This is a genomic window from Amycolatopsis oliviviridis, from assembly GCF_014654365.1.
In the GTDB taxonomy this organism is placed as follows: domain Bacteria; phylum Actinomycetota; class Actinomycetes; order Mycobacteriales; family Pseudonocardiaceae; genus Amycolatopsis; species Amycolatopsis oliviviridis.
This window is the reverse complement of sequence record NZ_BNAY01000002.1, coordinates 1,106,631-1,162,536: the sequence shown is the minus strand read 5'-3', so window position 1 is coordinate 1,162,536 and position 55,906 is coordinate 1,106,631. Positions and strand designations below refer to the sequence as shown.

57 protein-coding genes (2 of these 57 only partly in view) are annotated in these 55,906 nt (G+C 69.4%); 32 read left to right on the top strand and 25 right to left on the bottom strand.

Annotated features, from left to right (window positions below; genetic code table 11):
• Nucleotides 1–1,985, top strand: the 3' portion of a protein-coding gene (locus IE302_RS43180; RefSeq protein ID WP_191254642.1) for an ATP-binding protein. Its footprint begins 298 nt before the window's first position; 1,985 of the gene's 2,283 nt are visible here — the last part of the coding sequence; its start codon lies beyond the left edge, outside the window; its stop codon occupies nt 1,983–1,985.
• A 32-nt stretch (nt 1,986–2,017) separates the two neighbouring features.
• On the opposite strand, the gene IE302_RS12640 is transcribed toward IE302_RS43180, so the two are convergent.
• The 5 genes from IE302_RS12640 to IE302_RS12620 form a co-directional block, all read right to left on the bottom strand.
• Nucleotides 2,018–2,914, bottom strand: a complete 897-nt coding sequence (locus tag IE302_RS12640; protein ID WP_191254641.1) for a poly(ethylene terephthalate) hydrolase family protein — start codon at nt 2,912–2,914, stop codon at nt 2,018–2,020.
• A gap of 508 nt (nt 2,915–3,422) precedes the next feature.
• Nucleotides 3,423–3,626 (bottom strand): LPXTG cell wall anchor domain-containing protein, encoded by a 204-nt coding sequence (locus IE302_RS43245; RefSeq protein ID WP_191254640.1) that lies wholly within the window; start codon nt 3,624–3,626, stop codon nt 3,423–3,425.
• Nucleotides 3,627–3,949: 323 nt separating this feature from the next.
• The gene (locus IE302_RS12630; RefSeq protein WP_191254639.1) at nt 3,950–4,459 is read right to left on the bottom strand and encodes a hypothetical protein; all 510 of its coding nucleotides are present in this window, start codon (nt 4,457–4,459) and stop codon (nt 3,950–3,952) included.
• A gap of 110 nt (nt 4,460–4,569) precedes the next feature.
• A complete protein-coding gene (locus tag IE302_RS12625) occupies nt 4,570–4,725 on the bottom strand; it encodes a hypothetical protein (RefSeq protein ID WP_101607226.1) in 156 nt (51 codons plus the stop codon).
• Between the two features lie 456 nt (nt 4,726–5,181).
• The gene (locus IE302_RS12620; RefSeq protein ID WP_191254638.1) at nt 5,182–5,460 is read right to left on the bottom strand and encodes a DUF3892 domain-containing protein; all 279 of its coding nucleotides are present in this window, start codon (nt 5,458–5,460) and stop codon (nt 5,182–5,184) included.
• 224 nt (nt 5,461–5,684) lie between these two features.
• Between IE302_RS12620 and IE302_RS12615 the strand changes: the two genes are divergently transcribed.
• On the top strand, nt 5,685–6,263 hold the full coding sequence (locus tag IE302_RS12615) for a hypothetical protein (RefSeq protein WP_191254637.1): 579 nt from the start codon (nt 5,685–5,687) through the stop codon (nt 6,261–6,263).
• A 50-nt stretch (nt 6,264–6,313) separates the two neighbouring features.
• Here the strand turns inward: IE302_RS12615 and IE302_RS12610 are convergent, their stop codons facing one another.
• Together IE302_RS12610 and shbA are read right to left on the bottom strand one after the other, a co-directional pair.
• The gene (locus IE302_RS12610) at nt 6,314–7,033 is read right to left on the bottom strand and encodes a DUF4190 domain-containing protein (protein ID WP_229907720.1); all 720 of its coding nucleotides are present in this window, start codon (nt 7,031–7,033) and stop codon (nt 6,314–6,316) included.
• 139 nt (nt 7,034–7,172) lie between these two features.
• Nucleotides 7,173–8,348 carry an RNA polymerase sigma factor ShbA gene (gene shbA / locus IE302_RS43175; protein WP_308436858.1) on the bottom strand — a complete coding sequence of 392 codons (1,176 nt, stop codon included), beginning with the start codon at nt 8,346–8,348 and terminating at the stop codon, nt 7,173–7,175.
• Between the two features lie 190 nt (nt 8,349–8,538).
• On the opposite strand from shbA, the gene IE302_RS12600 reads away from it, so the two are divergent.
• Nucleotides 8,539–8,790 (top strand): WhiB family transcriptional regulator, encoded by a 252-nt coding sequence (locus IE302_RS12600; RefSeq protein ID WP_191254636.1) that lies wholly within the window; start codon nt 8,539–8,541, stop codon nt 8,788–8,790.
• A gap of 93 nt (nt 8,791–8,883) precedes the next feature.
• Here IE302_RS12600 and IE302_RS12595 read toward each other — a convergent pair whose 3' ends face one another.
• Both IE302_RS12595 and IE302_RS12590 read right to left on the bottom strand, forming a co-directional pair.
• Nucleotides 8,884–10,407: an MDR family MFS transporter gene (locus IE302_RS12595; RefSeq protein ID WP_191254773.1), complete on the bottom strand. Its 1,524-nt coding sequence runs from the start codon at nt 10,405–10,407 to the stop codon at nt 8,884–8,886.
• 87 nt (nt 10,408–10,494) lie between these two features.
• Complete coding sequence (locus tag IE302_RS12590; RefSeq protein WP_191254635.1) at nt 10,495–11,121, bottom strand: acyl-CoA-like ligand-binding transcription factor; 627 nt, start codon at nt 11,119–11,121, stop codon at nt 10,495–10,497.
• A 100-nt stretch (nt 11,122–11,221) separates the two neighbouring features.
• Here IE302_RS12590 and dprE2 point away from each other — a divergent pair, with 100 nt between their 5' ends.
• From dprE2 to IE302_RS12570, 4 genes are all read left to right on the top strand, one after another.
• Nucleotides 11,222–11,965 (top strand): decaprenylphospho-beta-D-erythro-pentofuranosid-2-ulose 2-reductase, encoded by a 744-nt coding sequence (dprE2, locus tag IE302_RS12585; RefSeq protein WP_191254634.1) that lies wholly within the window; start codon nt 11,222–11,224, stop codon nt 11,963–11,965.
• Between the two features lie 187 nt (nt 11,966–12,152).
• Nucleotides 12,153–13,382 carry an LCP family protein gene (locus IE302_RS12580; RefSeq protein ID WP_191254633.1) on the top strand — a complete coding sequence of 410 codons (1,230 nt, stop codon included), beginning with the start codon at nt 12,153–12,155 and terminating at the stop codon, nt 13,380–13,382.
• A gap of 144 nt (nt 13,383–13,526) precedes the next feature.
• Complete coding sequence (locus IE302_RS12575; RefSeq protein WP_191254632.1) at nt 13,527–14,426, top strand: hypothetical protein; 900 nt, start codon at nt 13,527–13,529, stop codon at nt 14,424–14,426.
• 26 nt (nt 14,427–14,452) lie between these two features.
• A complete protein-coding gene (locus tag IE302_RS12570; protein ID WP_191254631.1) occupies nt 14,453–15,865 on the top strand; it encodes a neutral zinc metallopeptidase in 1,413 nt (470 codons plus the stop codon).
• A 67-nt stretch (nt 15,866–15,932) separates the two neighbouring features.
• Here the strand turns inward: IE302_RS12570 and IE302_RS12565 are convergent, their stop codons facing one another.
• From IE302_RS12565 to IE302_RS12520, 10 genes are all read right to left on the bottom strand, one after another.
• A complete protein-coding gene (locus IE302_RS12565; RefSeq protein ID WP_191254630.1) occupies nt 15,933–17,120 on the bottom strand; it encodes an acyl-CoA dehydrogenase family protein in 1,188 nt (395 codons plus the stop codon).
• A 1-nt stretch (nt 17,121) separates the two neighbouring features.
• Entirely contained in the window at nt 17,122–18,051 is a 930-nt protein-coding gene (locus IE302_RS12560) for a 3-hydroxyacyl-CoA dehydrogenase NAD-binding domain-containing protein (RefSeq protein ID WP_191254629.1), read from the bottom strand.
• Complete coding sequence (locus IE302_RS12555) at nt 18,048–18,794, bottom strand: acetoacetate decarboxylase (protein WP_191254628.1); 747 nt, start codon at nt 18,792–18,794, stop codon at nt 18,048–18,050. Before IE302_RS12555 ends, IE302_RS12560 begins: the two co-directional genes overlap by 4 nt.
• 1 nt (nt 18,795) lies before the next feature.
• The gene (locus tag IE302_RS12550; RefSeq protein WP_191254627.1) at nt 18,796–19,563 is read right to left on the bottom strand and encodes a crotonase/enoyl-CoA hydratase family protein; all 768 of its coding nucleotides are present in this window, start codon (nt 19,561–19,563) and stop codon (nt 18,796–18,798) included.
• Between the two features lie 10 nt (nt 19,564–19,573).
• Nucleotides 19,574–20,731 carry a CaiB/BaiF CoA transferase family protein gene (locus IE302_RS12545; protein ID WP_191254626.1) on the bottom strand — a complete coding sequence of 386 codons (1,158 nt, stop codon included), beginning with the start codon at nt 20,729–20,731 and terminating at the stop codon, nt 19,574–19,576.
• A gap of 237 nt (nt 20,732–20,968) precedes the next feature.
• Nucleotides 20,969–21,877 (bottom strand): LysR family transcriptional regulator, encoded by a 909-nt coding sequence (locus IE302_RS12540; RefSeq protein ID WP_191254625.1) that lies wholly within the window; start codon nt 21,875–21,877, stop codon nt 20,969–20,971.
• A 4-nt stretch (nt 21,878–21,881) separates the two neighbouring features.
• Entirely contained in the window at nt 21,882–23,231 is a 1,350-nt protein-coding gene (locus IE302_RS12535; RefSeq protein WP_191254624.1) for a sensor histidine kinase, read from the bottom strand.
• Entirely contained in the window at nt 23,228–23,917 is a 690-nt protein-coding gene (locus tag IE302_RS12530; RefSeq protein ID WP_191254623.1) for a response regulator transcription factor, read from the bottom strand. Before IE302_RS12530 ends, IE302_RS12535 begins: the two co-directional genes overlap by 4 nt.
• A 12-nt stretch (nt 23,918–23,929) precedes the next feature.
• The gene (locus IE302_RS12525; protein ID WP_191254622.1) at nt 23,930–24,118 is read right to left on the bottom strand and encodes a hypothetical protein; all 189 of its coding nucleotides are present in this window, start codon (nt 24,116–24,118) and stop codon (nt 23,930–23,932) included.
• On the bottom strand, nt 24,115–24,486 hold the full coding sequence (locus IE302_RS12520) for a hypothetical protein (RefSeq protein ID WP_191254621.1): 372 nt from the start codon (nt 24,484–24,486) through the stop codon (nt 24,115–24,117). Before IE302_RS12520 ends, IE302_RS12525 begins: the two co-directional genes overlap by 4 nt.
• Before the next feature lie 73 nt (nt 24,487–24,559).
• On the opposite strand from IE302_RS12520, the gene IE302_RS12515 reads away from it, so the two are divergent.
• The 4 genes from IE302_RS12515 to IE302_RS12500 all read left to right on the top strand — a co-directional run bounded on the left by IE302_RS12515 (nt 24,560) and on the right by IE302_RS12500 (nt 27,950).
• Nucleotides 24,560–26,356, top strand: a complete 1,797-nt coding sequence (locus IE302_RS12515) for a CocE/NonD family hydrolase (protein WP_191254620.1) — start codon at nt 24,560–24,562, stop codon at nt 26,354–26,356.
• A 125-nt stretch (nt 26,357–26,481) separates the two neighbouring features.
• Nucleotides 26,482–26,919, top strand: coding sequence for an SRPBCC family protein (locus IE302_RS12510; protein WP_191254619.1), 438 nt, complete (start codon nt 26,482–26,484; stop codon nt 26,917–26,919).
• Between the two features lie 51 nt (nt 26,920–26,970).
• On the top strand, nt 26,971–27,552 hold the full coding sequence (locus tag IE302_RS12505) for a TetR/AcrR family transcriptional regulator (RefSeq protein WP_016332589.1): 582 nt from the start codon (nt 26,971–26,973) through the stop codon (nt 27,550–27,552).
• A gap of 35 nt (nt 27,553–27,587) precedes the next feature.
• Nucleotides 27,588–27,950 (top strand): winged helix-turn-helix transcriptional regulator, encoded by a 363-nt coding sequence (locus tag IE302_RS12500; protein ID WP_191254618.1) that lies wholly within the window; start codon nt 27,588–27,590, stop codon nt 27,948–27,950.
• Here the strand turns inward: IE302_RS12500 and IE302_RS12495 are convergent.
• Complete coding sequence (locus IE302_RS12495) at nt 27,940–28,590, bottom strand: response regulator transcription factor (RefSeq protein WP_191254617.1); 651 nt, start codon at nt 28,588–28,590, stop codon at nt 27,940–27,942. The genes IE302_RS12500 and IE302_RS12495 overlap by 11 nt on opposite strands.
• On the bottom strand, nt 28,587–29,795 hold the full coding sequence (locus IE302_RS12490; protein ID WP_191254616.1) for a sensor histidine kinase: 1,209 nt from the start codon (nt 29,793–29,795) through the stop codon (nt 28,587–28,589). Before IE302_RS12490 ends, IE302_RS12495 begins: the two co-directional genes overlap by 4 nt.
• 114 nt (nt 29,796–29,909) lie before the next feature.
• Between IE302_RS12490 and IE302_RS12485 the strand changes: the two genes are divergently transcribed.
• The gene (locus tag IE302_RS12485) at nt 29,910–31,364 is read left to right on the top strand and encodes an ArnT family glycosyltransferase (RefSeq protein ID WP_191254615.1); all 1,455 of its coding nucleotides are present in this window, start codon (nt 29,910–29,912) and stop codon (nt 31,362–31,364) included.
• Between the two features lie 2 nt (nt 31,365–31,366).
• A complete protein-coding gene (locus IE302_RS12480; RefSeq protein WP_191254614.1) occupies nt 31,367–32,017 on the top strand; it encodes a GOLPH3/VPS74 family protein in 651 nt (216 codons plus the stop codon).
• Here the strand turns inward: IE302_RS12480 and IE302_RS12475 are convergent.
• Nucleotides 32,000–32,620: a TetR/AcrR family transcriptional regulator gene (locus IE302_RS12475; RefSeq protein ID WP_191254613.1), complete on the bottom strand. Its 621-nt coding sequence runs from the start codon at nt 32,618–32,620 to the stop codon at nt 32,000–32,002. The two genes, IE302_RS12480 and IE302_RS12475, sit on opposite strands and share 18 nt — an antisense overlap.
• 96 nt (nt 32,621–32,716) lie before the next feature.
• On the opposite strand from IE302_RS12475, the gene IE302_RS12470 reads away from it, so the two are divergent.
• From IE302_RS12470 to IE302_RS12450, 5 genes are all read left to right on the top strand, one after another.
• Nucleotides 32,717–33,220: a PH domain-containing protein gene (locus IE302_RS12470; RefSeq protein ID WP_191254612.1), complete on the top strand. Its 504-nt coding sequence runs from the start codon at nt 32,717–32,719 to the stop codon at nt 33,218–33,220.
• On the top strand, nt 33,217–34,722 hold the full coding sequence (locus tag IE302_RS12465) for a PH domain-containing protein (RefSeq protein ID WP_191254611.1): 1,506 nt from the start codon (nt 33,217–33,219) through the stop codon (nt 34,720–34,722). Before IE302_RS12470 ends, IE302_RS12465 begins: the two co-directional genes overlap by 4 nt.
• Before the next feature lie 109 nt (nt 34,723–34,831).
• Nucleotides 34,832–35,593, top strand: a complete 762-nt coding sequence (locus tag IE302_RS12460) for an isocitrate lyase/PEP mutase family protein (RefSeq protein ID WP_191254610.1) — start codon at nt 34,832–34,834, stop codon at nt 35,591–35,593.
• Between the two features lie 10 nt (nt 35,594–35,603).
• Nucleotides 35,604–36,623 carry an aminotransferase class V-fold PLP-dependent enzyme gene (locus IE302_RS12455; protein ID WP_191254609.1) on the top strand — a complete coding sequence of 340 codons (1,020 nt, stop codon included), beginning with the start codon at nt 35,604–35,606 and terminating at the stop codon, nt 36,621–36,623.
• Between the two features lie 88 nt (nt 36,624–36,711).
• Nucleotides 36,712–37,332 carry a hypothetical protein gene (locus IE302_RS12450; RefSeq protein WP_191254608.1) on the top strand — a complete coding sequence of 207 codons (621 nt, stop codon included), beginning with the start codon at nt 36,712–36,714 and terminating at the stop codon, nt 37,330–37,332.
• Between the two features lie 92 nt (nt 37,333–37,424).
• Here the strand turns inward: IE302_RS12450 and IE302_RS12445 are convergent, their stop codons facing one another.
• Complete coding sequence (locus IE302_RS12445; RefSeq protein ID WP_191254607.1) at nt 37,425–38,363, bottom strand: ferritin-like domain-containing protein; 939 nt, start codon at nt 38,361–38,363, stop codon at nt 37,425–37,427.
• Between the two features lie 135 nt (nt 38,364–38,498).
• On the opposite strand from IE302_RS12445, the gene rimP reads away from it, so the two are divergent.
• The 7 genes from rimP to IE302_RS12410 all read left to right on the top strand — a co-directional run bounded on the left by rimP (nt 38,499) and on the right by IE302_RS12410 (nt 45,277).
• Complete coding sequence (gene rimP, locus IE302_RS12440; protein ID WP_191254606.1) at nt 38,499–39,038, top strand: ribosome maturation factor RimP; 540 nt, start codon at nt 38,499–38,501, stop codon at nt 39,036–39,038.
• A complete protein-coding gene (nusA, locus tag IE302_RS12435) occupies nt 39,035–40,075 on the top strand; it encodes a transcription termination factor NusA (protein ID WP_191254605.1) in 1,041 nt (346 codons plus the stop codon). Before rimP ends, nusA begins: the two co-directional genes overlap by 4 nt.
• A 23-nt stretch (nt 40,076–40,098) precedes the next feature.
• Nucleotides 40,099–40,401 (top strand): YlxR family protein, encoded by a 303-nt coding sequence (locus IE302_RS12430; RefSeq protein WP_191254604.1) that lies wholly within the window; start codon nt 40,099–40,101, stop codon nt 40,399–40,401.
• 145 nt (nt 40,402–40,546) lie between these two features.
• A complete protein-coding gene (gene infB / locus IE302_RS12425; RefSeq protein ID WP_191254603.1) occupies nt 40,547–43,561 on the top strand; it encodes a translation initiation factor IF-2 in 3,015 nt (1,004 codons plus the stop codon).
• A 73-nt stretch (nt 43,562–43,634) separates the two neighbouring features.
• Nucleotides 43,635–43,928, top strand: a complete 294-nt coding sequence (locus IE302_RS12420) for a DUF503 domain-containing protein (protein WP_191254602.1) — start codon at nt 43,635–43,637, stop codon at nt 43,926–43,928.
• 25 nt (nt 43,929–43,953) lie between these two features.
• Nucleotides 43,954–44,430, top strand: coding sequence for a 30S ribosome-binding factor RbfA (rbfA, locus tag IE302_RS12415; protein WP_191254601.1), 477 nt, complete (start codon nt 43,954–43,956; stop codon nt 44,428–44,430).
• The gene (locus tag IE302_RS12410) at nt 44,411–45,277 is read left to right on the top strand and encodes an alpha/beta hydrolase (protein WP_191254600.1); all 867 of its coding nucleotides are present in this window, start codon (nt 44,411–44,413) and stop codon (nt 45,275–45,277) included. The genes rbfA and IE302_RS12410 overlap by 20 nt, the downstream gene beginning before the upstream one ends.
• A 386-nt stretch (nt 45,278–45,663) precedes the next feature.
• On the opposite strand, the gene IE302_RS12405 is transcribed toward IE302_RS12410, so the two are convergent.
• Nucleotides 45,664–46,707, bottom strand: a complete 1,044-nt coding sequence (locus tag IE302_RS12405; RefSeq protein ID WP_191254599.1) for a TRM11 family SAM-dependent methyltransferase — start codon at nt 46,705–46,707, stop codon at nt 45,664–45,666.
• A gap of 40 nt (nt 46,708–46,747) precedes the next feature.
• On the opposite strand from IE302_RS12405, the gene IE302_RS12400 reads away from it, so the two are divergent.
• Both IE302_RS12400 and IE302_RS12395 read left to right on the top strand, forming a co-directional pair.
• Nucleotides 46,748–47,743 (top strand): DHH family phosphoesterase, encoded by a 996-nt coding sequence (locus tag IE302_RS12400; protein ID WP_191254772.1) that lies wholly within the window; start codon nt 46,748–46,750, stop codon nt 47,741–47,743.
• 56 nt (nt 47,744–47,799) lie between these two features.
• Nucleotides 47,800–48,981, top strand: coding sequence for a preprotein translocase subunit SecY (locus IE302_RS12395; protein ID WP_191254598.1), 1,182 nt, complete (start codon nt 47,800–47,802; stop codon nt 48,979–48,981).
• Between the two features lie 44 nt (nt 48,982–49,025).
• On the opposite strand, the gene IE302_RS12390 is transcribed toward IE302_RS12395, so the two are convergent.
• A complete protein-coding gene (locus IE302_RS12390; protein WP_191254597.1) occupies nt 49,026–50,327 on the bottom strand; it encodes an FG-GAP repeat domain-containing protein in 1,302 nt (433 codons plus the stop codon).
• Between the two features lie 128 nt (nt 50,328–50,455).
• On the opposite strand from IE302_RS12390, the gene IE302_RS42720 reads away from it, so the two are divergent.
• The 5 genes from IE302_RS42720 to IE302_RS12370 all read left to right on the top strand — a co-directional run.
• Entirely contained in the window at nt 50,456–51,637 is a 1,182-nt protein-coding gene (locus IE302_RS42720; protein ID WP_229907717.1) for an AfsR/SARP family transcriptional regulator, read from the top strand.
• Between the two features lie 413 nt (nt 51,638–52,050).
• Entirely contained in the window at nt 52,051–53,466 is a 1,416-nt protein-coding gene (locus IE302_RS12385; RefSeq protein WP_505606746.1) for a tetratricopeptide repeat protein, read from the top strand.
• A 25-nt stretch (nt 53,467–53,491) separates the two neighbouring features.
• The gene (locus tag IE302_RS12380) at nt 53,492–54,172 is read left to right on the top strand and encodes a M15 family metallopeptidase (RefSeq protein ID WP_191254595.1); all 681 of its coding nucleotides are present in this window, start codon (nt 53,492–53,494) and stop codon (nt 54,170–54,172) included.
• 9 nt (nt 54,173–54,181) lie between these two features.
• Nucleotides 54,182–55,507 carry an MATE family efflux transporter gene (locus tag IE302_RS12375; protein WP_191254594.1) on the top strand — a complete coding sequence of 442 codons (1,326 nt, stop codon included), beginning with the start codon at nt 54,182–54,184 and terminating at the stop codon, nt 55,505–55,507.
• 207 nt (nt 55,508–55,714) lie between these two features.
• Nucleotides 55,715–55,906: the 5' portion of an MFS transporter gene (locus IE302_RS12370; protein WP_191254593.1), read on the top strand. 1,119 nt of this gene lie beyond the right edge of the window; the window shows 192 of its 1,311 coding nt (coding positions 1–192); its start codon is at nt 55,715–55,717; its stop codon lies off the right edge, out of view.

Below are 55,906 nucleotides of genomic sequence, written 5' to 3'. Positions count from 1 at the left end.
TGGATGCGGTGGTGGCGTACCTGCGTCCCCGGCGATCGCTGTTGTTCCTGGACAACTGTGAGCATCTGCTGGAGGGCAGTGCCGGCCTGGTCGCCGCGCTGCTGCGCGACTGCCCGAATCTGGCCGTCCTGGCTACCAGCCGGTGCTCACTGGGGCTCGACGGCGAGCACCTTCTGGCGATCCAGCCCCTGCCCGTGCCATCCGGGGAGGTCGGCACGCCCCAGGAGGCGCTCACGTTCGACGCGGTGCGCCTGTTCACGGAACGGGCCACGAGCCTGCTGCCCTCGTTCGAAGTCACCGAAAGCAATGTCGCGTCCGTTGTCCGGCTCTGCCGGCGACTGGACGGCCTGCCGCTGGCGATCGAACTGGCCGCGGCACGCGTTCGCGTCCTGTCGCCGTCGCAGATCGCGGACTTGGTCGAACAGGGTTCGGGGGTGCTGGTCACAGGTCTCCGGCTTCCCGTGGAGCGGCATCGGACGCTGCGCGCCACATTCGAGTGGAGTCATTCGCTGTGTACCGCCGATGAGCGAGCCGCTTGGGCGTGCTGCTCCGTCTTTGCCGGGCACTTCGATCTGGCGGCGGCCGAGGCTGTCTGTGGCCGGCCGGGGAACGAGGTGTTGGACGCCGTCGCCGGTCTCGTCGACAAGTCGGTGCTGATCCGCGTCGACGGGGTGGACAAGGTGCGCTATCGGATGCTGCGGCTGCTTCGTGAATTCGGTGGTCGGCTGCTCGCCGAAACCGGTGACGAGCCAGCGGTGGCCGGTAGGCATCGTGATCACTACGCCGAGTTGATCGAGCGGGCCGCCGGCGCCTGGTTCGGACCGGGGCAGGACGAGGCGTTCGAGCGGATGACCGCGGCGCACGCCGACGTCCGGGAAGCGTTGTCGTGGTCGTTGCGTACGCCCGGCGAAGGGGTGGCGGCGTTGACGATGGCGACCGCCATGATCGAGTACTGGGTGGCCCGCGGAGCCGCGTGGGAGGTGCGTGACTGGATCGATCGCGCGCTCGACGTGGTCCCTCCAGCGGCCCCCGGCCGTGCCCGCGGCCTGGCGATCTCCTCGCTCTGCGCCGCGCTGCACGCGGATCTCCGGCTCGCCAGGGAGCGGCTGGCCGCTGCCGAGGCGATCGAGGACGACGAGGCGGCGCCGTACGTCGCCCACGCCCGGGCGTTCGTGGTGATGTTGTCGGCGGAGCCGGATTCGAGTGTCCACGCGGCGACCGCCGTCCGGATCTTCGGCGAGCGGGGCGATGTACGACGTCAGATGCACCCCCTGTTCATCCAGGGCGTCGCTCTGGCCTATCGGGGAGAGCTGTCAGGAGCGCGGGAACTCCTGGGTTCGATGCTCAGGCAATGTCAGGCGGCGGGGGAGGACCGGTACCGGTCCATGGCCCTGTTCGGTCTGGGCGTCGCCGAGGTCTGCTTCGGCGGCGACGTCGACGAAGGCGAACGAGCCATCCGTGCGGCACTGGAGATCGACCTCCGTGCGTCAGATGTGCTGTCCGCGGCCTATCGGGTGGACGGTCTGGCCTGGGTTTCCGCCCGACGCGGGGAATGGACGCGGGCGGCGGGCCTGTTCGGAACAGCCGCGACACTCTGGGATCGCTGCGGCGCCGAACCCGGCGTGGCCGTGTCGACGGCTCACCGGGAGTTCCGCGAAGCCACTCAAAAGGCTCTGGGGGACGACAAGTTCGACGCCGCCTTCGAAGAAGGGCGCCAGCGGAGTCCGCACGACGCGCTGAGCGGCACGAGCGCGCGCCGGGACGACGGCGCCGATGGTGTCCTGCCGCCGCTGACACCACGCGAGTCGGAGATCGCGCGGCTGGTCGCGGCCGGAATGAGCAACCGGGAGATCGCGGCACGGCTGGTCATCGCCCGTCGCACCGTGGAGACGCATCTGCAGCACATCTCGAACAAGCTCGACTTCGCCAACCGGACCCAGCTGGCAATCTGGGTCGAGAACAGGGCCCGCACCCGGCCGCGGTGACCCGGAGGTCGGCTCGGCCGGGTGCGGGGCGCTCAGGTGAGCGGGCACGTTCCCCGATAGGCGGCGATCTTCGGATCGTTCACCGGAAGGGGGCACAGGAACTGGTCGTACCTGGTGTCCTCGTCCACGAAGCGCTTCAGCCACGAAAGGCTGTACTTGGCGATGGTCACGTCCGGTTTCGTCGGCGCCATGTGCCCGGCACCCGCGAGTAGCATGTACGCCTTGTTCAACGACGCGGGAAGGCTTTGATAGAACGGGCGCGAATGCGAGCCGTCCGGTGCGATGAAGTCGTTCTGCGCGCTGACGACGAAGGTGGGGACCTTCAAGTCCGAGAAGATCGTGTTCGGATTCCAGCCGGTTAGGGGGATGGCCGCCTTCAGGGTGGGCGCCTTCTGCGCGGCGATCAGGGATCCACCGCCGCCCATCGAATGCCCCATGACGGCCAGCCGGTGGGGATCCACCCGGCTTTTGGCCTGGCTCTTGTCCGTGACGTACCGCAGCGCTGCGAGCAACTGGTCCGATCGGACGTCCGGGGTGTCCCAGGTGCCGTTGGTCGAGAACGTGATGACGACGAAGCCCTGGGACGCCAGCCGAGGGCCGTACCAGGCGACGGCGGCCTCGGTCTCGAGAAAGCCGGGTGCGACCGCGATCGCACCGAAAGTGCCCTGGTCCGTGTCGGTCGGATAATGGATCGTTCCACCACCGAATCCTTGTCCGGACGGGACCTTCTCGGTCGCGATACGGAACGACCCGAGGGCCGCCTCGACGGTGGCTTTCGTCGGAGCCGGACCGCGAGCATAGGGACTCTCTTCGGCGGATGCCGCCGACGCGACTCCGACGACGGGCAGACCCGATGTTCCCGGCACAGCGACCAGCAGTGCGATCATCGCACCGGCGATCGCGGCGGCCCGGTGTGGTCGACGCTTCATGGCGCATGTCCTCTCGGAAGAACCGCTCCGACGCCGGAACGGTGTTCCAGGTATAGAGGAATGCATTCACCTGAGCGTCGTGGAAAACACGTATCGACGAGTATGACGTTTGCGCGGGGGAGAACTGCGTTGGCGAGTGATAGCGAACTCGGAAGAAATTGTCATTCCGGCGCGGTGTCTCGGACATCGCTGATGTCGTCCTTGCCGTGGACCCGGTCGTCAGGGGGTGATGATGTACGGACTGGTCCGCAGCTGTTCCTTTTGAGTTGATCAGGAAGAAGACCTCCGTGTGGGGTGCTGGTGTCTGACGTCATCACCGATCACAACGGAGGTCTTCGTGTCCCACCGTAACGCCCGTTGATCTTGCACGGACGCCGGTTGCTCATCGAGCGAGGCTCCATCGGCCGCGCGCCTCCGTCGAGCTGCGCACGCCACGGTCAAGGCGGCAAGATGCGAGGGTGCCAGACTGCCCGGTGTCCGGTGACAGGAATTCCATCTGGGTTATTGGTCAGCTTGTTCCTTTGCTGTCTCGGTCGTGCTTGCGGCGTCGAACCGCATAGAACAAGACTGCCAGCAGGCAGATGATTCCCAATGCGACGAAAACCAAGCCATTTCCAGGACCGGTCCCGAAGGCGCCGATAATGGTCCACGCTATTCCCGGAACTGTCCAGAAAGCAAGCTGTCGATACGTTGGGGTTGTGTCGTTTCCCACGGCGCTCCTCCGTTGCTATCGACGAGAGCCATTTTTGCAGCTTGGTGGAGGGTGATATTACAGTCGTTCGGAAGGCCTCTGACCGCTGACACCGCCCCGCCGAGACCGACGGCGACAGAGGACGGGTTGTCTCTTCCCGGGAAGCCGATTCCGCCACTGAGCAAGCCGAGCGCTGAGTTGATGCGATCCCCTGCGCTGCTTCCCCTGATTGTCCGGTGGAGCGGGAACTGCAGGCCTTGCCCGCCAGACTTCGGTATGCCGAGAACCCGGGATACCTGCGCAGCACCGGGTCTGGGAAGGCGGCATGAGCAGCGGTCACGGCCTCAACCGTTCTTCGCCCGGTGATCGAGATATTCGATGCGGCATCCGTCCAGCCGCCGCTCGGCGTCCGAGGCGTGGGCCGAGCAGAGCGAGCCGGTCACATCGTCACGATCGGTGGCGATCGCCACAGCCGGTTCCGCGCAGGGGGTGTGCAGCCGGTCATAGTCCCAGGAGTTGCCACAGCCCGTGGCGGTGCACCAAGCCCGGTCTCCGAGCGAGTGCAGGGTGACGCCGTGGATCGGGCAGATACCCCAGGGGACGTCGCACAGATGGGGATCGCGGGATACCCGGACGCGGGTCAGGTACGCGGCGGTCTTGGCGATCTCGCCGGTGTAGTCGGCCAGATCGCCGGTGGCTTTGCTCATCGGCTGCGCCAGCCGTTGCAAGTGCCCGTCGTCCGCGGCCTCCAGCCGAGCGGCCATCTCCGCGGTCCGCTCGGCGAGAGCGTCGGCCTCGGCCGCCAGGGCTCGTAGTTCCGCCGGGACGGGTTCTGGGGTCGTCGGCTCAGGCATCGCGGTCCTCGCAGGTGCGGTGGAAAGGAAATAGTGCGGGGGAGGAGGAAGAACGCGGCCCCGGTCCGGTGAAACGCGGACCGGGGCCGTCGGTTCGAACGACGGTCGACTCAGAACCAGTGGGCGCGGCCGCCCACCTTGCGTCCCGTGCCGCCGAGGATCGCGAGAACCACGCCCACGACGGCGAGAACGGCGCCGATGGTGGTCAGCACGGGGATCCCGACGATCAGGCCGATCACGAGAATGATGACTCCGAGCACAATCATGGTGACTCACTTTCTTGGAGCGGCCGAAACGAATCGCGGCCACGATGGGGACTGGGCTGGTGATGCCCGCATCGGCGTCCCGCCAAACGCCTCCGAACAGGATTTCTCCTTCATGTCGGGAAACCGGGCCCGCGGCCGTCAGGTTCCACGGTTGAGGTTCGCGGCGCGTGGGTAGATGTCGGGAGTCGTCGTGAAGTGCAGCCGGAGGAAACGTAGTGTTGTTTCGCAGGAAAGCGATCGTGCCCGTTGGTGATGTCGAGCGGGCGGAGGCCGTTCTGGTCGCTCGAGGTGTCAACCGTGAGCGGGCTGGTGGTGAGCTGAGGGAGATGGCGCGCCGTCGGCACATCTCGCTGTCACGCTGCGCGGCATTGGTGGCCTCGACCGGCCGGGCACCGTGGTCGACGTGAGCCCGGCCCGGGATGAGAGGTCCCGTTCTCCATTGTGGACAAGTCCGCCTCAGAAGCGGGGCAGCTCCACGAGGTTGTTCTTCCAGATCCCGTCCGCCCGCGTGCGGAGGAACTTCGGGCCGAAGGTCGGTTTGATGATCTCCACGGCCACCCGATGGATTCCCTCGTCCACGTAGGCCTTCCCGTCGTCGTCTTCGATCCACGCCACGATCGCCGAAACGAAACTCTCGCCGGTTTCGCCGCTGCCGGGGTTGACCCAGCGCAGCTTCGTGATGCTCTCGTGGAACTTCCCGCCTTCGAGCCGCGCTGCGATGATCTTGATGGCCATGGCGTCACCTCTTCGGCTGGGTGTCCTCTGAGCGAACAGGGGTAATGCGGTACTCGCCGTCTGTCCGCACCCTGTTACGCAATCCGGCCGCCGTGCTTCGAACGTTACGAATCCGAGCGCGGGAGTGCCGGTTCTGAGTCAGATGACGCAGACCGCGCCGGTCCCACCGTGTCAAAGTCCTCGCGCCGGCCGGAACACCAGCCGGAAAGAGAGGGGAAAAGGACATGCTCACTGTCAAGAAAGCGCCGGCCGTCGTCGCGGCCGCGATCGGAATCGCGCTGGCCCTGACAGGCTGCTCTTCCGATCCGGCGCCGCAGGCGGCCCAGCCGGCGTCCGCGCCTTCGCCGTCCGGAGCCGACCCGGCCGCCACGGAGGCTTGGATGAACGGGTTCTGCGGTGCCGTCCACGATTTCATCGACGGCAACAACAAGATGCCCGCGGCCGGCGGCGACACGGTCGAGGCGATCACGAAGAGCACCAGCGATCAACTCGGGCACTACGCGGGCATCCTGGGCAAGACGGTCGACGCGCTCAACGCGTTGCCGCCCGCGCCGGTCCCCGCCGCGGACGCGGCCGAGAAGGATTTCCTCGGGAAATACACCGCGGCGCGCGACAAGGTCACGAAGGCGAAGGCCGATCTGGACGCCGCGAAGAGAAGTGACACGGCCGCGCAAAGCCGCGCTGTCGACGGTCTGATGGCCGCCCAGAAAGACGCGCACGGCGCGCTCGACCCCGTCAAGGCCGTCCTGGACTCACCGGAACTGACCAAGGCCGCGGCGACCGCCGCACGCTGCCGCCCGTGATTCGTGCGGCGCAGGCCCTTTCGCGGTGCGAAAAGGCCTGCGCCGTCGGCTCAGTTACCGAGGGAGCCGATGTTCTCGTTCGCGTGCGCGATGCCGTACTCCTCGGCGCTCGCTTCCTTGATGAGCTTGCCGTCGACCTCGATGGTCACCTTGATGGCGCCCTTGCCGCTGCCCTGCGCCATGATGCTCACCATCTGCAGGGCCTCGCCGCCCGGCAGCTTGATCGTCTTCTCCCACGGGAGCTTGACGTTGGCTTCCTGGTTGGTCGTCGTCATCCCGTCGGTCGTGTAGGTGATGCTGCCTGCCTTCGCCCCGCCGGTCCCGGTCACCCGGTAGACCACGGTGTGCTCGGCGGCCTGGTCTTTGGCGGGCTCCTGCGCCGGCGCACCCGCCTGCGTACCCGCGTCGTTGCCCAGCGGTGCGCCGGGCGCCGACGGCGGTGCCGTCGGGAGCGAGTTCGCCGCGTCCACGACGGCCTTGCTGAACACGACGGTCCACAGAATGCAGATGACGAGGCCGACCGCGGACAGGATGACGCCGGTCAGCGCGAGGCCTTTGTTGGTCGCGACACCGCTTTTCGCGCGGGAGTAGCCGATACCGGCGAGAACGAGTCCGACGATGACGAGCGGCCAGGCGATGACGCCGATGAACGGAATCGGGGAGAACAGCAGTCCGACGAGGCCGAGAACGAACCCTGCGGTGCCCAACCCGTTACGCGGAGGCGTGGTCACGGGTGCCGCCTGATAGGGATACGGGGAGGGAGTGGTCACGATGATCCTTTCGCGTGTCTTCGCGTGGAGATCGGTGTGACGTATTCCCGTGTTACGTCTCATCGTGCGCGATTTTCGCGCGCACCAAGACGATCGGACGTTACGAAAACGGCGTAACGATCAGGTGTCCGCGAAGTGCTCATTCCTCCGTGAGGATTTTGCGAAGCCGGCCCAAAGCGCGGTGCTGCGCAACCCGGACGGCGCCCGCCGTCGACCCGACCACTCCGGCGGTCTCCTCCGCGGACAGGCCCACGACGATGCGCAATACGACGATTTCCCGCTGCTTGTCCGGCAGGATTCGCAGCAATTCGCCCAGCCGGTCACTCAATTCGTTGTGCAGCGCTTGTTGTTCCGGGCCGGCGGTTTCCGAAACGCCGTCGGGGACCTCGGCGACGGGTTCGCTGCGGTTGCGCGCGGCGGCCCGGCGGGCGTCGGCGACCTTGTGCTGGGCGATGCCGTAGACGAAGGCGAGAAAGGGCCGTCCTCGCTCGCGGTAGGTGGGCAGCGCGCGGAGGATCGCCACGCAGACCTCCTGCGCGACGTCGTCCGCCGAGGCGTAAGTCCGTTCCTGTCTGCCGATCCGCGACCGGCAATAGCGGATGACGAGCGGACGGATGGTGGACAGCAGGTGGTCCAGCGCCCGCCGGTCACCCCGTCCGGCGGCCGCGACGGGTTCGTCGAGGGTGTACCACTGGGACGGCGTCACCTGCTCGGGTTCCGACCCCGCCGGGGCGCCCGGCTCCACCAGCGAGAGTTCCCGGATCATCGCGCGGTTCTTGATCCGGGTCAGGATGTCTTCGCCGTCGAGCCCGACGCGCAGCGCGTCGATGAAGGCGCCGTTGGCGCTGTCCAGGCGGTCGGTGGACTCGGGGTCGTGCTCCCGCAGCCGGTCCCGTGCGTGCCGCAGGGTCGCGCTCACCGCCTCGTCCGCGATCCCGAGCACCCCGGCGATCTCGTGCGGCGTGAAACCGTCCAGTGCCCAGGCCATGCCGAGCTGCTGGCGTTTCGGCAGCCGCCCCAGCATGGTCAGGACGGACGACGCCTCGGCGGCGAGAACGGTGAGTTTGTCCTCCCGCCCGGCGTCGGCGAAAGCCCAGTCCGCCCGGACCGCTGTCTGCTCCTTGGCCCGCCGGTGCCCGACGCGACGGACCCATGATTTCGGCTGGGCGATGGTCCGCCAGTCCTCGTAGGCGTTGAGCATCGCTTCCGCGGCCGCGTCGCGCGCGGGGTCGAGCGCGAACCCTATCTTGCACAGAAAGCCGGTGAGCAGCGGAAATTCGGCGTGGAAGAACTCGTCGAACTCATGGTGGCCCATCACCCGCACTCACCGCTCTCAGCCGCCTGACGCGAATGCCCTCACCAGAACAGGTGCAGCGAGCGGGCCGCTGAGTGTAACGATTCGGTCAAGGTGATGTTTGCGGTCCGTGCCCGGGCGGATACCCGGCCGCGAGCGGAAGTCGTTTGACGAGGAAGGGAAAATCGGAAGAAAAGGAGGTGATAGGAAAATGGAAACGAGGATGGTGGGTGACCTGGCCGAGGCCGCTTGCCGCGGTGAGGATCCCGAACTGTTCTTTCCGGTCACCGAAACCGGTCCCGGCGCGCGGCAGGCCGCCAGGGCGAAGGCCGTCTGCGCCCGGTGCCCGGTCATTTCGGCCTGCCTGGCCTATGCCGTGGACAACGGGCTGGCCCACGGCGTTTTCGGCGGGCTGACCGGTAGTGAACGACGTCGGCTGATTCATGCCGGCATCGCCGCCTGAAACCACGCGATCACGCGACTGAATTTCCAGGTGTGTTCAGTGCGCGCGAAAAGGGGCCCGGTTCGGCGAACCGGGCCCCTGTCGCGTGGTGGGTCAGGCGACGGCGTCGGCGGCCGTCTCCTCGGCCAGCCGCTCGTTGCCCGACTGGGTCTTGAGCGGCTTGTGCTTGAGGAAGGCGACGGCGACGATGACCAGCAGCGCGATCGGCGCGCTGATCAGGAACAGCTCGCTGGTCGCTTCCCCGTAGGCGTCGCGGACGACGCTCGCGACCGGTTCGGGGAGCGCGGCGATGTTCGGCACCGCGCCACCTTCACCCCCGCCGGGCAGCGGGCCGAGCTTCTCGGTGATCAGCGCGGTGACCCGGTTCGCCAGCACCGCGCCCAGCGCGCTCACCCCGATCGAGCCGCCGAGGCTGCGGAAGAACGACAGCGTCGAGGTCGCCGTGCCGAGGTCGTGTGCGTCGACGTCGTTCTGCGACACCAGGACCAGGTTCTGCATCAGCATGCCGACGCCGACCCCCAGGACGACCATGTACGCGCCGAGGACGACGAGGTTCGTCTTCGAGTCGAGCGTGCCCAGCAGGGCCAGGCCGACGGTCATCAGCGTCGCGCCGAGCAGCAGATGGCTCTTCCACTTGCCGGTCCGGCTGATCAGCTGGCCCGAGACCGTGGAGGACACGAGGATGCCGAAGATCATCGGCAGGCTCAGCAGCCCGGCCACCGTCGGCGATTTGCCGAGCGACAGCTGGAAGTACTGCGACAGGAACACCGTCCCGCCGAACATCGCGACACCGACCAGGAAGCTCGCGAGGGTGGTCAGGCTGACCGTGCGGTTGCGGAACAGGCCCAGCGGGAGGATCGGCTCGGCCACCTTCGATTCGACGTAGACGGCGAGGGCGAGGACGACCACCCCGGCGGTCACCAGGCCGACGGTCCACCAAGAGCCCCACGCGAACTGGTGCCCGGCCAGCGAAGACCAGACCAGCAGCGTCGAGACACCCGCCATGATCAGGAACGCGCCGAGGTAGTCGACCTTCACGTCCCGCCGGATCGTCGGCAGGTTCAGGGTCCGCTGCAGCAGCAGGATCGCCGCGACCGCGAACGGGACCCCCAGGAAGAAGCACCAGCGCCAGCCGAGCCAGGAGGTGTCCACCATGACGCCGCCGATCAGCGGGCCGGCGATGGTCCCGACGGCGAACACGGCACCGAAGATCCCGGAGTACTTCCCGAGTTCCCGCGGCGAGACGATGGCGGCCATGATCACCTGCGCGAGCGCGGTGAGCCCGCCCGCGCCGATGCCCTGTGCGACCCGGCTGGCGATCAGGAGTTCGATGTTGCCCGCGAACCCGGCCACCAGCGAACCGACCACGAACAGCGCGAGCGAGAGCTGGATCAGCAGTTTCTTGTTATACAGGTCGGAAAGCTTGCCCCAGAGCGGAACCGTCGCGGTCATCGCGAGCAGTTCGGTGGTGACCACCCAGGTGTAGGAGGCCTGTGAGCCGCCCAGTTCGGAGACGATGCGAGGCAAGGCGTTCGCGACCACCGTCGAGGCGAGGATGGCGACGAACATGCCCATCATCAGCCCCGACATCGCTTCGAGGACCTGCTTGCGGTCCATCGAGCCCGCCGGGGCCTCCGGTTCTCGTGGTTCTGTCGTGGATACGGACATGGATGTCCCCCTTCGTGTTCCGTGTGGCCGGGCGCGTCAGCGCGCGCGGCCGCCGGGCTCGGGGAGCCCGGCGAGAAGCAGTTCGACGGCTTCGTCCAGCAGCTCGATCGCGGAGACCTCGCCGTCGTGCTGGTACCAGAGCCTGAGCACCGCGTTGATGGCGCCGCCGAGTGTGGACAGCAGCAGCGTCGGGTACAGGTCGGCCTTGGGATCGAGCCCGGTGCGGCGCGCGATCGCCTCGATCGTCGGCGCGACCGTGTCGTGGTTCATCGCCACCGCACGTGAATGCAGGGTGGGGTTCTCGTGGATCGCCTTCATCCGGCCGAGCCACTCTTCGCGGTTCTCGTCGACCTGGGCGAAGTCCTCCTTCAACGCGTCGACGAAGGCACGCGGTGTGCTGACTTCTTTCGGGGTGGCAAGGAATTTCTCGATGATGCGCTGTGATCGCTCGGCGTTGTCGGCGTGCGCGATGACGACAGCGTCCTCTTTGGACGGGAAGTAGTTGAAGAACGTCCGCGGCGAAACCCCCGCCGCCGCGCTGATGTCCTCGACCGTCACCTGGTCCAGACCGCGTTCGGCGACGAGGCGGACGGCGGTGGTCGCCAGCGCGCGGTGGGTTTCCAGGCGCTTGCGCTCGCGGAGGCCGAGGACGGGTTCGGGCATGAGCACGACGATACGCCTAAAGGTGCAGATACTGCAAAATTGCAGTTTGTGAACCGTGCCACTCGCGCGCGGCGGGCTACCGCCTGGCAGACTGCGGCGGGTGAGCGGAACGGTGCTGGTACTGGGCGGACGCAGCGAGATCGGCCTCGCGGTCGCGGAACGGCTCGCCAAGGGCGGGGCACGTGAGATCGTGCTGGCCGCGCGGCGGAGCGCGGATCTCGGCGCGGAGACCGAGCGGCTGCGGGCCGCGGGAGCGGAGACGGTCGACGTCGTCGAGTTCGACGCCGACGACCTCGCCGGGCACGGTCCGTTCCTGGAGAAGGTCGTCGCGGACCACGGTCCGCTGGACGTCGTCGTCACCGCTTTCGGGATCCTCGGCGACCAGGCGCGGGCCGAAGAGGACGCCGGGCACGCCGTCGCCATCGTGCACACCGACTATGTGGCTCATGTGAGTGTTCTGACGCAGGTCGCCAAGGTGCTCCGTGGGCAAGGAAGCGGGAACCTCGTGGTGTTCTCGTCGGTCGCCGGGGTGCGGGTCCGGCGGGCGAACTACGTCTACGGATCGGCGAAGGCGGGGCTCGACGGTTTCGCGAGTGGCATGGCCGACGCCTTGCACGGCACCGGCGTGCATCTCCTGCTCGTCCGGCCCGGCTTCGTGATCGGCCGGATGACCGAGGGCATGTCGCCCGCGCCGTTCTCGAGCACGCCCGATCAGGTCGCCGACGCGACGGTCGCGGCACTCCGGAAACGCCGGGAAACGGTGTGGGTGCCGGGACTGCTGAGGCTCGTGTTCGCGGTGATGCGCGTGGTGCCGCGGGCGATCTGGCGCCGGATGCCGCGCTAGGCCCGCGGCCTGGGAAGCGCTGCGCGATCAAGCCGGTACGCGGTGTCGCGGCCGGCTGTCTCCTTGGTCACTCCTGCTGGGCCGATCGGGCTTTAAGACCCGTTCATGACAGGTTTCTCAGCTAATTCCCAGCTAACGCGGTGATCCTCGAATGCGGGGGATCATTCACGAAAGCGGGGAGAGGGTCGTGCTGCTCACGTCGCGAGGACGGCGGATCGGCGGCCGTGTCGCACTGGGCCTGGTGTCGATGGCCGTGCTGGGGGTCACGGGCTACGCGTGGACGCAGTTGAGCCGGTTGGACGCGGGGATCGTCACGGCCGACGTGATCGCGCCGTCCGCACAGCTTCCCGACGGTCCGGTGGGGGAGCCGCTGCAGGTGGCGCAGAACATCCTGCTCGTCGGAATCGACTCGCGCACCGGACCCGACGGGAACCCGTTGCCGCAGAACGTCCTCGACGCCTTGCACGCCGGGGACAGTGAAGACGGCGGCGACACCACCGACACGATGATCGTGGTCCACATCCCGGCGGGCGGCGCCGCGGCGACGGCCATCTCCATCCCGCGTGATTCCTATGTGGACATCGCGGGCGGCTTCGGCAAGCACAAGATCAACTCGGCGTACAGTCGCGGCAAGAACGCCGCGATGAACTCGCTGCGCGCGCAGGGCCTGACCGGCGCGCAGCTGGAGGTCAAGGCCAACGAGGCGGGCGCCAAACTCACGATCCAGACGATCGAGCAGTTCACCGGGCTGTCGATCAACCACTACGCGGCGGTCAACCTCGCCGGGTTCTCCGCACTGAGCGAAGCCGTCGGCGGGGTCGAGGTCTGCCTCAAGGAACCGGTGCAGGACAAGTTCTCCGGGGCTTCGTTCCCCGCGGGCAAGCAGCTGCTCTCCGGCCCGCAGGCCCTCGCCTTCGTGCGGCAGCGGCACGGGCTGCCCAGCGACCTCGACCGCATCGCGAGGCAGCAGGCGTTCCTTTCGAGCATGGCCAAGACCGTGCTCAACGCCGGGACGTTCACCGATCCCTCCAGGCTGAGCGCCCTGGTCGGCGCGATCCAGGGTTCGGTCGTGCTCGACCGCGGCTGGGACGTGCTGAGCTTCGCGCAGCAGCTGCGGGGGATGAGCTCGGGGGCGCTGAAGTTCCAGACGATCCCGGTCCAGAGCCTTTCCCTGCCGACGCCGTCCGACGGCGACGCGGTGAAGGTGGATCCGGCCCAGGTGAAGGCGTTCGTGAAGTCCGCGTTGTCGTCGACGACCGTCGCCGCGGTGGGGGAGCCGACCGGGGGGATCGGGGTCAAGCCGGTGGCGGCGACGTCATCGGTCGCCGCTCCGCCTTCTTCGTCTGCCTCGTCGTCGACGTCTTCGAAGTCGTCCACGTCTTCCGCGCCGCCCGCGCTGGACGGCTGCGTCAACTGAGCCGCGTTTAGTCCTCTACTTGCGGTTTCGGGCCGTCCCGAAACTTTCCCAAGATTCTTTTGAACCGCATCGCGGCGCCGTCCGTGTCGATGGCGTAGGGGAGTTCCAGAGAAGCTGGAACCAGGGTGCAGGGGAGAAGGAATCGTGCTCAGCAAGCGAAAGCTCGGCAAGCGGGTCGTGTCGGTCGCGGTGCTCGTCACCGCCGGGGCGTTGTCGCTCGCCGCCTGCGGCACGCAGGAAGCCGCGCCGCGGCCGGAATCGGCGCCGGTCGAACAGGCCGCCACCGAGCTGTCCTTCCTCACCGGGACGGCGAAGGCCAACAACGCGCAGCCCAAGACCGGTGACTGGGCAACGGGTTCCGACGGAACGCCCAACACCGCGGACCAGAACGTCGCCCGCAAATGGGTGCAGCTCAAGGCTTCCAAGGCGGGAAACCTCGATCCGGTGGTCGTCAACGGCGCGGGCCTGACGCTGTACCGCTTCGACAAGGACACCGCCAAGCCGTCGAAGTCGACCTGCAACGGCGACTGCGCCAAGACCTGGCCGCCGGTGCTCATCACGCCCGGAAGCAAGGTTTTCCTGGCAGGGATCAAGAAATCCGCCGTCGGCACGGTCAAGCGTGACGACGGGACCTTGCAGCTGACCGTCGGCGGCTGGCCCGCCTACCGGTTCGCGAAGGACACCAGGCCCGGTGACACCTTCGGCCAGGGTGTCGGCGGAACGTGGTTCGGGCTCGCGCCGAACGGCCAGAAAGCGCAGGGCGGGCAGCCGGAGGAGAGCACGTCGCCGCAGAAGCCCGCGTCCAGCGCGATCCTCTTCGACGGCAAGAACTTCGGCGACGACGAGCCGTCGCAAGGGCTCGCGGGCAAGGGCTGCCAGAACGTCGCCCGCCCGGACGTGACGTCGTCGGTCTCCGCCTCCGGTTCGCTCAAGCTGTGGTCCGAAAAGGACTGCAAGGGCAAGTCGCTCGTCATCGACGGCGACGTCAAGGACCTCGCGAAGCTCGGCTTCGACGACACGGTCAGCTCAGTCTTCTTCGGTTGACAGACAGCAGAGACGGGAATGGTGTGATGAAGCGTCGGTCCGGCTGGGTGATCCTGGCGAGCCTGTCTCTGTTCCTCACCGGTTGTGCCGCGACTGTAGGGGGAGCGGCACAACCGGTGGACCCCACCCGCGTCGCCGGGCTCGAGGTCACCGACGGCCCCAGTGGTCTCAAGCCCGGCGGGCTCGACGCCGCTCTCCCTGTCGACGGAGGGGACGGCGGTGAGATCGACAAGCTCGCGGCCAACGCCGTCTCCGACGTCCAGGGGTATTGGCGGGAGCATCTGCCGGCGATCTTCAACCGTGATTTCCGGCCGCTGCGCACGCTCGCCTCGTACGATTCGGCGGGCCGCGGCCGGGTGCTCTGCGGAGCCTCGACGGCCGGACTGGTGAACGCGTTCTACTGCGCGGGGGAGGACGTCGTCGCGTGGGATCGCGGGGAATTGCTGCCCATGCTCAACGATTCCCTCGGTTCGGCGGCGGTGATGGCCGTGCTGGCCCACGAGATCGGCCACGCTGTCCAGTTCCGGCTGGGCGTCCCGGCCGCGACGCCGTCGATCGTCAAGGAGCAGCAGGCCGACTGCTACACCGGGGCGTACTTCCGCTGGGTCGCCGAGGGCAAGTCGTCGATGTTCCAGGTCTCCACCGGCCGCGGGCTCAACGAGGTGCTCACCGCGTTGTTCCAGATCCGTGACTCCGCCGGGGTCGCTTTCTCCGACGACGGCGCGCACGGCAACGCGTTCGACCGGGTTTCGGCGTTCCAGTTCGGGTTCACCGACGGGCCCGCCCGCTGCGCGATGATCGACGAGCGGGAGATCGAGGGCCGCAGCACGCAAGGCGGCTTCGGTTCGGCCGCGGCGAACGAACGAGCGGCGGCGGGGAACGTCCGCCTCGACGACCGGCAGGCCCTGGCCGACCTCACCGCCAGTCTCCGGCAGGCTTTCCGGCTCGCGGCCACGCCGCCGACGCTCACCACCGGAGCGGCCTGCGGTGCGACGACGGAGGAGGTGCTCGCGTCGTACTGCTCGGAGTCCAACCAGATCGATCTCGACCTCGACGGCCTCGTCCGCATCGGGACCCCTCCGCGCAAAGGGCGGCAGGGCGGCATCGGCGACTTCGCCGCGTTCGCCGAGGTCGCGTCGCGCTACACCCTCGCCGTCCAGCAGGAGGGCGGGTTCCGGCTCGACGGCCCGGTGGCGGCGCAGCGCACGGCATGCCTCACCGGCTACTGGGCCTCGACCATCGTGGACGGGAAAAGCGGGTCGCTCACGTTGTCGCCGGGCGACCTCGATGAGGCCATCGCCGAGATGCTGACGCGGAACAGCCTGATCGCGGCGGACGTCCAGGGGCGGTCGCTCCCGGCGGGCTTCGCCAGGGTCGCCGCCTTCCGTGACGGTTTCTCCTCCGGCGACCAGGACACCTGCGGCAAGAAATACCGCTGAACGCGCGTGAAGGCCCCCTTCCCTCGGCTCAGCCGAGGGAAGGGGGCCTTCACGCGCGAAGCGGGGCTTACACGAAGGCGCTCTGACCGGTGATGGCCTTCCCGACGATCAGCGTGTTCATCTCCCGGGTGCCTTCGAACGAGTAGATCGCCTCGGCGTCGGTGAAGAACCGCATGATGTCGTTGTCCAGCACGATCCCGTTGCCGCCGAAGATCTCCCGGCCCCAGGCGACGACCTCCCGCATCCGCGAAGTCACGAAAGCCTTGGCCAGCGACGAGTGCTCGTCCTTGAAGATCCCGGCGTCCTGCAGCCGGGCGAGCTGCACCAGCATGCCCCACGACGCGGTGATGTTGCCGAGGCTCTTCACGAGCAGGTCCTGCACCAGCTGGAACCGCGCGATCGGACGGCCGAACTGCTTGCGCTCCTTGGCGTAGTCCAGTGCGAGCTCGTACGCGCCGATCATCACGCCCAGCGCCTGCCAGGCGACGCCACCGCGGGTCGCGCGCAGGATCTCGGCGACGTCGCGGAACGAGTCGATGCCGTGCAGCCGGTTGGCCTCCGGCACCCGGACGTCGGTCAGCGTGATCTCCGCGTTCTCCACGATCCGGAACGCGAACTTGTTCTCGATCTTCACCGGCACGAACCCCGGCGAGCCCTTCTCGACGACGAAACCCTTGACGTTGTCGTCCTCCTCGTCCCGGGCCCAGACGACGACCAGGTCGGCGAAGGTCGCGTTGCCGATCCACTTCTTGGCACCGTTGAGGATCCAGGTGTCACCCTCGCGCCGTGCGGTGGTGCGCATGCCGCCCGCGACGTCGGAACCGCCGAGCGGCTCGGTCATCGCGAACGCGCCGATCTTGTCCATCGCCGCCATCGACGGGAGCCAGCGGTCACGCTGTTCCTGGTCGCCGCCCGAGTAGATGCTGTACATCGCGAGTCCGTTGTGGACACCGAAGAACGTCGCCACGGACGGGTCCGTGCGGGTCATCTCCATCGCCATCATGCCGTTGAGCAGGTGGCTGGTGGCCGGGAGGTGCTCGCCGTAGCCCTCGTAGGGCAGCCCGGCGAGGCCGAGTTCGCGGAACTTGCCGACGAGTTCGTGCGGGAACTCGCCCTTGGCCCAGTTCTCGTTCACGAGCGGCTTGACCTCGGTGCGCATGAAGTCGCGGGCCTTGAGCAGCAGTTTGCGCTCCTCGTCGGGCAGCAGGGCTTCGTAGTCGTAGAAGTCGGCGATCAGCTGGTCTTCCATGCTCATGTCAGTTCTCCTCCGTACGGGCACTGTCCAAAGCGGACAGCACCGCGAGCTGCTTGCGGTCGCGCGCCTCGGTGAGTTCCGAGTACGTGGAGGAGCCGTAAGCGGATTCCACGGCTTCGATGAGCCGTTCCTGTTCTTCGGGGTTCTGCGAGGGCTGGCCGAGGCCGGCCCACATCTTCTTCATCGACTTGCCGATGTGCTCGGCCATGTGCCGGTAGCCGCCGGGACCGCCGCCCAGATGCGAACCGAGGAACGGCCCGACGGTGGACCAGCGGATGCCGAGCGAGTTCGTCATCACCTCGTCTACTTCGGACGGTGAGACGACGCCCTGTTCCACCAGGTAGATCGCCTCGCGGCTCAGCGCGTTCTGCAGGCGATTGCCGACGAAGCCGGGGATCTCCTTGCGTTCCACTACCGGCGTGCGGCCGACGGACCGGTAGAACTCGACGGCGCGGTCCACCGCCTCGGTGCCGGTGCGCTCGCCGGGCACGACCTCGACCAGCGGGATCAGATGCGGCGGGTTGAACGGGTGCCCGATGAGGACTCGCGACGCGTCGTCGAGGTCCGTCGCGAACGCCGTCGAGGGGATCGCCGAGGACGAGCTGAGCAGCAGCGCGTGTGACGGCGCCTCGCGGACCAGGGTCGCGAACAGGTCCTTCTTGAACTCGACGCTCTCCGGTCCGTTCTCCTGCACGACATCCGCGTGCCGGACGGCTTCGGCGACGTCGGCGACGAGGTGGACGCGAGGGGCGAGGTCCGCGACGTCCCGGCCGAGATGTGGGGCGAACGCCTCCAGCGCGCCGGCGACGGCGTCGGCGAGATCCGGCCGCGGGTCCGAGACCCAGACCTCCATCTCGTGCGCGGCGAACAACGCCGTCCACGACAGGCCGATCGTTCCCGCGCCGATCACCGCGGCGGTCCGGAAAGTCATGACCGTGCTCCCTTCAGGTAGTCGAAGACCGGCTTGACCGGGGCGAGCGTCAGGTCGGTGAGGATGTGGCTCGCGGAGACGACCTCCAGCACCGGGAGATCGGCGAGCGGGGCCAGGACGTGCTGGAACAGCTGCAGCCGCGCGGGTCCGGTCCACGCTTCCTTGACCACCACGTCGGTGATCTCGGTGCGGACCAGTTCGAAGATCCGCGGCGAACCGTCGTAGTCCGGGATGGTCTTGAGCATGAACGTCGGCACGGTGATCTGCGCTTCGGCCTCGCGGACGTCCAGCCGGTGGTGCTTGTAGCCCATGGTCGCGGTCGCGACCCGTTGGCTGCCGTAGTCGAGTGTCCCGACGAGCGCGCCGTTCTCGGCGAACAGCTTCGGCGAGCCGATGGTCTTCGGGTAGGCGCTGATCTCGCGGCCGGACGCGGTGGCCGGGAAGTTGTCGAGGTACATCGCGTGCAGGTATTCGCCGCGTTCGCCCTCGAAGCTCACCGGGATCGCCTGCCCGGACTCGGTGTAGGGCCCGTAAGCGCTGACGTCGCCCATCTTCATCACCTCGAACCGCACCAGCGGCTCGTCGATTTCCAGGGGCTCCGGGACGACGGCGCGCAGGGCGTCGGCGTCGGTGCGGTAGACGATGTTCAGGTACTCGCGGTTCGTGAACCGGGGCACGACCGGCGCGTACGCCGGGTTCGTGAGCGGGGTGGTCACGTGCCGGAGGACCTCTTGCTGCTTCATTTCACTCACCGGTCCACTGAGGAGCGCGGCGTTCGGCGAAGGCCTGCATGCCCTCGCGGACGTCGGCCGACTTCATCAGCGCCGGCATCGCCGAACGCTGGGAGGCAAACGCTTGCGCGTCGGGGACGCCGTCCGCCGCGCGGACGATCTTCTTGACCAGGGCCAGCGCCAGGGGAGCGTTGGCGGCGACGTGGTCGGCCAGTTGCAAGGCGACCGCGGCGGCCTCGCCTGCCGGGACGACCCGGTTCACCAGGCCCAGCTGCCCTGCGCGCTCGGCGCCGATCGGTTCGCCGGTGAGCAGGAACTCCATCGCCAGGTGATGCGGGATCCGCTTCGGCAGCCGGATCACGCCACCGCCCGCGGCGATCAGCCCGCGCTTCACCTCGGGCAGCCCGAACTTCGCGTCCTCGGCGGCGACGATCAGATCGCAGCCCAGCGCCAGTTCGAACCCGCCGCCCATGGCCCAGCCTTCGACGGCCGCGATCAGCGGTTTCGACAGTTCGGCCTCGGTCAGCCCGCCGAACCCGCGGCCGGGGATCTCCGGCGACTCGCCCTTCAGCGCCGCCTTGAGGTCCATTCCGGCGCTGAACGAGCCGTCCGCGCCGGTCAGGACCCCGGCCCGCAGGCCCGGATCGGATTCCAGGAGGTCGAGCGCTTCCGCGAGACCGGCCGCGACGGCGGCGTTCACCGCGTTGCGGGCCCGCGGCCGGTCGATCGTGATCAGCAGTGTGGTGCCGACCCGTTCTGTCCTTACTTCGTTGGTGCTCATGGTTCTTTCCTCAGTTCGCAGCGGCGAGTTCGCGCAGGACGTCTTCGGTGTCCTGGCCCGGCAGCGGAGCCAGGCGCCGGACGGAACCGGGGGTCGCGGAGAACTTCACCGGGATGCCGATGGTGCGGATCGAGCCCTCGCTCGGGTGCTCGACGACGTCGAGCAGATGACCGTCGCGGACGTATTCGTCGTCCTGCGCCTTGTCCAGTTCGAGGACCGGGGCCATCGGGATGCTGTGCTTCGCGCAGACCTCGGTCCACTCGTCGGTGGTCAGCGCCGGAGCGCATTCGGCGATCATCGCGGCCAGTGCCTCGTGGTCCGCGCCGTCGATCGCGTCGCCGTTGACCCGCGGGTCCTCGGCCAGTTCCGGCCGACCGGCGGCGTGGAAGAAGTCGCGGAAGTTCTGCGGGTTGTAGGGGATCACGCAGGCCATGCCGTCCTTGGTGTGCACGGCCTGGTGCCCGGGGTTCATCGAGGGACCGAAGCCGGTCGGGCTCTCCGCGGGCTCGAACACGTGCCCGGCGAGGTGCTCGACCAGGTTGAACGCGATCAGCGTGTCGGTCATCGGGATCTCGACCCGCTGCCCTTCGCCGGTCTTGTCCCGGTGCACCAGCGCGGCCAGCACGGTGTAGGCGATGGTCAGGGAGGAGACCTTGTCGCCGATGATCGTCGGCAGGTAGACCGGCCTGCCCAGCGCGCGGTTCGCGACGTCGACCAGCCCGGACGACGCCTGCACGGTCTCGTCGTAAGCGGCGTGACCGGCGCGGTCGGAGTCGCCGCGGAAGCCCTGCGCGTGGGCGTAGACCAGGCCGGGGTTGCGCGCGGCGACGTCGGCGTAGTTCATCCCTAGCCTGCTCAGCGCGCCCGGGCGCATGTTCGTGATCAGCACGTCGGCGGTGTCGATCAGCTTGAGCGCCTGTTCGCGCTGCTCCTCGTCCTTGAGGTTGAGGGCGACGCTGCGCTTGTTGCGGTTGACGTTCAGGTTGAGCGGCGTCATCCCCGGCGTCGTGCGGAACTTGCCCACCCGCACGGTGTCGGCGGGGGACTCGATCTTGATCACGTCGGCGCCGAGGTCGCCGAGGATCTGCGCGGCGTACGGGCCCATGACGACCGTCGAAAGGTCGATCACGCGAACGCCGTCCAGTGGTCCCGTGGCGTGGTCCGTCATTTTGCTTCCCTTCGCCGTTGTTCGCTCTACAACCGAAGTTAGGCGCGAATAGCGGGAAAGGGAATGATCAAGAAACGAAGAATGGTATGACCGCGGTGGTCATACCATTTATAGTCCGAATTGTTGGAAGAGTGCAGGAGTGCGTGGGTCGGGGTGGTCGTGAGTGGTAAGTGTCGTTCTAACGTCACTTACCACTCACGACCACCCTGGCCGAGGCGAGAGGTGAGCGGTTGCTCGCTACGTCGAGAGCGGTTCGGCGAAGATCTCGCGGACCCCGGCGACCAGCTCGGCGAGGTCGCCGTCTTCCGCGCGATCGCGGCGCCAGACCAGGGCGGTCTCCAGTTGGGGCCGGAAATCGGCGAACGGCAGGATGGTGGCGCCGTCGACCAGGAACAGATGCATCGGGCTGGCCGGATCGAGCATCGTGATCGAGAACGACGAACCGTTCGCCACCAGTTCGGAAATGCCCGAATACTCGGTTCCGCCGACTTTGAGTCTTTTCTTGATTCCCGCGTTCGATAATTTCCGGTCCATGTCGTCCGAATAAGCGGGAATGCTTTCCGAAGCGGACGGGATGTAGGAAAGGTCACTCAATTCGGCGATGCCCACCGTTTCCCGGCCGTCGAACCTGTCGGCGGGCACGACGGCGCCGAGCCGCTCGACCTGCACCGGGACGAACTCCAGAGCGGGATCGGTGACGGGCATCCGGACCAGCGACAACGCGAGTTTGCCCTCGTGGACCGCGGCGACCAGATCCGGCGTCGTCCCCGGCCAGCGTTTGAGTTCGAACCGGTCGTGACAGCGTTCTTCGAGCTGTTTGACGCGTTCCCGCAGCGCCGGGTGCACCCCGGCGGGCATGCCGACGAACACGGTGCTCCGCCGCGGTTTCACCGCTTCCTGCAGCCGCCAGGGAATCGCGTTGACCTGGTCGAGGACGTCCCGCGCGATCGGCAGCAGCGCGGAACCCGCCGCGGTGAGCGTGACGTGATGCGTGCTGCGGTCGAACAGCCGGTGGCCGAGCTCGTGTTCGAGATCCTTGATCCGCTGGCTCAGCGGGGAGGCGGCCATGTGCAGTTTCCGGGCCGCCTGGGAGAAGTTCAGTTCCTCGGCGACGGCCACGAAGTACCGCAGGTGCAACATCTCCACGTGATCACCCTAGCCGGAACGCGACGGTGAACGCCGCGCCGCCTTCCGGCGCCGGACCGGCCGTGAGCGTCCCGCCCATGCGGGTGACCAGGCCGTGGGCCAGCGCGAGCCCGATCCCCGAACCGACCGGACGGCTGCCGCGGTACCGCTTGTTCAGCACACCGCGTTCGAACGCGACCGGATAGTCCTCCGGCGCCAGGCCGGGACCGCCGTCCCGCACCGACAGCCGCGCCTGCCCCTCGGCGGCCACCAGGGAGAACATGATCGGCGCGCCCGCCGGGGTCACACGCAGCGCGTTCTCGGCCAGCCCGTCGACGACCTGGCGGAGCCGCCGCGGATCGGCGATGACCGGAACCTCGCCGGAAGGCCGCTCGACCAGCAGCGTGACGTTCTGCCGCGCGCACCGCAGCCGCCAGACGTCGGCGCATTCGCCGACCAGCGCGGCGAGGTCGAGACGGGCGGGGTCGAGCCGGAACTCGTCGGCACCGAGCCTCGCCAGCTCCAGCAGGTCGCTGACCAGGCGCTCCAGCCGGGCCGCCTCGCGGTGGATGGTCTGCCCGGCTCGGCGCGCGTCCTCGCCTTCGGCCACGCCGTCACCGATCGCCTCGGCGAACCCGGTGACGGCGGTCAGCGGCGTCCGCAGCTCGTGCGACACCGAAAGCAGGAACTCGCGCTGCCGCCCCTCGCTGTACTGGAGCGCGTCGGCGAGTTCGTTGACCGACTTCGCCACGTCCGCGACCTCGGACGGTCCTTCGACCGGAACGCGCAGGTCACGGCGTCCGGAGCGCATGCCGTTCGCCACCGACGCGGCCCGGCGCAGCGGCCGCGAGAGCATCCGGCTCAGCACCAGCCCCGCGATCGCGGCGACCGCCAGACCGGCGCCGAGCGCGAAGACGGTGTTGCGTACCAGCATCCGTCCGCGTGCCTCGCCGAGCTCGGCCGATTGGACGAGCGCGAACGCGGCGCCCTTCGCGCCGACGGCGCGGCCCTCGACGAGGTACTGCTGACCTTCGACGACCACAGTGCCCGAGCGAGTGAATCCTGCCTTCGTCGCTGCGATGGCCGCGACCGTCCCGGCGCCGTCGAGTGTGCCGTTCGGGCGGCGGACGACGACGTCGATCCCTTGCCCTCGAACGACTTCCGCGGCCTTGCCGATACCGAGCCGGTTGCCGATCCCGGTCTCGTCGAGCTGGCTCGCGACCACGTCGGCCTGCGCCGCGAGCGATTGCCGGAGCACGTCGGTCCCGGTGGTGCGGATGAGCCGGGCCGCGACCAGCCCGGCGACCACCACCGCGACCGCGGCGATCGCCAGGCACACCACGGTGATCCGCAGCGCGAGCGACGTACGCCTCATCCGGCGTCCGCCGCGTAGCCGATCCCGCGGACCGTCCTGATCGGACTGTGGCCGCCCAGTTTCCCGCGCAGCTGGGCGATGTGGACGTCGACGGTCCGTGTTCCCGCCGACGCCGCGTAGCCCCAGACGGAACTGAGCAGCTGCTCGCGGCTGAACACCTGACCGGGCCGTTTCACCAGATGGGTGAGCAGGTCGAACTCGGTCGACGTCAGCGTGACCTCGGTGTCGGCGGCCCAGACGCGGCGCTGGGTGACGTCGACGCGGACACCGCCCGCCGCGTAGGTCTCGGCGGGCGGTGCCGCTCCGGCGGCGCGGCGCAGGACGGTCCGGACCCTGGCCGAGAGCTCACGCGGGCTGAACGGTTTCGTCAGGTAGTCGTCCGCGCCGATCTCCAGGCCCAGCAAGCGGTCCAGTTCGTCGTCGCGGGCGGTCACGAACAGCACCGGCGTCCAGTCGCCGTCCGCGCGCAGCGTCCGGCAGATCTCGATACCGTCCATTCCGGACAGTCCGATGTCGAGGACGATCGCGACCGGGCGCAGCCGCCGGATCGTGGCCAGCGCCGCCCCGCCGTCCGCTTCGACCTGGACGCCGAACCCGTCCCGCCGCAGGTACAGCGTGGCGAGTTCGGCGATCGCGGGGTCGTCCTCGACGACCAGCACCAGCCCGCGTCCCGGTTGTGTCGTCACCGGCAGATCCTGTCACGGGGCCGGGTCGTCGGCCATGTCCTGCTCGATCGAGTCGAGGGTGCGCTGGACATCGCTCAGCTCGCCCGGCGTCGAGCCTGGTGTCGAACCCGGCGCTGAGCTCGACGCCGGTTTCTCGTCGGTGCACGCCGCCGCGCCGAACAGCGCGAGCGAGGTCAGGGCCGCGGCCAGGAGGCGTTTCACTTGCCCGCCTTGCAGTGCGCGCCCGCGAAGGCGTCCAGCTTCTGCTTCGCGGCGGCGAGTTCGGGAAGCCGACCGCTGCGCTTGTTGGCCCGCTTCTGAAGCCTGTCCGCGGTGTCGTTGTGGTTCTTCTTGCGCTGGTCTTCGGCCCTGGCCTTGAGGTTCGCGACGGAACCGCGGACCTCGGGGCCGCCGTTGATGCGGTCGGTGAGCTTCGTGGTGCGCTCGGTGAGCTTGGGCAGCCATTCGGCACACAGCTGCTGCGACTCTTCGGGACTGAGCGTGATCGGCGCGGTCTGCGCCGAGGCGGCGGGGGCGAGGGCGACGAGACCTGCCGCGGTGAGGCAGACGGCGATGGTGTGTTTCAGCATGCGAAGAGCGTCGCGCGGGCGGGTACGAGGAATGTGGGGGAAATGTTCGGGTTCTGTAAGCGATACTCGGACGATGGGGCTGAAGACCTTGACCGCCACCGTCGTGGCGACGTTGCTGCTCACCGCCGCGCCCGCCATCGCGTCACCGCCCGCGTTCGTCCTGCGGGACGGCGTCAGCGAACCGGTGTTCTCCTACGAGAAGGCCATCCGGGAGACGGCCTGGGTGGAGACCGGCCAGGACCTCGACCGGGACGGCCGGGTCGACCGGGTCGCCGCCGACATCATCCGCCCGGCCGAACCGGCGGCGCGCGGGCAACGCGTCCCGGTGATCATGGACGTCAGCCCGTACTTCGAGAAGATCGGGCGCGGCAACGAGCGTCAGCCGAAGACCTACCTTCCCGACGGCACGCCGTCGCAGTTCCCGCTCTTCTACGACAACTACTTCGTGCCGCGCGGATACGCCGTCGTACTGGTCGACGTCGGAGGCACGAATCGCTCGTCCGGGTGTTTCGACGACGTCGCCTCCGGCAACGGGGTCGTGAACTGGCTGAACGGGCGCGCGAACGCGTTCCGGACGCCGTTCGGGCCGGAGCGGGTCCGCGCGGGCTGGGCGAACGGCTCGGTCGGCGCGATCGGGAAGTCGCAGGACGGGGCGACGGCGATCGGGATGGCCGCGTCCGGGATCGACGGTTTGAAGACCATCGTGCCGATCGCCGGGGTCAGTTCGTACTACGAGGTGCACAACGCGGACGGCGCGTACTTCGGCTGGGCCGGCGGTCCGGGGCTGTACAACGAGCGCGCCGAGAAGCTGTGCCGGCCGTTCGAGGAGGACAGCGCGCGGCGCGCGGGCACGGACGGGAACTTCAACGAGTACTGGCGCGGGCTCGACTACGTCGCGAAGACCGGCAAGGTGCGCGCAAGCGTTTTCGCGTCGATGGGCTTCCACGATCTCAACGTCAACCCGATCCAGTTCGGACCCTGGTGGGAGGCGCTGAACGCGTACGGCGTGCCGCGTAAGGCGTGGCTGCACCAGGCGGCGCACGTCGACCCGTTCGACCTCGACCGGTCGCTGTTCGTGCGGACCCTGCACCGCTGGTTCGACCGGTGGCTGCTCGGCGTCCGCAACGGCGTCGAGACCGAACCCGCGATCCGGATCGAGCACACCCCGGACCGGTGGGCCGATGAACGCCGCTGGCCGCCTGCCGGGCAGTCGCGCACTTTGTGGCCTTCGGTGTCGGGCGGGCTGGCGAGCCGTCCGTCGCCGGGTGCGGCTTCGGTGACCGAAGACCCGGCGCGCGGGGCGTCGCAGTGGGTGGAGAACCCGTCGCAGGCCACCCCGGACCGTCTCGTTTTCGCGGGTGAGCCCGTGCGCGCGGACACCCGGATCGCCGGGACCGCCACCGTGACGGTGACCGCTCGTTCCGACAAGCCGAGCGCGCGGCTCGGCGCGGTGCTGGTCGACTACGGTCCCGCGACCGTGCGGAACACGAAATTCCCCGCGCTGGGCACCAAGGATCTGACGAGCCGATCCTGCTGGGGCGCGGGAACGGCCGCGGACACCGGATGTTTCCTCGACACCGTCGCGGATCTGACCGGCGTGGACAAGCGGATCGTCGCGACCGGCTGGGCGGACCTGGGCCATCACCGGTCCTTGTGGCGGGGCGAGCCGCTGGAACCCGGCAAGGCGTACACGATGACGTTCCGGCTGAGCAGTCTCGACCACGTCGTCCCGGCCGGGCACCGGCTGGCGCTCGTGCTGGGCGGGACCGACGCGGACATGTTCGACCCGGCGCTGCCCGCGCCCGGTGCCCGGGTGACCTTCGAACTGGGCGGGACTTCGCTTTCGGTCCCGGTCGCCCCCCGCGTTTAGTCCTCTAGATGCGGAAGTTCGTGCCGCGAACCACCGCGTTCAGAGGACGAAACGCGGGGCGACCATCCGCATTTAGTCCTCTGAATGCGGAGGTGGGACACCCCTGGACGAGAGAAGGAGACCGCATGGCGAAGATCCAGCGCATTTCCGCGAACGGCCACACGAGCGCGAGCCCCGAAGCCGTCTACGCCCTCCTCGAAGACCGCGAGCACTGGCCCGACTGGTCCCCGCTGGGCAGGTTCCGCCTCCTGGAGAAGGGCGACCAGAACGGCCTCGGCGCCATCGGCGTCTTCAGCACGAACGGCGTCAACGCCTGCGAAGAGGTCATCGCGCTCGACCCCGGCAAACGCTTCGGCTACACGCTGCGCAAGGGGATGCCGCTGCGCGACTACCGCGCGTACGTCGACCTCACGCCCGCGCTCGGCGGCACCGACATCCACTGGCACGCGTCGTTCGTCCCCAAGATCCCCGGCACCGGAGGGCTCTATCGCCGGTTCCTCGGCCGCTTCTTCGGGCGCATGGTCGACGGCCTCGTGGCGCGGGCCTCGCGAGGCGCACCATAAAGTAGGCGCATGGCAGCCCCACGACGCACGCAGGAGGAACGCAGCGCCGCGATGCGCGTCAGGCTGCTCGACGCCACGATCGACTGCCTGGTCGAGTACGGCTACGCGGGCACCACGACCACCCGCGTCGCGGATCGCGCCGGGGTGACCCGCGGCGCGCAGGTGCACCATTTCCCGACCAAGACCGACCTCGTCACCTCCGCGATCCGGCATCTCGCGGCCAAGCGCACCGAGGTCGCGATGGCCGAGATCGACCGGCTCAAGGCGTCGGCCGACCCGGTCGGGGACGCGTTGCAGCTGCTGTGGGAGATGCACCAGGGCCCGGTCTTCTCGGCGACCGTGGAGCTGTGGGTGGCCTCGCGGACGGACGCGGAACTGCGCGCCCAGATGGCGGTGGTCGAGCCGATCGCGACGAGCAGCCTGGTCGAGTTCGGCAAGGCGCTGCTGCCGGACCATTCGGCGCATCCGGAGTTCCTGCACGCGGTGTACACGGCGATGGACGTCGTCCGCGGCATCCTCATCGCCAGCTGGGCGACCCGGGATCAGACCGAGCTGGAGGCGCGCTGGGAGCGCGGCCGCCGTCACCTGATCCTGCTGTTCGAGGCGCTGATGCAGCCCGCTCCCTCTCGCTAGGCGTGTTACTCTCTCGGAGAGAGTGAGGAGGTCACGTGCTAGGAAACCCGTACGACCCCGACTGCCCCACCCGCGCGCTGCTCGACCGCATCGGCGACCAGTGGACCGTGCTGATCGTCGGCGTGCTCGGCGACGGCCCGCTCCGGTTCACCGAGATCGGCAAACGCGTGCGCGGCATCTCGCAGAAGGTCCTCACCCAGACGCTTCGCAGCCTCGTCCGCGACGGCATCCTGACGCGCACCGCGTACCCGGAGATCCCGCCGCACGTCGAGTACGAGCTGACCGCGCTCGGCCGCAACCTGGCCGAACCGCTCGACATGCTCGACAAGTGGGCCCGCGTCCACATGGGCGAGGTCCTCGACGCCCGCAAGAACTACGACGGCCAGCTCACCGCTTGACCAGACCGGCCTCGTGCGCCAGCAGACCAGCCTGGGTCCGGTTCGCACAGTCCAGTTTGACCAGCATCCGCGATACGTAGCTCTTCACCGTCGCCTCGGCGAGGTGCAGCCGCACCGCGATGTCCGCATTGGACAGTCCTTCGCCGAGGCAGGCCAGGACATCCGTCTCGCGTTCGGTCAGCCCGTCGGTCTTCCGGCGCGCGTCGTCCCCGCGACGCCGTCCGTCGGCCGACATCGCCACGAGCCGTTGCGCCGCTTCGGGGGAGAGCACGGTGTGCCCGTCCGCGGCGACCCGGACCAGGCCGATCAGGTCTTCCGGCGGCGTGGACTTCACCAGGAATCCGGCCGCGCCCGCCCGCAGCGCGCGGATGACGTAGGTGTCCGCGTCGAACGTCGTCAGCGCGACGACCGCGGGCGGCTCGGGGAGTTTCGCGATCCGTTCGATGGCGGTCAGCCCGTCGACACCGGGCATCCGCAGGTCCATCAGCACCACCCGCGGCCGGTGCCGGACCACGGCTTCGACCGCCTCGGCGCCGTCCTGGGCCTGCGCGACGACCTCGATGTCGGCCGCGGAACCGAGGATCGTCCGCAGATGCGCGCAGACCATCGGTTCGTCGTCGACGACGACCACCCGGATCACCGATCTCCTTCCGCCGTCGGGACGTAGGCCGGAAGTATCGCACCGACGCGGTACCCGCCGCTCGTTCGCGGCCCGGCGTCGAACCGGCCGCCGATCAGCTCGACGCGCTGCCGCAGCCCGGCGAGCCCTGCCCCGGAACCGCTTCCCGCGAGCGCCGGATCCGGTGCGATCCCCGCCCGCGTGTTCTCCACCGCGATGTCCAGCCCGCCCGCGTGATAACGGAGTTCGACGGTCGCGGTCGAGCCCGGCGCGTGTTTGCGGACGTTCGTCAGCGCCTCCTGCACGACCCGGTACGCCGTGCGGGCGACGGTCGGGGAGATCCGCCCGGGATCGCCGTGCACGGTCAGTTCGGTCGGGATGCCCACCGACGCCGATTCCGCGACCAGCGTCGCCGGATCGCCCGCCGCGCCGTCGGTGAGGGTGCGCGGCCCGGCGTTCGCGCCGTTGCGCAGCACCCCGACGAGATCCCGCAGTTCGTCCAGGGCCAGCGCGCCTTCGCGCCGGATGTCCTCGGCCGAGGTCCGCACCGCCTCGTCCGCCGAGACGACACCGAGCGCGCCGGCGTGCAGCACCATCAGGCTCAGCCGGTGCGTGACGACGTCGTGCATCTCCTCGGCCAGTTTCCGCCGCTCCTCGGCGCGGGCGCGTTCGGCGAGCAGATGCTGTTCGCGTTCGGCGCGTTCGGCACGGTCCCGCAGCGAGCGCAGCAACTGGCGCCGCGCCTCGAAGTACAGCGAAAGCGTGGCGGGCAGCGCCGTGCCCAGCAGCCCGAACGGGGTGGTGTTCCACTGCGCGTCCCACGGCCGCGACGCGCAGACCACCAGGATCGCGGTCAGCCAGAGCAGGGTCCGCCGGTCGATCAGCCGGGCCAGCTGGCTCAGCACCACCGGGGTGATCGTCGGGACGGTCATCAGCGTCAGCTGCCGCTCCGGCACCAGCAGCCCGGGGGAGAACAGATCGGAGGCGAGCATCAGCAGCCCGCCCGCGGTGACCAGGCCTGCGATCAGTTTCGGGTACCGGAACAGCAGGATCAGCGAGAGATCGAGCAGCACCTGCAGAGTGACGCCCGCGGCGGGGCCCGCCCAGCCCGTCGTCGGCTCGCCGAACACGTACAGCGTGATGTCCAGGCCCACGAACGCGAGCGAGGCCAGCGTGAGCCACAAAATGTCGACCGGTCCCGGCCGGAACGGCCTGTTTCTCTCCACCCGGTCACGGTAACCAGCCGCCCGCCGGCGGCGGGGAGATCCGCAACTTTCGTCTATCCGTTCACCCTCCTTACCCGGTTTCCGGCCGCGACCGTCTCCGCTGGACTGGAGACCATGAGCATCGCGACCCAAACAGTCCGAACAGGACAGGAGCAGGCTTTCGCCCGGCTGCCGGTGTTCGCCGTCGCCGCGCTGGCCGCCGCCGCGCTGCTGGCCACGAGCGGCCGGTACGCGCACGGCTTCGACGAGCTGTACTTCCTGATGGCGGGCCGGGAACACCTGGCGTGGGGGTACTTCGACCAGCCGCCGCTGATCCCCGCGCTGGCCGGGGCGATGGACACGCTGTTCCCCGGCTCGCTGGTGATGCTGCGCCTGCCGATGACGCTGGCCGCGGCCGCCGGGGTGGTCGTCACCGCGCTGATCGCCAGGGAACTCGGCGGCGGACGCGGCGCGCAGGTGCTCGCGGCCGCGCTCTACGCGTCGTCCGGGGTGATCATCGTCAGCCACTGGATCGGCACCTACGTCTTCGATCCGTTCCTCTGGACGGTGATCGTCTGGCTGGTCGTGCGCTGGGTGCGGGTCCGCCGTGACGGGTTGCTGGTCTGGGCCGGTGTCGTCACCGCGATCTCGCTGGAGACGAAGTTCCTCATCCCCGCTTTCTGGGCGCCGGCCCTGCTCGCCGCGCTCGTGCTCGGGCCGAGGGACCTCCTGCGGCGGCCGAAACTGTGGCTGGGCGCGGGAATCGCCGTCGTCGCGACGATCCCGACGCTGGTCTGGCAGGCGTCGAACGGCTGGCCGTACCTGATCATGAACGACGTCGTCTCGGCGGAATTCCCCGGCCCCTGGCCGTTCCTGCGCGACGGTTTCCTGACGGCCGGCGTCGGCGCGGGTGTGCTCGCGTTCGTCTACGGCCTCGTCCGGCTGATCTTTTCGCGGGAACTGCGCGGCTATCGCTTCCTGGGGGTAGCGATAATCGCGCTCATCGTGGCGTTCCTGCTGCTGCACGGCCGTTCCTACTATCTGATGAGCGTCTTCGCGCTGCCGTTCGCCGCGGCCGCGAGCGGCTTCGCCCGGCACGTTCCCCGGTGGCGGCTGGTGGCTTGGCCCGCGATGGTGCTTTCGGCCGTGATCACCCTCGCCGGCCTGCCGATCTTCCCGGCGACCATGACCCGGACGAGCTTCGGCCCGATCACGCTCGGCAGTTCCTTCGCCGGTGGTGAACTGCCGCAACAGGAGCTGGTCAAGGCGATCGGCGAGACCTACGCGGCGCTGCCGCCGGACCAGCGCGCACGCACCGTCGTCTACGCCGAGATCTATCCGTTCGCCGCCGCGACCGAGTTCTACGGTCAGCGGTACGGCATCGATCACGTTTACAGTGGCCACCGCGGCTACTGGTACTTCGACCGGCCACCGGAGTCCGCGGACAGCGTGCTGTTCCTCGGCTTCGATCCGGGATTGCTCAAGCCGTACTTCACCACGGTGACCCCGGTGGTGGAAGGACTGCTGTGGCGGTATGACGGCAGGCGAGGTTCCTGGGACGAGATCTGGCCCAAGCTGGAAAGGCACTGACGATGACCAAACTTTCGTTGCCCGCCAAGGCGTATCTGCTCGCCTGCGATGTCGGGAAGAACAAACTGCGCGATCGGCAGCGCACCGGCCTGATGATCCGCGGCGCCGCGTTGACCGATCTCGTGCTGCGCGGCCGCGTCGCCGACGACGACGGCAAGGTCGCGGTGTCGGGCGCCGGGCCGACCGGTGACCTCGTCCTCGACGAGATGCTCACCGAGATCGCGGGGGAGAGTCCCCGCAAGTGGAAATGGTGGGTGCGCAAGGACGCGCGCGGCACCCTGGAGGCGCTGGAGTCCCAGTTGGACACGGCGGGCGTGATCGACATGAAGACCGGCCGGGTGCTCGGCCTGTTCCCGTCGCGGAACCCGATCGTGCGGGACACCGCCACCGTCGACAGGCTGCGCGCTTCGGTCGACCAGGCGTTGCGCGGGCCGTCACCGGCGTCCGACGTGGACGCGGGCGACGCCGCCCTCACCGCGCTGGCCGCCGCCGTCGAACTCCGCGACGTCATCCCCGGCAAGGACCGGCGCCGGTACAAGGACCGGATCGAGGAACTGGCCGAACGGGGCGGGGACGCGCTTCCCGCGCTGCGCAAGCTGTTCCGGGAACTGCGGGCGGTGCGGGCGTCGGCGGTGTCATCCGGTGGTAGCTGAGCCGAACAGCCGGTCGAGGTAGTAGTCCACAGTGGACAGCGCCTCGTCCGGCGTCCGGTGGTCCATCACGATGTTGGTGCCCTGCGAGTCGGCGAGCGCCCACAGGATCGCGGACTCGTGCATCGGATCGGCCGACTTGTCGACATCGCCCGTCTCCTGGCCTTGGCGGATCAGCGTGGCGAACAGTTCGAACAGCTGGGGGACGCCGTCGCTGAACGCGGCCGAGAACGAGGGATCGGAGATCGCGCGGATGAAGAACGCGACGCCCATCAGCCAGTTCCCGCGGCCGCGTTCGTCGAGTGGCAGGATCTCGGTCATGATCGCGCGGATGATCGCCTTGGGGGTCGACGGCAGTTCGCCCGACTCGAGCCGGGCCTTGATGCCCTCTTCGTAGACCTGCGAGCGGCGTTCGACGGCGAACAGCAGCATTTCGTCCTTGGTCTTGAAGTAGTGCTGCACCAAGCCCATCGACATGCCCGCCTCGGCGGCGACGTGCCGCAGGCTGACCCCTTCGAGACCGCGCGTGGCCGTCAGCCGCGTCAGTGCCTCGGCGATCTCCGCGCGCCGCGCGGCGTGATCAACCTGCTTCGGCACCTTCACCATCCGTTCCGCCGTTTGCAATGCGATCGCATTGCCACTACTGTGCCACGCTATTACGATGCGATCGCATTGTAAACGATTCGTCGGGGGAGGATTTCGGTGGAAGCCGATCGGGGGAAGGTGCGGCTGAGGCCGCCGCGGAACGCGCTGGATCAGCGGGTCGTGGGCTGGTGGCGGCTGCAGGGAACGCTTTTCTGGATCTCACCGGTGCTGGTACTGGTGCTGCTCGGGCTGCTCATCCCGCCCGCGCGGTTCTGGCTGCTGACACCGGCGGCGGTGTTCGCGGTGCTCGGCCTGGTCTGGGTGCTCGCGATGCCGGTGTGGTGGTTCAAGGTGCACCGCTGGGAGGTCACGGAGACCGCGGTGTACGCGCGTTCCGGGTTCTTCTGGCAGGAGTGGCGGGTCGCGCCGATGTCGCGGATCCAGACCGTGGACACCCTGCGCGGACCGCTCCAGCAGATGTTCAAGCTCGCGACCGTCACGGTCACCACGGCGTCGGCGCGGGGCGCGGTCAAGATCCGCGGGCTCGACCACGAACTGGCCGCGAGCCTGGCGGAGCAGCTCACGGAGACGACGCAAGCGACGCCGGGGGACGCGACATGACCTCGGGTGAGTTCGAGGGCTGGAGCACGCTCGACAAGCGGACGCTCCCCGTCACCGCGTTGACGATGGCGGGCGTGGCGGTCGGCGCCGCGATCCCGACCACCGCCGCGATCGTCGGCGGCGGAGGACGGCTCTGGGTCGCGCTCGCGTGGGTCGTGGGCGGCGGCCTGGTGCTCGTCGGCGGCGGCGTGCTGGCGGAACTGTTCTACTGGAAGGGGGTGCGGTACCGGGTCACGCCGGACCGGCTGGAGACGGCGTTCACCCTGGTCTTCCGGTCGCGGAAATCCTTGCAGCGCGAACGGATCCGCAACGTCGACCTGACCGCCAACCCGCTGCAGCGGGTGTTCGGCGTCGCCGTGGTGACCATCGGCACCGGTTCGCACGAGTCGGGCGGGCAGGGCAGGATCAAACTCAACCCCGTCTCGCGCGCCGAGGCCGATCGGCTGCGCGCGGATCTGTTGCGCCGCGCGGAAATCGCGGAGACCGACGATGACGCGCCGCTCGCCGAGCTGGACCGGAAGTGGATCCGCTACGCCCCGATGTCCTTCCTCTCCCCGGCGCTCGGTCTCGCGGCGGGCGGCGGGCTCATGCAGATCTCCGAATGGGCGGGGCTGCAGAAGGGCCTGATCGACTGGGTGATGGGCCTGTTCCGCGGCATCCCGCTGGTGGTGGCGATCCTGATCCTGCTGGCGATCGCGATGATCGTCGGCGTGATCGGCGCGCTGGGCCTGTGGGTCGAGATGTGGTGGAACTACCGGCTCGACCGTGAAGCCGGCGGCACGCTGCGAGTGCGCCGCGGCCTGTTCACCACGCGCTCGATCTCGATCGAGGAACGCCGGATGCGCGGTATCGAGCTCGTCGAGCCGCTCGGGAACCGGATCTCCGGCGCGGCCCGTGTCGACGCGATCGCCACCGGGATGCGGCAAAGCGACGACAAGGACAACGTCGACTACCACACGCTCCTGCCCGCCGCGCCGGTCGCGACGGCCAACCGGATCGGCGCGGTGGTGCTGCGCGAACCGATCTCGCCGACCGAAGCCGTCCGGCTCGCCGGGCATCCGCGCGCCGCGCGGGGACGACTGCTGCGCTGGTGGGTCGGTTCGGTGGTGGTCCTGCTGGCGATCTTCGCGACCCTCGGCTTCCTGCTGACCGGTGTCCTGCTGGTGATCGGCGCCGCGCTCGGTGTCGTGCTGCTGCCGGTGTCGGTACTGCTGGCGCTGGACGCCTACCGCAACCTCGGGCACGGGATCACCGGGCGGTACCTCGTCGGACGGCACGGGACCGTGCGGCGGAGCACGTTCGCGCTGGAGCGCGACGGCGTGATCGGCTGGACGGTCAAGCAGTCGATTTTCCAGCGGCGCAAGGGATTGCTGACCGTCGTGGCGACCACGGCGGCCGGCACCGGGGCGTACTCGGTGTACGACGCGGGGGAGGAGCAGGGCCTGCTGTTCGCGGAGGAGTCCGTGCCGGACCTGCTGACGCCGTTCCTGGAGCAGGCTTAGCGCGTGAAGGCCCCCTTCCCTCGGTTCAGCCGAGGGAAGGGGGCCTTCACGCGCTTCGAAGACCGACGCTTCGGCCGCGGCCGAAGTGATCGCTGGCTACCGTCGTGTCATGACCGCCTTCGCCGCATTGCACGTCCCCGGTTCCCCGCTGCTCCTGCCGAACGTCTGGGAGTTCGGCTCGGCCGCCTTCCTCGCCGCGCAAGGCTTCCCGGCGCTCGGCACGACCAGTCTCGGGGTCTCCGCCGTCGAGGGCGAGCCGGACGGCGCCCCGTCCTCGAAGGACGCCACCGTCCGGCTGGCCCGGCGGCTCACCGGGCTGGACGCGCTGATCAGTGTCGACCTCGCCGACGGGTTCAGCGAAGACCCGGGCGAGGTCGGCGCGCTGGCGGCGGAGCTCGCCGACGCCGGTGTCGCGGGCATCAACCTCGAAGACGCCCTCGGTGACCCCGTGCGGCACGCCGCCAAGATCGCGGCGGCGAAGGAACACGCTCCCGGGCTCTTCGTCAACGCGCGTACGGACACACATTGGCTGGGGGCGCCTGACATCGACATCGCGATCGAGCGCTCCCTGTCCTATGTGGACGCGGGCGCCGACGGTGTGTTCGTGCCGGGGCTCGCCGATCCCGCGGACGTCGAGCGGCTGGTGACGGCCGTCGGGGTGCCGGTGAACCTGCTGTTCCTGCCCGGAAAGGTCACCGTCGCCGGCCTGGCCGGGCTGGGTGTCGCGCGCGTCAGCCTCGGTTCGCTGCCGTACCGGATGGCGCTGGCCGCCACCCTGCGCACCGTCGAGGCCGTTCGCGACGGCGGCGAGCTCCCGTTGACCCCGCCGTCCTACGCCGACGTCGCGGCCTTGCTCCCCGAATCTCATTAACCTCGGGAGCATGCAGACCTTCGGCGCCGAATTCACCGTCCCGCCCGGCTATCTCAACACGCCCAGCATCGGCATCCCGCCGGCGCACGTGGCCGACACGGTGGCGGAGGCGGTCGAGCGGTGGCGCCGCGGCGAAGCCCGCCCGACGGACTTCGACGAGCACGTCGCGCGGACCCGCGCGGGCTTCGGCGCGCTGATCGGGGTCCCGGCGGAGCGGGTCGCGATCGGGGCATCCGTCTCGCAGCTGATCGCGAACGTGGCGGCCGGGCTGCCCGACGGGGCGAGCGTGCTGGTCGCCGGGAACGACTTCACCAGTGTCACCTTCCCGTTCGCGGCCCAGGCGCATCGCGGCGTGAAGGTCACCGAAGTCCCGCTGGCCGAGCTGACCGAACGCGTCGAAGGGCACGATCTCGTCGCGGTCAGCGTCGTGCAGTCGGCCGACGGCGTCCAGGTCGACCTCGACAGGCTCCGGGCCGCGGCCGAGGCGGCGGGCGCGGCGGTCCTGCTCGACGCCACCCAGGCCGCCGGCTGGCAGCCGCTCGACCTCGGCTGGGCCGACTGGGTGGTCGCCGCCGGATACAAATGGCTGCTCGCGCCGCGCGGGGCGGCGTGGCTGGCCGTCCATCCGCGGGTGCTGGAGCGGGCGGTGCCGGTCGCGGCGAACTGGTACGCCGGGGAGGACCGCTGGCAGACCGTCTACGGTCTCCCGCTACGTCTCGCGGAGGGCGTCCGGTCGCTCGACCTGTCCCCGGCCTGGCTCGCGTTCGTCGGAGCCGCCGCCTCGCTGGACTACCTCGGGTCCTTGGACCTCCACGCCGTCCGCGCGCATTGCGCAGGTCTCGCCGACTCACTCCTCGAAGCGCTCGGCTCACCCGTTCAGGGGAGTGCGATCGTCTCGCTCGACGCTGACGCCGACAAGATGCGGGAAGCGGGCATCGTGGCCGGTACCCGGGCCGGACGGCAGCGTGTCGGGTTCCACCTCTACAACACCGCTGACGACGTCGAACGCGTGATAAGCACGTTCAGGTGAACCGCCGGACCGGCGTGAACTACCGTATGTTCCCGTGGTTGGTGCGCAATTTACTCCGGGACCGACGGAAACGGCCCGGCTTCAGCCGGTGCGACCGGCAGGGCCAGGAGGGCCGCCGCCTGCGCCTAAGCCGTCAAGGGACACCAAGGCCCTGGCGCTGAAAGGCGCCGGTCTGGTCGCCATCGCGGTCGTCTCGTCACTGCTCTGGTGGCTGATCCGGCACGAGCCGGAGACGGCCCCGGTCGCGGACACACCGGCGAAGACCGGGCAGTTCCAGTACACGCTGGCCGAGGGGCCGCAGGTCACCAGCGACTGCGCGAGCAAGGCCTACGGCGACACCAAGGCCTTCTTCACCCAGACGCCGTGCACGCGGCTGTCGCGGGCGCTGTACACGACCGAGTCCGGCGGGAAGAAGGCACTGGTGTCGGTCGTCCTGGTGACCATGCCGGGCGAGGTCACCGCGAGCCAGCTCAAGACGCTCACCGACAAGGACGGCACGGGCAACGTGTCCGACCTGGTGCGCGACGGCACTTTCAAGGGCCAAGGCGTCCCGAAGATCTCCGGACAGGACGCGGCGTACGACTCCCACGTCACCGGGGCCGAGGTGGCCATCGTGCTGGCCGGGTTCTACGACAAGCAGAAGGACAAGCCGCTGCTGGAGCGGATCGCGACCGACGCCCTGCGGCTCTCGGGTGATCTGCGCCGCTGAGCCGAGCGCTATGAAAGGCCCCTTCATTGCAAAATTTGCAATGAAGGGGCCTTTCATAGCGCGCTAAAGGACCGAAGCTGAGCGAAGAGGCCTTAGACCGACTGGCCCGGCATGGCGACCGCCACCGGCTTCGCGCCGAACTCCGCCCGCCAAGCCGTCCCCCGCCGCGCCGATCCGACCAGCGCGTTCAGCGCCGTCGTCCGCAAGGCCCCGTCGTCGGTCCGGTCGATCACACCGAGCCAGGCCGCCGCGGCGTCGGACTCGGCCGTCGCCACCAGTTCCATCGCCGTGTTCGCGTCGGTCACCGGCTTCGGCGGCACGTACGCGGCCTCCGGTCCCGCGGGCGTCTGTCCCGCCGCGGAAAGCATCCGTTCGCAGACGTCCCGGCGCTTGACGTGCTCCGCCGTGCCCCGGGACACCGCGCCGGTGAAGGCGGCGGGCAGATAGGCACTGACCAGTCCGTACACCCAGATCGCCGCGTGTTCGGCGCCCAGCGCCTGCTGGACGGCGTCCGCGGTCTCCCCGGCGAACTGGACGCCGGCGGGCACTTCGACGGCTCCGGCGTCGTCGCCGCGGCCGAGTTTCTCCGAACTCTGCTGCAGCGCGGCGCAGCCCGCCGCGATCGAGGCGACCATCCCGGCGCGGTAGCGAGGCAGCGAAGGCACGAGACCCTCGGCCTGCTTGCGTGCCGCAGCGAGCCGTTCCTTGAGCCCGTCCACCGATGACGGCGGGGTCTCCGCGGGGCCGGACTGCTCCGGCTTGGGCCGGTTGAGCCGGTCCACCTCGGTCTTGAGCGCCGCCGCGTGCGTGGCCCGCGCCGCCGCGACCGCCTCGCCTTCGGCGCCCGTCACCGCCTTCGCGCCCGCCGCGTCGGTCTCCGCCGCGCGCAGCAGCGGACCCAGCGGGTCGGGGGTTTCGTCGAACCCGGGGGAACAGGCGGCGGCGAGCGGCACGGCCACGGCGGCCAGCGCTCCCAGCCGCAGGAAAGCGCGACGGCTCGGCGAGGTGGGCTCTGTCGATCTTCCGGTCACGCCGCCCCATCCTGCCAGTACCCCGTGCGGGGCCGCCGCTCGCGCGTCACGCGGGGGTCACCAGATAAGCTGGTCCACTACCGAACCCGGATCCACGCCACCGGGTCGCCCACAGCCGAACAGGAGCGCTCCACCGTGCCCAACGACCTCGCCAGCAGGCTGGAGCCCATCGTGGCCGAAGCCGTCAAGGCCGCGGGTTTCGACCTCGATTCCTTCGAGGTCCAGCAGGCAGGCCGCCGTCAGCTGGTCAAGGTCGTCGTCGACGGGGACGACGGAGTCGGGCTGGACGAGGTGGCGAGCGTCAGCCGGGCCGTCTCCGCCACGCTCGACGAGAACGAGCACGTGCTCGCCAGCGCGTACACGCTCGAAGTCACTTCGCCTGGTCTCGACAGGCCGCTGACCCTGCAACGGCACTGGCGCCGCGCGAAGTTCCGCCTCGTGAAGGTCACCCCGGCCGAGGGCGCCGCGTTCATCGGCCGTGTCGGGCACGCGGGGGAGAAGTCCGCGCGCGTGCTCGTCGACGGCGAGATCCGGGACGTCGGTTACACCTCGGTGGCCAAAGCGGTCATCGAGATCGAGTTCAAGCAACCACCTGCCGAGGACCTGAAACTGTTGGAAACCGATGCGTCGGCCCTGAACGCCGCCACCACAGAGCCGAAGGAGGAGCCGAAGTGAACGTCGACATCGCAGCGCTGCGCGCGATCGAGCGGGACAAGGACATCCCCTTCGAGACGGTGATCGAAGCGATCGAAACCGCGTTGCTCACCGCGTACAAGCACACCGAGGGCCACCAGCCGCACGCCAGGATCGACATCGATCACAAGAGCGGCCTGGTGCGCGTCCTCGCACACACCCTGACCCCGGACGGCCAGACCGACGAGGAATGGGACGACACCCCCGAAGGCTTCGGGCGGATCGCCGCGACCACCGCGCGGCAGGTCATCCTGCAGCGCCTGCGCGACGCCGAGCACGAGAAGACCTTCGGCGAGTTCTCCGCCAAGGAAGGCGAGATCGTCGCGGGCGTGGTGCAGCGCGACGCCCGCGCCAACGCCCGCGGCATGGTCGTCATCCAGGTGGGTGACATCGAAGGCGTCCTGCCCTCGATCGAGCAGGTGCCCGGCGAGTCCTACGAACACGGCAGCCGCATCAAGGCCTTCGTCGTCACCGTCGCGCGCGGCAACCGCGGTCCGCAGATCACGCTGTCGCGGTCGCACCCGAACCTGGTGCGCAAGCTGTTCGCCCTCGAAGTCCCCGAAATCGCCGACGGCACGGTCGAGATCGCCGCCGTTGCGCGCGAGCCGGGACACCGGACCAAGATCGCGGTCCGCTCGACGGTGCCCGGCGTCAACGCCAAGGGCGCGTGCATCGGCCCGGTCGGCGCGCGGGTGCGGAACGTGATGAGCGAACTCGCGGGCGAGAAGATCGACATCATCGACTTCTCGGAAGACCCGGCGAAGTTCGTCGGGAATGCGCTGTCGCCCGCGAAGGTTGTATCGGTCCGGGTCGTCGACGAGCGCGCCAAGACCGCTCGCGTCGTCGTCCCCGACTTCCAGCTTTCACTCGCGATCGGCAAGGAAGGGCAGAACGCCCGCCTCGCCGCCCGGCTCACCGGCTGGCGGATCGACATCCGCAGCGACGCCGCCCCTGAGCAGGGTGACGAAGCACACGCCGGTGAGGCGCGGCCCGCCGCGGCAACCGGTTCGGCTGAGTGAAGGTCGAAGCGCTAGACTTACGAGTGGTTCAGAGTCCGCCGCCGGGAACCGACCCCCAGCACGACCGGGTAGCCCCGGTCCGCACCTGTGTGGGTTGCCGTCGGCGGGCCTTGATCGGCGAGTTGCTGCGAGTGGTCGCGGCGGACGGGCGGCTGATCGTCGACGAACGTCGGCGGTTGCCGGGCCGGGGTGCCTGGTTGCACCCCGTGCCGGACTGTCTGGCCAAGGCCGAGCGGCGCAGAGCGTTTCCCCGAGCACTTCGTGTTCCGGGGTCGCTCGACGCCCAGGGTGTCCACGAACGCCTGGAGCGGCTCGCCGAGGAATGAAGGGCGCCGGGACATCCCCGGTGCCGGATGGAATCAGGAAGCAGGTCGACCCGTCATGAGTCAGCCGTGAAGCTGAATCAATGAACGCGCGACAATAGGACGAGGTCTGCGGGTCTGCCGCCGGCCTCCCCAGATGAGGAGAGCTGTGCCAGGCAAGGCCCGAGTACATGAGCTCGCGAAAGAGCTCGGCATCACCAGCAAGGAAGTTCTCGCCAAGTTGAAGGAACAGGGCGAGTTCGTGAAGTCCGCGTCGTCCACCGTCGAGGCCCCGGTCGCCCGCCGCCTCCGTGACGCGTATCCGTCCAAGGACGGCAAGAGCAAGAAGCCGATCCCGAACCCGGGCCCGCCGGCGCGTCCCGCGCCGCCCGCGAAGCCCGCAGCCCCGGCTCCGGCCGCGAAGCCGGCTCAGCCCGCGCCCGTGGCGAAGACCGAGGCCCCGGCCGCCCCCGCGGCGTCCACCCCGGCCCCGTCGGCTCCGGCTCCTGCCCAGTCGTCGCGGCCCGCCCCGGGTGCCCGCCCGGGTCCGCGCCCCGGCCCCCGGCCGCCGGCGCCGAAGGAAGAGGTCGCTCCGGCGGCGAAGGCCGCTCCGGCCGAGCCGAAGAAGGAGACCCCGGCAGCCCCGGCCACCCCGCCGGCGTCCCAGGCGCCGTCGCAGGGTTCGGTCGTGCCGCCGAAGCCGCAGGGCCCCAAGCCCGGCGGTCCGAAGCCCGGCCCGCGCACCCCGCGCGTCGGCAACAACCCGTTCGGTGTGGGTTCCGGTGCGCCGGCCCCGCGCCCGTCCGCCCCGCGTCCCGGTGGTGGCAACCAGCAGGGCGGCGACAACCGTCCGCCGCGTCCCGGTGGCGGGCAGGGCGGCGACCGTCCGGCCCCGCGTCCCGGTGGCGGCGCTCCCGGTGGTAACCGGCCCAGCCCGGGCAACATGCCCCCGCGTCCGAACCCCGGCATGATGCCGGGCCGCCCGGCCCGTCCGGCCGGCGGTCCCGGTGGCGGCCGTGGTGGCCCCGGCGGCGGCGCCCGTGGTGGGCCCGGTGGCGGCGCTCGTGGCGGTCCCGGTGGCGGTGGCGGAGGTTTCCGCGGCGGTCCCGGCGGCGGCGGTGGCGGCTTCCGTCCCGGTGGTGGCGGTGGCGGCGGTTTCCGTCCCGGTGGCGGTGGCCCCGGTGGCGGCGGCGGTGCCCCGGCCGGTGGCGGCGGCTTCCGCGGTGGCGGCGGCCGTGGCGGCCCCGGTGGCCGTGGCGGTACCGCGGGTGCCTTCGGGCGTCCGGGTGGTCCCTCGCGCAAGGGTCGCAAGTCGAAGCGGCAGAAGCGCCAGGAGTACATGGACAACATGCAGGCGCCCAGCGTCGGCGGCGTCCGCCTGCCCAAGGGCCAGGGCGAGACGATCCGGCTGCCGCGCGGTGCCTCGCTGACCGACTTCGCCGAGAAGATCGACGCCAACCCGGCTTCGCTGGTGCAGGTGCTCTTCCACCTCGGTGAGATGGTCACGGCGACGCAGTCGGTGTCCGACGACATCCTGGAACTGCTCGGCGGCGAAATGAACTACAACGTTCAGGTCGTCAGTCCCGAGGAAGAGGACCGGGAGCTGCTCGAGACCTTCGACATCACCTACGGCGAAGACGCGGGTGAGGAAGAGGATCTGCAGGTCCGCCCGCCGGTCGTGACCATCATGGGTCACGTCGACCACGGTAAGACCCGCCTGCTCGACACGATCCGCAAGACGAAGGTGCGCGAAGGTGAAGCCGGTGGCATCACCCAGCACATCGGCGCCTACCAGATCGAGACCGAGCTCGAGGGCAACCCGCGTCTGATCACCTTCATCGACACCCCCGGTCACGAGGCGTTCACCGCCATGCGTGCCCGTGGTGCCAACTCGACCGACATCGCGGTGATCGTGGTGGCGGCCGACGACGGTGTGATGCCGCAGACGGTCGAGGCGATCAACCACGCGCAGGCGGCCAAGGCGCCGATCGTGGTCGCGATCAACAAGATCGACAAGGAAGGCGCGAACCCGGACAAGATCCGGCAGCAGCTGACCGAGTACGGCCTGGTCGCCGAGGAATACGGCGGCGACACGATGTTCGTCGAGATCTCCGCGCGGCAGAACATCAACATCGACGGCCTGCTCGAGGCGATCCTGCTGACCGCCGACGCCGCGCTGGACCTCCGGGCCAACCCGGCCATGGAGGCACAGGGTGTCGCGATCGAGGCCCACCTCGACCGCGGTCGCGGTCCGGTGGCCACGGTGCTGGTCCAGCGAGGCACGCTGCGCGTCGGTGACTCGGTCGTGGCGGGTGACGCCTACGGCCGCGTCCGCCGGATGGTCGACGAGCACAACGTCGACGTCACCGAGGCGTACCCGTCGCGTCCCGTCCAGGTCATCGGGTTCACCTCGGTGCCGGGTGCGGGCGACACCTTCCTGGTGGTCGACGAGGACCGCGTCGCCCGGCAGATCGCCGAGCGCCGTTCCGCCCGGACGCGCAACGCCCTCAACGCGTCGCGCCGCAAGCGGGTCAGCCTCGAGGACCTCGACTCCGCCTTGAAGGAGACGAACAGCCTCAACCTGATCATCAAGGGTGACAACTCCGGTACCGTCGAGGCGCTCGAAGCCTCCCTGGTGCAGCTCGATGTCGGCGACGACGTCGAACTCAACGTCGTCCACCGCGGTGTCGGTGGCGTCACCGAGTCCGACATCGACCTGGCGACCGCGTCCGACGCGATCGTCCTGGGCTTCAACGTCCGTGCGCAGGGCAAGGCGACCGAGCGGGCCACCCGCGAAGGCGTCGACGTCCGGTACTACACGGTCATCTACCAGGCGATCGAAGAGATCGAGCAGGCCCTGAAGGGCATGCTCAAGCCGGAGTACGAAGAGGTCGAGCTCGGCAAGGCGGAGATCCGCGACGTCTTCAAGTCGTCGAAGATCGGCACCATCGCCGGTTGTCTCGTCGTCTCGGGCGAGATCCGCCGCAACGCGCGGGCCCGCCTGCTCCGCGACGCGACCGTCATCGCCGAGAACCTGCCGATCAGCTCGCTGCGGCGGTTCAAGGACGACGTGGTCGAGGTCCGCGACGGGTACGAGTGTGGTCTGACTCTGGGGTCGTACAGCGACCTCAAGGTCGGCGACATCATCGAGACCTACGAGCAGCGCGAAAAGCCGCGTGCGTAAGTGACACGGCGGCGCTCCTCCGCATCTGGGCGGGGGAGCGCCGCTTCACCTTCCGAACAACCCAGAACCCAACATGTACGTAGGAGCTCTTGAGCTCGACATCCTGCTGGGCGACGTCCACTCGCTCAAGCAGAAGCGATCTGTGATCAAGCCGGTGCTGGCCGAGGTACGCAGGCGTTTCGACGTCTCCGTCGCCGAAGCCGGTCATCAAGACCTGCACCGGCGCGCGCTGATCGGTGTGGCCGTGGTCGCGGCGAGTGGCGAGCACATTCGTGACGTGCTCGACTCGTGTGAGCGCCTCGTCGCCGGAAGGCCGGAGTTCGAACTGCTCTCCGCCCACCGCCGGCTGCTCGGCCCCGATGACTGACGGAAATTTCGAGGAGACGAATCCCATGGCCGACCCCGCTCGGGCTCGCAAGCTCGCCAAGCGGATCTCACAGATCGTCGCGCACGCGATCGAGCACGACATCAAGGATCCGCGACTCAACCACGTGACGATCACCGACACGAAGATCACGGCGGATCTGCACGACGCCACGGTCTACTACACGGTGCTCGGGGAGAACCTGGAGTCCACACCCGATCACGCCGGTGCCGCGGCGGCGCTCGAATCCGCCCGCGGTGTGCTGCGCACGAAGGTCGGCCAGGGCACGGGAGTTCGCTACACTCCGACGCTGGCCTTCGTGGCCGACAGCATCCCTGAAGAGGCCAAGCACATCGAGGACCTTCTCGCGAAGGCCAGGGAAGCCGATGCGGAGGTCGCCCGCCGGGCGACCGGAGCACAGCACGCCGGTGAAGCCGACCCGTACAAACCGCCACGGGAAGAGGCCACAGACGATGAGTTCGCCGATGAGGAGACCCGGAGCTGAGGGAACGGGCCACGCCCTGAACCGGCGTGGCCTGTTGCTGGGAGCCGCGGCTCTCGGCGGCTCGGCGCTGCTTTCCGCCTGCGGCGCCGAGAAACCACCATTGATGGGGCCGCCGCCGGTGGCCCCGCCCACCCGTCCGACCCCGCTCACCGAAGCGGTCACGGTGCAAAGGATGCGGTCCGCGGCCCGGAACCGCGAGGTCAACCTCGTCATCATCGCCCCCGACGGCGTGTCCCGGGTCGGGATGCCGGTCTGCGCCGCCCTGCACGGGCGCGGCGCGGACGCCCGGACGTTCCTGGACCTCGGGGTGCAGAACGCGCTGAACCAGGTCGTCGCGGACGGCCTTCCCGCCTTCGCGGTCGCCGCCGTCGACGGGGACAACTACTGGGTGGACGTCGGCAAGGCCGACGACCCGCAGCGCATGCTGTCCGACGAACTGCCCGGCTGGCTCGCCCAGCGCCAATTGCAGCCGCCGTCGGCGATGTTCGGGATCTCGATGGGCGGTTTCGGCGCCTTGCGCTACGCCCGCGAGAACAAGAACCTCAAAGCCGTCGCCGTGGCGAGCGCCGCGTTGTTCGTGAGCTGGCCCGACGCCAAGTCCCGCAAGGTCTTCGCGGATCGCGAGCAGTGGGAATCGCATGAGCCGCTGCTGCACGCCGGTGATCTCACCGCGTCGTCGACGGGGGTGTGGTGCGGGAACGGGGATCCCTTCGCCCGCGCCGACCGCAAGCTCATCAAGGCGGTGCGGCCCGCTGTCGGGAAGATGTCCGAAGGCGCCCACAACGACGACTACTGGCGGGGCATCATGCCCGAGATGATGAAGTTCGTCGGGGAACGCCTGGCCTGACCCCGCGTTTCGTCCTCTGGATGCGGTAGTTGGCGACGCGAACTACCGCATCCAGAGGACGAAACGCGGTGGTCGGCGAAGCGAACTACCGCATCCAGAGGACTACTTGCGCGGGAGGCCCGGCGGGTTGATCCGCGAAGCCTCCACGGCCTCAGTGCTCAGGTTCCAGCGTTTGAGCACCTCGGCGCACTGGCAGCGAGAGAAGGCAAAGGCGGCGTGTTGTGAAAGCCACTTTCACAACCTTCAACGTTGCGAAAGTGGCTTTCACAACACCGGTGTGTCAGGCCGCTCGGCTGTCCGCGAAGGCCTCCTGGCCTACCCTGAAGGGGGCGAGGGGACCCTTCACGGACCCGGGACCGGCCGCATCCAGAGGACTACATGCGGGATCAGACGGGTTTGGCGGCGACGATCAGGTCCCGCACGATCGCCTGATCGACCCGGTGCGCGAACCCGGCGTACGGGCCTTCTTCACGGACGTCCAAGCCCGCCTTCTCCAGGATCGCGGCGAGTTCCTCCCGCGGCGCGACGTTGGTGTTCCAGGAGATGCCGAGCGCGCCGCCCGGCCGCAGCACCCGTGTCCACACCGGGACGGCGGCCGCGAGCAGGTCGCGCGGGCTGCGTGCGAGCGTCGCGTCCTGGGTGCGGTGGCTGCCGTGCTGCACGCCGTACGGGGCGTCGGTGACGATGAGGTCCACCGAGTTCGGCCGCAGCAGTTCGTCCGTGGTGAGCGTGTCGCAGTTGAGGTAGCTCAGCTTGCGGACGTCACCCGCCTTGTACCGCTCCTTGGTGATCCCGAAGCCGATGTCGAGCCGCCTGCCGAGCCGGACCTTGTTGCGGCGCACCTGACCGGATTCGGCGAGGTGCTTGATCCGCTTCTGCTTCAGCCAGGTCTTGATGAACATCTCATAGGAGTCGAAATCCTTGCCGTCGACGTCGAGGCCGGTCGCGTCGAAGCCGTACATCATCGCCTGGTTCAGCGTCGTGCCGCGGCCGCACAGCGGATCCAGCAGGTGCAGCGGCTTGTCCAGCATCGCGGCCGGGTTCGCCGTCGACAGCAGGGTGACGTTGACGAGGAGTTTGGTGAACAGTTCGTTCGTCTTGCCCGGGTACTTCTGGATGGTCAGCAGATCCGAGTCGAAGTTCGCGAGCGGACCGATCGTGACCGGCTTCAGGACGCCGTCGCCGAGTTCGAACAGCGCGTACAGCGCGGAAAGGTTCGAAAGGAGCGCGAGGTCGCGTTCGCTCAACGGGGCGGGAGTGGTGAAGGTGAGGTAGCCGACGCCGCCGAGTTCCGTTTCGGAGATCTCGGAGATCTCGGTCTCCAGCGCGGACAGGCCGAACACCGCCAGTTCCGCGCGCAGCAGAGCCGGGGTGGAGTCGGTGTAGACCCGGTTGGCGGACGGGTAGACCAGGATCGCGTACTCGGACATCCGGTAGAGCGTAGCTTGACTGATTGTGACGACGACTTCAGTGCCGAACCTCAAGGAAGCCGCCGCGCTCCTGGCGCGCGCGAACGACGTGACCCTGCTCGGCCATGTCCGGCCGGACGCCGACGCGCTCGGCAGCGCGCTGGCACTGGGCCGGGCCCTCCAGCTCCGCGGCGTCGAGGTCCGCGTCTCGGTCGGCGAGCCCGAAGAGATGCCGGAGACCCTGCGGAGCCTCGACGTCGGCGGGCTTTACGTCCCCGCGAGCGAACTGCCGGAGAGCGAACAGCTGCTGGTCGCCCTCGACACGCCCACCCCGGGCAGGCTCGGGAAACTCGCGCCGCGGGTGGACGCCGTCCGCGCGGCCGGGGGCGACGTCCTGGTGATCGACCATCACGCGTCCAACGTCTACTTCGGCACGACACATGTCGTCGACGACACCGCCGAAGCCACCGCCGTCCTCGTTTTCGCGTTGCTGGAGGAACTGGGCACCGAGATCGACGAGCCGATCGCGCGCTGCCTGTACGCGGGGCTCGTCACCGACACGAGCGGCTTCCGCCGCGCCCGGCCGTCCACCCATCTGATGGCCGCGAAGCTGCTCGAAGCCGGTGTCGATCCGGACAAGGTCGTCCGCGAGATCGTCGACGATCACCCGTTCGCCTGGTTGCCGATGCTTTCGGACGTCCTCGCGGGCGCCCGGCTCGAACCGGACGAGGCGCGCGGCTTCGGGCTCGCGCACGCCGTCGTGACCCTCGACGCCGCGCGGAGCGTGCGCGCGGAAGAGGTCGAGGCGGTCATCGACGTCATCCGGTCCACCCGTGAGGCCGGGGTCGCCGTCGTGCTCAAGGAAGCCGAGCCGATCGGGCCGCGGCAGCGGTGGACGGTCTCGCTCCGCTCGGCGGGCGGGGTCGACGTCTCGGCCGCGGCCGGGGAACTGGGCGGCGGCGGGCATCGCCAGGCGGCCGGGTGCACCGCCGAAGGCACGGCGGACGAGGTGCTCGGCAAGCTGAGGGAGGCACTGGCGCGGGCGCCCCTGCTGTGAGGCGGTGACGGGCGGTGTCATCGTAATTTCATCGGCGGTTCCTAGCGTCATCCCCGATGAACGAGAGCGCTTCCCTCCGCCGCCGGGTCCTGGTCACGCTGGGCGTGATCCTGGTGTTCCGGCTGGGCCAGAGCCTGCCCGCTCCTCACTTGACCGTCCGCGCGCCGGAAGCCGATCAGCCGTTGCGCTGGATCCTCGACCTGGTCACCGGCGGTGGCCTGGCCACCCTGCCGGTGTTCGCGTTCGGTGTCCTTCCCTGCCTGGCCGCGCCGCCGGTCCTGCGGGCGCTGACCGTCCTGGTCCCGCGGCCGGCCGCGCTCCGGGCCGAGGGCGAAGCCGGCGCCCGGGTGCTGGCGCGCTACCGGCGACGCCTCGTGGTCGTGCTCGGCTTGCTGGGCGCCGTCGCCGTGGTGGCGTTCCGCGGTCCGGACGTCCTCGGTGGAGCCGTCGCGGTGGCGTGCCTGACCGCGGGTGCGGCGCTGGTCCTGCGGCTGACCGAGGTGATCACCGACCGGGGATTCGGGAACGGCGTCCGGATCCTGCTGCTCGCCCAGGTGCTGGCGGTGCTGCCGGCGGAGCTCGCGCGCCTGTACGAAACGAGGGGCTGGGCCGCCATCGTGGTCATGGCCGCGGTGACGCTGTCGGTCACGGTGCTCACGGTCGTCTTCGCGCAGGCGCAGCGCCGCGTCCCGGTGGAGTACGCCAAGCGGATGATCGGGGTGCGTGCCTACGGCGGGACCCCGGCCTACCTCCCCTTCCGGTTCCCGCAAGCCAACAGCCCGGCCGTGCTCGCCGCGGTGCTGGTGTCCCTGCCCGGGTTCTGGCCCGGGGTGGGCTGGCTGCGCGACGAGGGGAACGGCGGGCGGATCGCGGTCTACTTCGTCCTTGTCTGCCTCTTCGCCTTCGCCAGGGCGGCCGTGAGCGAGGACACGGACAAGGTGGCCGTCGATCTGGTGCGGACGGGTGGCTTCGTCCCCGGGATCCGGCCGGGAACCCCGACCGCGGAGTACCTCGACTACGTGCGCCGCCGGATCGTCGCCTTCGGAGCGGTCTGCTCGGGAGTGGTCGCGCTGATCCCGGCCGTCGGCCTGGGCCTGCTGGACGTGAGCCCGAGGTTTCCCTTCGCGGCGGTGGCCCTGCTGGTGGTTCTCGTGTTCCTCGTCAGTGTCACGCTCGACACCGTGCGGCAGATCGAGTCACTGCGACAGCGGAAGCGATACGAACCGTTTCTCCGCTGAGCGAACGGCCCGCGCCCGGGGTACGGGCGCGGACCGTGACCACTTCAGAAATGCGGGAGCCAGCCGCCACCGAGGGCGTCGGCGGGGCCGAATTTGTTGCCGCCCTTGCCGTTCCAGAGGTAGAGGGTGCCGGTGGTCTGGTTGATGGCGCCGATGTCGCTGTGGCCGTCCTTGTTGACGTCGCCGAGTGACATCAGCGTGCGGTGGTAGTCGTTCCAGCCACCGCCGACCGCGTCCGCGGCGCCGAACCTGTTGTCCCCCTTACCGTTCCAGATGGTCAGTGTGGTGCCGTCCTTGATCGCGGCGAGGTCGGTCTTGCCGTCGTTGTCGAAGTCGCCCGCGACGGGTGCGGTGAACGACGCCCAGCCGCCACCGACGGTGTCAGCCGGGGTGAAGTGGTTGTTTCCTTTGCCGTTCCAGATGTAGAGGGTGCCGTCCTTGACCGCGGAGAGGTCGCTGATGCCGTCGTTGTCGAAGTCGCCCGCGACGGGGGCGCTGAAGGGTTCCCAGCCGCTGCCCACGGCGTCGGCGGCGCCGAATTTGTTGCCGCCTTTGCCGTTCCAGACGTAGAGGATGCCTTCCTTGACTGCTGCGAGGTCGGTCTTTCCGTCCTTGTTGAAGTCACCGGCCGCGGGGCGGGTGAAGTCCGCCCAGCCGCCACCTACCGCGTCGGCGGCGGCGAAGTCGTTGCTGCCTTTGCCGTTCCAGATGGTCAGGGTTCCGGTTCCGGTGGCGTAGATGTCCCCGACGCCGTTGCCGTCGAAGTCCCCGCCGTCGAGGGACTTTTCGAGGACCTTGTCGTAGCGGATGCCACGGTAGGTGGTCATCTCCGACCAGGAGTTGGTGTTGTGATTGGTCTTCTGGCCGTAGTCGTTCTCGGAGTAGACCCAGGCGCCCGCCGAGTGGTCCTTGGGGTCGACCCACTTCTCGAACAGCTCGATATGACCGTTCTTGAGCAGCGCGTCACCGGGCAGCAGATCGTGCAGGCTCGGCAGCCAGGACTTGTGCGAGTAGGACTCGAAGTCGCCGGTGTTGAGGTCCCAGCCGTCGGATTTCTTCGGCAGATGCCAGGCCATCGCGACCAGACCGGAGCAGTCCGGCCGGTACTTGCCGCCGGTGCCGTCGGAGATCGCGTCCGCCTGATCCTGGCTGTACCAGGTGTCGCCCCGGTCGTACCAGTACTTGGCGCGGGCGATGATCTCGGCGCGAGTGATCGCGCCGCCCACTGTGGACGCCGCGCTCGCCTCGTTTCGCGTGCCGAACGTGAGCAAGCCTGCGACGAGGGTCACGAGGGCCATGAGCGCGGAGGCGAACCGGACCGCTCTGGGAGAACCGGAGCTGTTCATGACGACCTTTCCTGAGCATGATGTGGAGTTGGACAGCACAGACGCTCCGGGAGGCCGCTGTAACCACGCTTCAACGCGGGCTACAGCGAGGCGGCGCGCTGTACGGGATCCGCTCTGGGGAGGGTCGGATGAGGTTTTCTCTGCTCGGGCCGATGGAGGTGGCCGGTCCGTCGGGGCCGATCGCGCTCCCGGGGATGAAGCCGCGCACGCTGCTCGCCGCGCTGCTGCTGGGGTACGGCCGGACGGTGCCCGCCGAACGGCTGATCGGCGTGGTGTGGGGCGAGGAGCCGCCCGCCACCGCCCGCGCGGTGGTGCAGACGTATGTCGCGACCCTGCGCCGGGCGTTCGACGCGGCGGGGCTGCCGCCGGTCATCGTGTCCGACCGGAACGGCTACCGCGCCGAGATCGCCGAGGACGCCCTCGACGTGCGGGTGTTCGAGCACCTGGTGGAGCGGGGACGGCGGGCGGCGCAAAGCGGTGACCACACCGAAGCGGCGGACCTCTTCCGCACCGGCCTCGCCCTGTGGCGGGGCGCCGCGCTCGGCGGGATCGGCGAGGCGTTCCTTCGCGCCGAGGCGGACCGGCTCGACGAGCTGCGCCTGACCGTCACCGAGGAGCGGATCGACGCGGATCTGGCGATGGGGCAGGGACCCCGGCTTCTCGCGGAACTCACCGAACTGGTCGCCTCGCATCCCACCCGGGAGCGGTTACGAGGCGGCCTGATGGTCGCGTTGTACCGGTCCGGCCGCCAGGCCGACGCGCTGGAGGTGTACGAACGCGGCCGCAAGGCGCTGATCGACGAACTGGGCATCGATCCCGGCCCGGAGCTGCGTCAGGTGCACGAGGCGATCCTGCGGTGCGACCCGGCGCTGCTGCCGGCCGTCGCCTCCCGCACCCCGCGGCAGTTGCCGTCGCCGCCGCCCGACTTCACCGGCCGGGCAGCCGAACTCGCGGAGCTGCGCACGACGGTGACGCCGACCGCTGTGTCGCGGTCGACGCCTCGGGCGAGCTCATCGACGGCGACCAGATCATGGCCGTCCTCGCGCTCGCCCTCGCCGAGCATTTCCCCGATGGTCAGGTCCACCTCGAACTGCACGGCTCGACGGACGCCCCGGCGACCGCCGAGGAGGTCCTCGGTCGCGTCCTGCGCGACTTCGACCCCGCGGCGGCGGCGCCCGGATCACTCGAAGAGCGGGTCGCCCGCTATCGGACCCTGCTCGCCGGCAGCCGCACGCTCGTCGTGCTCGACGACGCCGCGAACGAGGCCCAGGTCCGGCCGCTGCTGCCCGGCGGCCCGGGGTGCGCGGTGATCGTCACCTCGCGCAACCGGCTGCCCGCGCTGGCGGGCGCGACCTACTGCGAACTGGGGGTGCTGCCCGCGGAGGCCGCGCTCGACCTGTTCACCCGCATCGTCGGCAACGACCGGGCGAGTACCGAGCCCGCGTCCGCGGCCGAGATCACCGAGCTGTGCGGGCAGCTGCCGCTCGCCATCCGCGTCGCCGGAGCGCGGCTGGTGTCCCGGCGGCAGTGGTCGCTGTCCCGGTTGGCGAGCCGCCTCGCCCAGGAACAGCGCCGCCTCGACGAACTGGTGGTCGGCGACCAGGAGGTGCGGGCCAGCATCAACCTGAGTTACACGCTCCTGCCCAAGGCCGTGCGGACCGCGTTGCGCAGGCTGGGGTTGCTCGGCCTGGCGCATTTTCCCGCCTGGGTCGCCGCGGCGGCGATGGAGACCGATCTCGGCGGCGCGGAGCGGGTGCTCGAAGACCTCGTCGACGTGTCCCTGCTCGAAGTCGACGGCGTGGATCCCTTGGGGCTCATGCGGTATCGGCTGCACGATCTCGTCCGGCTGTTCGCGCTGGAACGCGCCAGGGACGAGGAAAGTCCCGCGGACCGGGCGGCCACGGTGGAACGGGTGCTCGGCGGCTGGATCTGGCTGGTCGGGCGGATCACCGAGACCATGCCGCCGGTCGTGCCGTCGATCCAGGGCAGTTTCCGGCTGGGCCGTCCCGTCGACCAGGAGATCGCCCAGCGCGTCGTGGCCAGGCCGTACGAATGGTTCCGTGCCGAAGAAGAGGCGATGACCACCGCCGTCGAGCTGGCGGTGTCACTGGACCTGGTCGACATCGCGGTCGAACTCGCCTCGGCCCTGTGCGGCACCGCTTTCGGCGGGCACAACCGGGTCCTCGACGATTCGCTCGGGTCCTGGCGCCGCACCCACGACGCGGCGCTCACCGCGGCCCGTCGCAACGAAAACGCCCTCGGCGAGGCGACCCTGCTGGCGGGGCTCGGGCAGCTGTACTACGAGCACGACGACTTCCCCCGTGCCCGCGCCCACCTGAGCCAGGCGCTGTCGATGTTCCGCGCCGCCGGTGACGTCCGGGGTGAGGCCACCACGCTCGCCGCGCTCGGTGCCGCCTGCCGCGAGCAGGGCTATCTGCCGGAGGCGGTGCATTTCCTGGACCGCGCCGGGCGGATGTGGTCCGGACTGGACGATCCGGCGGCGATGGGGCACGTCCACCGGCTGGCGGGCACGGTGCGCCTGGAGATGGGCGACTACCCCGGAACGCTGGCCGCGTTGACCGAGGCACGGACCTCGTTCACGGCGGCGGGCTCGCGGCGCGGGGAAGGACTGACCCTGCGCAGCCTGTCGCTGTATCACCGGGCGCGTGGCGAATGGGCGGAAGCCGAGGAGTCCGCGCGTGCGGCGCTCGCGATCTTCGAGGGGACCGAGGACCGGATGCTGGTCGCGTACTGCGAACGCGCGCTGGCCAAAGCGTTGCTGCGGCGCGGGGACTCGGTCACGGCGCGGCGGCTGGCGGAGAACGCGCTGGAGGTCTGCCGCGAGCTCGGCGACGCCTTCGGCCACGCGTGCACCCTCCGCGTCGTCGGGGAGACACACCTCGCGGACGGCCGGTTGTACCAGGCGAAGGACTGCCTGGAGGACTCGCTGCGGCGGTGGACCGACCTGCGCGCCGAGCTGTTCAGGGCGCGGACCTTGCGCACGCTGGCCGAGGTGCACGACGCGCTCGGCGACGCGCCCGCCGGGCAGCGGATGACAGCCGAGGCCCTGGAGACCTTCCGTGCCTATGGGGCCCGCGAGTACCAGGAACTCGCTGTAACCCGGTTACAGCGTTCTTGAAGGACACTCGTGGACAGTGGGGCCCATGTCGTCGTTCGTGTCGTTGTCGGATCCCCGTGTCGCAGCCGTCGCCGTCCGGGAATGCGGGGAACCCCTGGTGGACCTGCGGGACACCGGCGCCATCCGGATCGATCCCAGGCTCGCCGACGAACCGGGCGCCTTCGCGCACGTGCGGCTCAGCGTCGCGGACCGGCTCGTCGCCGCCCAATGCCAGCTTCCGCGCGGACTGCGCCTGCTCGTCGTCGAGGGGTTCCGGCCGCGGGAGGTGCAGGAGCGGTACTTCGCGGACAGCAAGGCCCGGATCGCGCGGGCCAATCCCGGGTGGCCCGCCGAGCGGGTGGCCGCCGAAGCCGCCACCTACGTGTCGCCGCCCGAAGTCGCACCGCATGTCGCCGGGGGAGCGGTGGACCTCACCCTGTGCACCGTCGACGGCGTCGAACTGCCGATGGGGAGCGACCTGAACGCGACCCCGCCCGAATACGGGACGGAGTGTTTCACCGGGTCGGCCTCGATCGGCCCGGAGGCGCGGGCCAACCGGGAAACCCTCATCGACGCGATGACCACGACCGGTTTCGTGAACTACCCGAGCGAATGGTGGCACTGGTCCTACGGGGACCGGTACTGGGCGTTCGCCACCGGCACGAAGCACGCCCGCTTCGGCCCGGCGGGTTTCCCGGCGACTGGGACTGTCGTACCAATCGCTTAGTCTGCATCGGTGCCTGAAGCTTCCGAACTCGACGAGCGCGTCCCGCCGAAACGCGTGCTCGGTCTCGCCGTGCCCGCCCTCGGCGTCCTCGCCGCCGAACCGCTGTACGTCCTGGTGGACACGGCCGTCGTCGGGCATCTCGGCGCGTTGCCGCTGGCCGGGCTCGCCGTCGGCGGTGTCGTGCTGTCGCAGGTTTCGAGCCAGCTGACGTTCCTCTCCTACGGCACCACGTCGCGGACGGCCCGGTTGCACGGCGCCGGACGCCGGGGCGACGCGGTCCGCGAAGGCGTCCAGGCGACCTGGCTGGCGGTGATCGTCGGGCTGGTCGTGATCGTCGCCGGGCAACTGCTCGCCGCGCCCATCGCGCGAGTCCTGTCCGGGGACGCCGCGATCACCGACGCCGCCGTCTCCTGGCTGCGGATCGCGCTGTTCGGGACGCCGTTCATCCTGATCACGATGGCGGGTAACGGCTGGATGCGCGGTGTCCAGGATTCCGCGAAACCGTTGCGCTATGTGTTGGCGGGCAACGGGATCTCCGCGGTCCTGTGCCCGGTGCTGGTGTACGGCGCGGACTGGGGGCTGGAAGGTTCGGCGATCGCGAACGTCGTCGCGCAGGTGATCTCGGCGTCGCTGTTCATCGTGGCCCTCGTGCGGGAGCGGGTCCCGCTGCGCCCGGAGCCGAAGGTGATGCGTGCCCAGCTCGGTCTCGGCCGGGATCTCGTGCTGCGCAGTCTCGCCTTCCAGGCGTGTTTCGTCTCCGCCGCCGCGGTCGCCGCGCGGACGTCCACCGAGGCGGTCGGCGCGCATCAGGTCGTCCTGCAGCTGTGGACGTTCCTCGCGCTGGTGCTGGACTCGCTCGCGATCGCCGCGCAGTCGCTCGTGGGGGCCGCCCTCGGCGCCGGCGCGAGCAAACGGGCGCGAGGCGTGTCGGGCCAGATCACCGTCTACGGACTGGTGTTCGGCTGCTTCCTCGGCGTCGTCTTCGCGTCGCTGGCCGGTGTGCTGCCGAAGGTGTTCACTTCGGACGCGGCCGTGCTCGGCGAGATCCCGCACGCGTGGTGGTTCTTCGTCGCGTTGCAACCGATCGCCGGGGTGGTGTTCGCGCTGGACGGCGTCCTGCTCGGCGCGGGCGACGCCGCGTTCCTGCGCAACGCGACACTGCTGAGCGCGGCGCTCGGGTTCCTGCCGCTGGTCTGGCTGTCGCTCGCGTTCGGGTGGGGGCTGGCCGGGATCTGGACCGGGCTCTCGCTGTTCATGCTGCTGCGGCTGGTGACCCTGCTGGTGCGATGGCGTTCGGGCCGGTGGGCCGTGGAAGGCGCCGTCCGCACGGCCTGACCCACTCCGCATTTCGTCCTCTGAATGCGGTCCTTGCACGCGCAACTACCGCATTCAGAGGACGAAATGCGGTGGTAGCGGTACGTGCTGTGGCGAAAACCACCCGGGTAACGGGTATGTTTCGCCGTTGCTTAGGCGCTACAACTATATGAGGCGGCAACGCGGGCGTCTTCTTGTGCCCAAGACCGTTCTCGAGGAGGAAACACTGTGACAGGCCGAGCCACCCGCCGGTCCTGGTTCATCTGGTTCGCCGCCGTCACCGTCTACCTCTTCGGTGTCTTCCACCGCACCTCGTTCGGCGTCGCCGGGCTCCAGGCCGCCGACCGTTTCGGCGTCGGTGCGGCCGCGCTCGGCACGTTCACCGTCCTGCAGGTCGGCGTCTACGCCTCGATGCAGATC

Bases quoted from the DNA above. Each gene is read 5' to 3' on its own strand.
- IE302_RS12420 (WP_191254602.1), top strand. From the start codon at position 43,635: ATGTACGTAGGAGCTCTTGAGCTCGACATCCTGCTGGGCGACGTCCAC.
- IE302_RS12465 (WP_191254611.1), top strand. From the start codon at position 33,217: ATGACCTCGGGTGAGTTCGAGGGCTGGAGCACGCTCGACAAGCGGACG.
- IE302_RS12590 (WP_191254635.1), bottom strand. From the start codon at position 11,121: ATGCCCGAACCCGTCCTCGGCCTCCGCGAGCGCAAGCGCCTGGAAACC.
- IE302_RS12550 (WP_191254627.1), bottom strand. From the start codon at position 19,563: ATGAGCACCAACGAAGTAAGGACAGAACGGGTCGGCACCACACTGCTG.
- IE302_RS12520 (WP_191254621.1), bottom strand. From the start codon at position 24,486: ATGCTGAAACACACCATCGCCGTCTGCCTCACCGCGGCAGGTCTCGTC.
- IE302_RS12380 (WP_191254595.1), top strand. From the start codon at position 53,492: ATGTCGTCGTTCGTGTCGTTGTCGGATCCCCGTGTCGCAGCCGTCGCC.
- shbA (WP_308436858.1), bottom strand. From the start codon at position 8,348: ATGGGCCACCATGAGTTCGACGAGTTCTTCCACGCCGAATTTCCGCTG.
- IE302_RS12475 (WP_191254613.1), bottom strand. From the start codon at position 32,620: ATGGTGAAGGTGCCGAAGCAGGTTGATCACGCCGCGCGGCGCGCGGAG.
- IE302_RS12640 (WP_191254641.1), bottom strand. From the start codon at position 2,914: ATGAAGCGTCGACCACACCGGGCCGCCGCGATCGCCGGTGCGATGATC.
- IE302_RS12625 (WP_101607226.1), bottom strand. From the start codon at position 4,725: ATGATTGTGCTCGGAGTCATCATTCTCGTGATCGGCCTGATCGTCGGG.
- IE302_RS42720 (WP_229907717.1), top strand. From the start codon at position 50,456: ATGAGGTTTTCTCTGCTCGGGCCGATGGAGGTGGCCGGTCCGTCGGGG.
- rbfA (WP_191254601.1), top strand. From the start codon at position 43,954: ATGGCCGACCCCGCTCGGGCTCGCAAGCTCGCCAAGCGGATCTCACAG.
- IE302_RS12565 (WP_191254630.1), bottom strand. From the start codon at position 17,120: ATGAGCATGGAAGACCAGCTGATCGCCGACTTCTACGACTACGAAGCC.
- IE302_RS12570 (WP_191254631.1), top strand. From the start codon at position 14,453: ATGAAGCGTCGGTCCGGCTGGGTGATCCTGGCGAGCCTGTCTCTGTTC.
- IE302_RS12535 (WP_191254624.1), bottom strand. From the start codon at position 23,231: ATGAGGCGTACGTCGCTCGCGCTGCGGATCACCGTGGTGTGCCTGGCG.
- IE302_RS12600 (WP_191254636.1), top strand. From the start codon at position 8,539: ATGGAAACGAGGATGGTGGGTGACCTGGCCGAGGCCGCTTGCCGCGGT.
- IE302_RS12555 (WP_191254628.1), bottom strand. From the start codon at position 18,794: ATGAAGCAGCAAGAGGTCCTCCGGCACGTGACCACCCCGCTCACGAAC.
- IE302_RS12405 (WP_191254599.1), bottom strand. From the start codon at position 46,707: ATGTCCGAGTACGCGATCCTGGTCTACCCGTCCGCCAACCGGGTCTAC.
- IE302_RS12480 (WP_191254614.1), top strand. From the start codon at position 31,367: ATGACCAAACTTTCGTTGCCCGCCAAGGCGTATCTGCTCGCCTGCGAT.
- IE302_RS12390 (WP_191254597.1), bottom strand. From the start codon at position 50,327: ATGAACAGCTCCGGTTCTCCCAGAGCGGTCCGGTTCGCCTCCGCGCTC.
- IE302_RS12630 (WP_191254639.1), bottom strand. From the start codon at position 4,459: ATGCCTGAGCCGACGACCCCAGAACCCGTCCCGGCGGAACTACGAGCC.
- IE302_RS12505 (WP_016332589.1), top strand. From the start codon at position 26,971: ATGCGCGTCAGGCTGCTCGACGCCACGATCGACTGCCTGGTCGAGTAC.
- IE302_RS12595 (WP_191254773.1), bottom strand. From the start codon at position 10,407: ATGGACCGCAAGCAGGTCCTCGAAGCGATGTCGGGGCTGATGATGGGC.
- IE302_RS12385 (WP_505606746.1), top strand. From the start codon at position 52,051: ATGGAGACCGATCTCGGCGGCGCGGAGCGGGTGCTCGAAGACCTCGTC.
- IE302_RS12615 (WP_191254637.1), top strand. From the start codon at position 5,685: ATGCTCACTGTCAAGAAAGCGCCGGCCGTCGTCGCGGCCGCGATCGGA.
- IE302_RS12485 (WP_191254615.1), top strand. From the start codon at position 29,910: ATGAGCATCGCGACCCAAACAGTCCGAACAGGACAGGAGCAGGCTTTC.
- IE302_RS12510 (WP_191254619.1), top strand. From the start codon at position 26,482: ATGGCGAAGATCCAGCGCATTTCCGCGAACGGCCACACGAGCGCGAGC.
- IE302_RS12460 (WP_191254610.1), top strand. From the start codon at position 34,832: ATGACCGCCTTCGCCGCATTGCACGTCCCCGGTTCCCCGCTGCTCCTG.
- IE302_RS12410 (WP_191254600.1), top strand. From the start codon at position 44,411: ATGAGGAGACCCGGAGCTGAGGGAACGGGCCACGCCCTGAACCGGCGT.
- IE302_RS12395 (WP_191254598.1), top strand. From the start codon at position 47,800: ATGAACGAGAGCGCTTCCCTCCGCCGCCGGGTCCTGGTCACGCTGGGC.
- IE302_RS12560 (WP_191254629.1), bottom strand. From the start codon at position 18,051: ATGACTTTCCGGACCGCCGCGGTGATCGGCGCGGGAACGATCGGCCTG.
- IE302_RS12515 (WP_191254620.1), top strand. From the start codon at position 24,560: ATGGGGCTGAAGACCTTGACCGCCACCGTCGTGGCGACGTTGCTGCTC.
- IE302_RS12620 (WP_191254638.1), bottom strand. From the start codon at position 5,460: ATGGCCATCAAGATCATCGCAGCGCGGCTCGAAGGCGGGAAGTTCCAC.
- IE302_RS12545 (WP_191254626.1), bottom strand. From the start codon at position 20,731: ATGACGGACCACGCCACGGGACCACTGGACGGCGTTCGCGTGATCGAC.
- IE302_RS12455 (WP_191254609.1), top strand. From the start codon at position 35,604: ATGCAGACCTTCGGCGCCGAATTCACCGTCCCGCCCGGCTATCTCAAC.